Annotated in this window: 52 protein-coding genes and 2 pseudogenes (1 of these 54 running past the window's edge); 31 read left to right on the top strand and 23 right to left on the bottom strand. The window is 66.7% G+C overall.

Annotated features, from left to right (window positions below; all coding sequences use genetic code 11):
• The 7 genes from AU198_RS14985 to AU198_RS14955 form a co-directional block, all read left to right on the top strand.
• A protein-coding gene (locus AU198_RS14985; RefSeq protein ID WP_064348939.1) for an amidohydrolase family protein crosses the window boundary here: on the top strand, positions 1–381 show its 3' end. 837 nt of this gene lie to the left of the window's left edge; the window shows 381 of its 1218 coding nt (coding positions 838–1218); its start codon lies beyond the left edge, outside the window; its stop codon occupies positions 379–381.
• A gap of 97 nt (positions 382–478) precedes the next feature.
• A complete protein-coding gene (locus AU198_RS14980) occupies positions 479–2092 on the top strand; it encodes an acyl-CoA synthetase (protein WP_064348938.1) in 1614 nt (537 codons plus the stop codon).
• The gene (locus tag AU198_RS14975; protein WP_064348937.1) at positions 2089–2925 is read left to right on the top strand and encodes an amidohydrolase family protein; all 837 of its coding nucleotides are present in this window, start codon (positions 2089–2091) and stop codon (positions 2923–2925) included. The genes AU198_RS14980 and AU198_RS14975 overlap by 4 nt, the downstream gene beginning before the upstream one ends.
• Positions 2925–3971: an acyl-CoA dehydrogenase family protein gene (locus AU198_RS14970; protein WP_064348936.1), complete on the top strand. Its 1047-nt coding sequence runs from the start codon at positions 2925–2927 to the stop codon at positions 3969–3971. The genes AU198_RS14975 and AU198_RS14970 overlap by 1 nt, the downstream gene beginning before the upstream one ends.
• Positions 3971–5170 (top strand): acyl-CoA dehydrogenase family protein, encoded by a 1200-nt coding sequence (locus AU198_RS14965; RefSeq protein ID WP_064348935.1) that lies wholly within the window; start codon positions 3971–3973, stop codon positions 5168–5170. The genes AU198_RS14970 and AU198_RS14965 overlap by 1 nt, the downstream gene beginning before the upstream one ends.
• Before the next feature lie 81 nt (positions 5171–5251).
• Positions 5252–6286, top strand: a complete 1035-nt coding sequence (locus tag AU198_RS14960; protein ID WP_064348934.1) for an NAD-dependent epimerase/dehydratase family protein — start codon at positions 5252–5254, stop codon at positions 6284–6286.
• Positions 6283–6771, top strand: coding sequence for a nuclear transport factor 2 family protein (locus AU198_RS14955; RefSeq protein ID WP_064348933.1), 489 nt, complete (start codon positions 6283–6285; stop codon positions 6769–6771). The genes AU198_RS14960 and AU198_RS14955 overlap by 4 nt, the downstream gene beginning before the upstream one ends.
• Before the next feature lie 6 nt (positions 6772–6777).
• On the opposite strand, the gene AU198_RS14950 is transcribed toward AU198_RS14955, so the two are convergent.
• The 3 genes from AU198_RS14950 to AU198_RS14940 all read right to left on the bottom strand — a co-directional run bounded on the left by AU198_RS14950 (position 6778) and on the right by AU198_RS14940 (position 10061).
• On the bottom strand, positions 6778–7602 hold the full coding sequence (locus AU198_RS14950; protein WP_064348932.1) for an alpha/beta fold hydrolase: 825 nt from the start codon (positions 7600–7602) through the stop codon (positions 6778–6780).
• Between the two features lie 81 nt (positions 7603–7683).
• A complete protein-coding gene (locus AU198_RS14945) occupies positions 7684–8913 on the bottom strand; it encodes an amidohydrolase family protein (protein ID WP_064348931.1) in 1230 nt (409 codons plus the stop codon).
• A 2-nt stretch (positions 8914–8915) separates the two neighbouring features.
• Entirely contained in the window at positions 8916–10061 is a 1146-nt protein-coding gene (locus AU198_RS14940) for a thiolase family protein (RefSeq protein ID WP_064348930.1), read from the bottom strand.
• A gap of 66 nt (positions 10062–10127) precedes the next feature.
• Here AU198_RS14940 and AU198_RS14935 point away from each other — a divergent pair, with 66 nt between their 5' ends.
• Positions 10128–12314, top strand: coding sequence for a molybdopterin-containing oxidoreductase family protein (locus AU198_RS14935; RefSeq protein WP_082691036.1), 2187 nt, complete (start codon positions 10128–10130; stop codon positions 12312–12314).
• A gap of 157 nt (positions 12315–12471) precedes the next feature.
• On the opposite strand, the gene AU198_RS14930 is transcribed toward AU198_RS14935, so the two are convergent.
• A complete protein-coding gene (locus AU198_RS14930; RefSeq protein WP_064348929.1) occupies positions 12472–13686 on the bottom strand; it encodes a CaiB/BaiF CoA transferase family protein in 1215 nt (404 codons plus the stop codon).
• Positions 13687–13792: 106 nt separating this feature from the next.
• Between AU198_RS14930 and AU198_RS14925 the strand changes: the two genes are divergently transcribed.
• Positions 13793–15346, top strand: a complete 1554-nt coding sequence (locus AU198_RS14925; protein WP_064348951.1) for an aldehyde dehydrogenase family protein — start codon at positions 13793–13795, stop codon at positions 15344–15346.
• On the opposite strand, the gene AU198_RS14920 is transcribed toward AU198_RS14925, so the two are convergent.
• Genes AU198_RS14920 through AU198_RS14910 form a run of 3 tightly spaced genes read right to left on the bottom strand, consistent with a single transcriptional unit; the run spans position 15330 to position 18058 of the window.
• Positions 15330–15971: a TetR/AcrR family transcriptional regulator gene (locus tag AU198_RS14920; RefSeq protein WP_064348928.1), complete on the bottom strand. Its 642-nt coding sequence runs from the start codon at positions 15969–15971 to the stop codon at positions 15330–15332. The two genes, AU198_RS14925 and AU198_RS14920, sit on opposite strands and share 17 nt — an antisense overlap.
• A gap of 3 nt (positions 15972–15974) precedes the next feature.
• Positions 15975–17213 (bottom strand): cytochrome P450, encoded by a 1239-nt coding sequence (locus tag AU198_RS14915; protein WP_082691035.1) that lies wholly within the window; start codon positions 17211–17213, stop codon positions 15975–15977.
• A 38-nt stretch (positions 17214–17251) separates the two neighbouring features.
• The gene (locus tag AU198_RS14910; RefSeq protein ID WP_064348949.1) at positions 17252–18058 is read right to left on the bottom strand and encodes an SDR family oxidoreductase; all 807 of its coding nucleotides are present in this window, start codon (positions 18056–18058) and stop codon (positions 17252–17254) included.
• 171 nt (positions 18059–18229) lie between these two features.
• On the opposite strand from AU198_RS14910, the gene AU198_RS14905 reads away from it, so the two are divergent.
• Complete coding sequence (locus AU198_RS14905) at positions 18230–19669, top strand: coniferyl aldehyde dehydrogenase (RefSeq protein WP_231744676.1); 1440 nt, start codon at positions 18230–18232, stop codon at positions 19667–19669.
• Here the strand turns inward: AU198_RS14905 and AU198_RS14900 are convergent.
• The 4 genes and pseudogenes from AU198_RS14900 to AU198_RS14885 all read right to left on the bottom strand — a co-directional run bounded on the left by AU198_RS14900 (position 19653) and on the right by AU198_RS14885 (position 23306).
• Positions 19653–21308, bottom strand: a complete 1656-nt coding sequence (locus tag AU198_RS14900; protein ID WP_064348948.1) for an acyl-CoA synthetase — start codon at positions 21306–21308, stop codon at positions 19653–19655. The genes AU198_RS14905 and AU198_RS14900 overlap by 17 nt on opposite strands.
• Before the next feature lie 8 nt (positions 21309–21316).
• Positions 21317–21931 (bottom strand): PaaI family thioesterase, encoded by a 615-nt coding sequence (locus tag AU198_RS14895; RefSeq protein ID WP_064348926.1) that lies wholly within the window; start codon positions 21929–21931, stop codon positions 21317–21319.
• 7 nt (positions 21932–21938) lie between these two features.
• A pseudogene (locus tag AU198_RS14890) lies at positions 21939–22268 on the bottom strand (isochorismatase family protein); the annotation flags it as partial.
• A 39-nt stretch (positions 22269–22307) separates the two neighbouring features.
• Positions 22308–23306, bottom strand: coding sequence for an aromatic ring-hydroxylating oxygenase subunit alpha (locus AU198_RS14885; RefSeq protein WP_064348925.1), 999 nt, complete (start codon positions 23304–23306; stop codon positions 22308–22310).
• 159 nt (positions 23307–23465) lie between these two features.
• Here AU198_RS14885 and AU198_RS14880 point away from each other — a divergent pair, with 159 nt between their 5' ends.
• The 5 genes from AU198_RS14880 to AU198_RS14860 are packed head-to-tail and all read left to right on the top strand — an operon-like array spanning position 23466 to position 28678.
• Positions 23466–25091, top strand: a complete 1626-nt coding sequence (locus AU198_RS14880; RefSeq protein WP_064348924.1) for a flavin-containing monooxygenase — start codon at positions 23466–23468, stop codon at positions 25089–25091.
• Positions 25088–26200, top strand: a complete 1113-nt coding sequence (locus tag AU198_RS14875; protein ID WP_064348923.1) for an alpha/beta hydrolase — start codon at positions 25088–25090, stop codon at positions 26198–26200. The genes AU198_RS14880 and AU198_RS14875 overlap by 4 nt, the downstream gene beginning before the upstream one ends.
• Positions 26200–27264 (top strand): phosphotransferase, encoded by a 1065-nt coding sequence (locus AU198_RS14870; protein WP_064348922.1) that lies wholly within the window; start codon positions 26200–26202, stop codon positions 27262–27264. The genes AU198_RS14875 and AU198_RS14870 overlap by 1 nt, the downstream gene beginning before the upstream one ends.
• Entirely contained in the window at positions 27261–27638 is a 378-nt protein-coding gene (locus AU198_RS14865) for a nuclear transport factor 2 family protein (protein WP_064348921.1), read from the top strand. Before AU198_RS14870 ends, AU198_RS14865 begins: the two co-directional genes overlap by 4 nt.
• Positions 27602–28678, top strand: coding sequence for a TIGR03857 family LLM class F420-dependent oxidoreductase (locus AU198_RS14860; RefSeq protein ID WP_502689292.1), 1077 nt, complete (start codon positions 27602–27604; stop codon positions 28676–28678). Before AU198_RS14865 ends, AU198_RS14860 begins: the two co-directional genes overlap by 37 nt.
• A 182-nt stretch (positions 28679–28860) precedes the next feature.
• On the opposite strand, the gene AU198_RS14855 is transcribed toward AU198_RS14860, so the two are convergent.
• A complete protein-coding gene (locus AU198_RS14855; protein WP_064348919.1) occupies positions 28861–30357 on the bottom strand; it encodes an acyl-CoA carboxylase subunit beta in 1497 nt (498 codons plus the stop codon).
• 86 nt (positions 30358–30443) lie between these two features.
• Between AU198_RS14855 and AU198_RS14850 the strand changes: the two genes are divergently transcribed.
• From AU198_RS14850 to AU198_RS14840, 3 genes are all read left to right on the top strand, one after another.
• The gene (locus AU198_RS14850) at positions 30444–31472 is read left to right on the top strand and encodes an LLM class F420-dependent oxidoreductase (RefSeq protein ID WP_064348918.1); all 1029 of its coding nucleotides are present in this window, start codon (positions 30444–30446) and stop codon (positions 31470–31472) included.
• A 36-nt stretch (positions 31473–31508) separates the two neighbouring features.
• A complete protein-coding gene (locus AU198_RS14845; protein WP_064348917.1) occupies positions 31509–32732 on the top strand; it encodes a cytochrome P450 in 1224 nt (407 codons plus the stop codon).
• Positions 32733–32845: 113 nt separating this feature from the next.
• Positions 32846–33427 (top strand): carboxymuconolactone decarboxylase family protein, encoded by a 582-nt coding sequence (locus tag AU198_RS14840; protein ID WP_064348916.1) that lies wholly within the window; start codon positions 32846–32848, stop codon positions 33425–33427.
• A gap of 21 nt (positions 33428–33448) precedes the next feature.
• Here AU198_RS14840 and AU198_RS25815 read toward each other — a convergent pair whose 3' ends face one another.
• From AU198_RS25815 to AU198_RS14825, 4 genes are all read right to left on the bottom strand, one after another.
• Positions 33449–33652, bottom strand: coding sequence for a YbdD/YjiX family protein (locus AU198_RS25815; protein ID WP_082691034.1), 204 nt, complete (start codon positions 33650–33652; stop codon positions 33449–33451).
• Positions 33595–35889 (bottom strand): carbon starvation CstA family protein, encoded by a 2295-nt coding sequence (locus AU198_RS14835; protein ID WP_064348915.1) that lies wholly within the window; start codon positions 35887–35889, stop codon positions 33595–33597. The genes AU198_RS25815 and AU198_RS14835 overlap by 58 nt, the downstream gene beginning before the upstream one ends.
• Positions 35890–35939: 50 nt before the next feature.
• Positions 35940–37487 (bottom strand): ATP-dependent DNA ligase, encoded by a 1548-nt coding sequence (locus AU198_RS14830; RefSeq protein WP_064348914.1) that lies wholly within the window; start codon positions 37485–37487, stop codon positions 35940–35942.
• A 143-nt stretch (positions 37488–37630) separates the two neighbouring features.
• A complete protein-coding gene (locus tag AU198_RS14825) occupies positions 37631–39175 on the bottom strand; it encodes a molybdopterin-dependent oxidoreductase (RefSeq protein ID WP_064348913.1) in 1545 nt (514 codons plus the stop codon).
• Between the two features lie 103 nt (positions 39176–39278).
• On the opposite strand from AU198_RS14825, the gene AU198_RS14820 reads away from it, so the two are divergent.
• The 3 genes from AU198_RS14820 (at position 39279) to AU198_RS14810 (ending at position 42992) form a co-directional block, all read left to right on the top strand.
• Complete coding sequence (locus AU198_RS14820; RefSeq protein WP_064348912.1) at positions 39279–40046, top strand: SDR family NAD(P)-dependent oxidoreductase; 768 nt, start codon at positions 39279–39281, stop codon at positions 40044–40046.
• A gap of 71 nt (positions 40047–40117) precedes the next feature.
• Entirely contained in the window at positions 40118–41854 is a 1737-nt protein-coding gene (gene poxB / locus AU198_RS14815) for a ubiquinone-dependent pyruvate dehydrogenase (protein ID WP_064348911.1), read from the top strand.
• Positions 41855–41927: 73 nt separating this feature from the next.
• Entirely contained in the window at positions 41928–42992 is a 1065-nt protein-coding gene (locus AU198_RS14810) for a phosphotransferase family protein (protein WP_064348910.1), read from the top strand.
• On the opposite strand, the gene AU198_RS14805 is transcribed toward AU198_RS14810, so the two are convergent.
• Both AU198_RS14805 and AU198_RS14800 read right to left on the bottom strand, forming a co-directional pair.
• Entirely contained in the window at positions 42989–43738 is a 750-nt protein-coding gene (locus AU198_RS14805; RefSeq protein ID WP_064348909.1) for a sulfite exporter TauE/SafE family protein, read from the bottom strand. The genes AU198_RS14810 and AU198_RS14805 overlap by 4 nt on opposite strands.
• Before the next feature lie 76 nt (positions 43739–43814).
• The gene (locus AU198_RS14800; protein WP_353612090.1) at positions 43815–44507 is read right to left on the bottom strand and encodes a PAS and ANTAR domain-containing protein; all 693 of its coding nucleotides are present in this window, start codon (positions 44505–44507) and stop codon (positions 43815–43817) included.
• 262 nt (positions 44508–44769) lie between these two features.
• Here AU198_RS14800 and AU198_RS14795 point away from each other — a divergent pair, with 262 nt between their 5' ends.
• Entirely contained in the window at positions 44770–45264 is a 495-nt protein-coding gene (locus tag AU198_RS14795; RefSeq protein WP_197416117.1) for a 2-isopropylmalate synthase, read from the top strand.
• A gap of 95 nt (positions 45265–45359) precedes the next feature.
• Here the strand turns inward: AU198_RS14795 and AU198_RS14790 are convergent, their stop codons facing one another.
• The gene (locus tag AU198_RS14790) at positions 45360–46844 is read right to left on the bottom strand and encodes a cytochrome P450 (RefSeq protein WP_064348908.1); all 1485 of its coding nucleotides are present in this window, start codon (positions 46842–46844) and stop codon (positions 45360–45362) included.
• Positions 46845–46962: 118 nt separating this feature from the next.
• On the opposite strand from AU198_RS14790, the gene AU198_RS14785 reads away from it, so the two are divergent.
• Both AU198_RS14785 and AU198_RS14780 read left to right on the top strand, forming a co-directional pair.
• Positions 46963–47598 carry a TetR/AcrR family transcriptional regulator gene (locus tag AU198_RS14785; protein WP_064348907.1) on the top strand — a complete coding sequence of 212 codons (636 nt, stop codon included), beginning with the start codon at positions 46963–46965 and terminating at the stop codon, positions 47596–47598.
• Positions 47599–47623: 25 nt separating this feature from the next.
• Positions 47624–48484, top strand: coding sequence for an SDR family oxidoreductase (locus AU198_RS14780; RefSeq protein WP_064348906.1), 861 nt, complete (start codon positions 47624–47626; stop codon positions 48482–48484).
• Here the strand turns inward: AU198_RS14780 and AU198_RS14775 are convergent.
• The 3 genes from AU198_RS14775 to AU198_RS14765 are packed head-to-tail and all read right to left on the bottom strand — an operon-like array spanning position 48481 to position 51391.
• Positions 48481–49671 carry an AAA family ATPase gene (locus AU198_RS14775; RefSeq protein ID WP_064348945.1) on the bottom strand — a complete coding sequence of 397 codons (1191 nt, stop codon included), beginning with the start codon at positions 49669–49671 and terminating at the stop codon, positions 48481–48483. The genes AU198_RS14780 and AU198_RS14775 overlap by 4 nt on opposite strands.
• A 1-nt stretch (position 49672) precedes the next feature.
• Positions 49673–50743, bottom strand: a complete 1071-nt coding sequence (locus AU198_RS14770; RefSeq protein ID WP_064348905.1) for a DNA polymerase IV — start codon at positions 50741–50743, stop codon at positions 49673–49675.
• Between the two features lie 39 nt (positions 50744–50782).
• Positions 50783–51391: a TetR/AcrR family transcriptional regulator gene (locus tag AU198_RS14765; RefSeq protein ID WP_064348904.1), complete on the bottom strand. Its 609-nt coding sequence runs from the start codon at positions 51389–51391 to the stop codon at positions 50783–50785.
• A 90-nt stretch (positions 51392–51481) separates the two neighbouring features.
• Between AU198_RS14765 and AU198_RS14760 the strand changes: the two genes are divergently transcribed.
• From AU198_RS14760 to nrdE, 4 genes are all read left to right on the top strand, one after another.
• The gene (locus AU198_RS14760; RefSeq protein WP_064348944.1) at positions 51482–52033 is read left to right on the top strand and encodes an NAD(P)H-dependent oxidoreductase; all 552 of its coding nucleotides are present in this window, start codon (positions 51482–51484) and stop codon (positions 52031–52033) included.
• A 494-nt stretch (positions 52034–52527) separates the two neighbouring features.
• Positions 52528–52776: a redoxin NrdH gene (locus AU198_RS14755; RefSeq protein ID WP_064348903.1), complete on the top strand. Its 249-nt coding sequence runs from the start codon at positions 52528–52530 to the stop codon at positions 52774–52776.
• 38 nt (positions 52777–52814) lie between these two features.
• Positions 52815–53258: a class Ib ribonucleoside-diphosphate reductase assembly flavoprotein NrdI gene (gene nrdI / locus AU198_RS14750; protein WP_064348902.1), complete on the top strand. Its 444-nt coding sequence runs from the start codon at positions 52815–52817 to the stop codon at positions 53256–53258.
• Entirely contained in the window at positions 53225–55393 is a 2169-nt protein-coding gene (gene nrdE / locus AU198_RS14745) for a class 1b ribonucleoside-diphosphate reductase subunit alpha (RefSeq protein WP_156431613.1), read from the top strand. Before nrdI ends, nrdE begins: the two co-directional genes overlap by 34 nt.
• Positions 55394–55468: 75 nt before the next feature.
• Here the strand turns inward: nrdE and AU198_RS14740 are convergent, their stop codons facing one another.
• Positions 55469–55774 (bottom strand): hypothetical protein, encoded by a 306-nt coding sequence (locus AU198_RS14740; RefSeq protein WP_064348900.1) that lies wholly within the window; start codon positions 55772–55774, stop codon positions 55469–55471.
• A gap of 183 nt (positions 55775–55957) precedes the next feature.
• Here AU198_RS14740 and AU198_RS14735 point away from each other — a divergent pair, with 183 nt between their 5' ends.
• The 3 genes and pseudogenes from AU198_RS14735 to AU198_RS14725 all read left to right on the top strand — a co-directional run.
• On the top strand, positions 55958–56443 hold the full coding sequence (locus AU198_RS14735) for an MTB12 C-terminal domain-containing protein (RefSeq protein WP_064348899.1): 486 nt from the start codon (positions 55958–55960) through the stop codon (positions 56441–56443).
• 7 nt (positions 56444–56450) lie between these two features.
• Positions 56451–57143 carry an ABC transporter ATP-binding protein gene (locus tag AU198_RS14730; RefSeq protein ID WP_064348898.1) on the top strand — a complete coding sequence of 231 codons (693 nt, stop codon included), beginning with the start codon at positions 56451–56453 and terminating at the stop codon, positions 57141–57143.
• Positions 57140–57671: pseudogene (locus AU198_RS14725) on the top strand (hypothetical protein); the annotation flags it as partial. The gene AU198_RS14730 and the pseudogene AU198_RS14725, both read left to right, overlap by 4 nt.

Genomic DNA, 57671 nt, shown 5'->3' with positions numbered 1-57671 from the left:
CACCAGGTGTTCACCCGGCATCCCAAGCTCAGAGTGGTCAGCATCGAGAACGGTTCCTACTTCGTCTACCGACTGATCAAGCGGCTCAAGAAGTCCGCCAACAACGCGCCGTACCACTACAAGGAGGATCCGGTCGAGCAGCTGCGCAACAACGTCTGGATCGCGCCGTACTACGAGGACGACGTGAAGCTGCTGGCCGACACCATCGGTGTGGACAAGATTCTGTTCGGGTCCGACTGGCCGCATGGTGAGGGGTTGGCAGATCCCACCTCGTTCACCGCCGACATCCCGCAGTTCCCCGAGTTCAGCCACGAAGACACCCGAAAGGTCATGCGCGACAACGCCCTCGAACTTCTCGGCGCGAACGTCGCGGCCGTGTGATGCCGAACGGAATCACGCGCCATTGTGCGGTTTCATCCGCACATCGCGGCGTGTCGCGGATGAAACCGCACAACGGGAACAGCGGGGGTGCTGGCCGATGAGAGAGTGGACGATCGGGGCGGTTCTCGACGCGATCGCCGAGGCGGTGCCCGATCGGGTGATGACAGTTTGCGGCCGCCGCCGCAGCACCTTCGGTGAATCGGCCGATCGCACCCGCCGCCTGGCCAACTATCTCGCCGCTCAGGGACTCGGCGCGCACCGCGAGCGCGCTGACCTGCAGAACTGGGAGTGCGGACAGGACCGTGTCGCGCTGCTCATGCACAACGACCTGTACCCGGACATGGTGATCGGATGTCTGAAGGCCCGCACGGTCCCTGTCAACGTCAACTACAACTACACGCCGCGCGAAGTCGCCGAACTCCTCGACTACCTGCGCCCGCGCGCGGTCATCTACCACCGGTCGTTCGGCCCGAAGTTCGCAGACGTGCTGCCGCCCGCCTCGGCGGACCTGCTGATCGAGATCGATGACGGGACGTCCGAACGTCAGCTCGCCGGCGCCCTCACTCTCGATGATGTTCTGGCGCAGGGCAATACCGACATCGACATCACCGCTTCACCCGACGACGTCATGATGGTGTGCACCGGTGGGACAACCGGCAGGCCCAAGGGCGTGATGTGGCGCCAGAGCGACACCTACGTCATCTCGATGAACGGCGCCGACCACGAGTCGGTCGACGAGATCCACGCCAAAGTTGCGCATGGGGGACAACCCTGGTTCGCGGTCTCTCCGCTGATGCACGCGGCCGGGATGTGGACGGCGTTCGCCGCCTTGCTCAACGGCCTGCCCGTGATCCTCTACGACCGAACCCGATTCGATGCGCGAGCGGTGCTGGAAACCGCCCAGCGGGAGAAGGTCGGCCTGATGACGATGGTCGGTGACGCCTACGCGGCACCGTTGGTGGAGGAGCTGCGACGCGGCTCCTACGACCTGTCGTCGTTGTTCGCGATCGGGACCGGCGGGGCGGCCACCAACCCGAAACACCAACGCGCGCTTCTGGAGTTACTGCCCCAGATCACCCTCATCAACGGGTACGGATCCTCGGAAACCGGAAACGTGGGGTTCGGCCGCAGCCAGCGCGGTGAGCAGAAGGAGACCTTCGAGCTGCGGGAGGGCGCGCTGGTGCTCTCCGAGGACTACCAACGCTTCCTCGAACCCGGCGAGGACGAGATCGGTTTTGTTGCGCGCGGCGGCCGAATTCCGCTCGGCTACTTCGACGACGAGGCGGCGACACGCCGGACCTTTCCGGTGGTCGACGGCCAGCGTGTGGTGATCTCGGGCGACCGGGGATCGTTGGCCTCCGACGGCACGCTGCGGTTGTTCGGACGTGATTCGTTGGTCGTCAACACGGGAGGCGAGAAGGTGTTCGTCGAGGAGGTCGAGGAGGTGCTGCGCGCTCATCCGGCCATATCCGACGCCCTGGTGGTGGGGCGGCCGAGCGAGCGCTGGGGTGAGGAGATCGTCGCGCTCGTTTCGCTGCGCGACGGTGCCGAGGCCGCCCACGACCCGTTGCACGCGCACTGCACATCGAGCCTGGCGCGGTTCAAGGCGCCCAAACAGTTCATCTTCGTCGACCAGGTGCGTCGCCTCGGAAATGGCAAACCGGACTATCGCTGGGCCAAAGCCGCTGCGACACAACAGGTGAACGCATGAGCGCCCGCGCCATTGACTGCCTGGTCAACGTCCACTTCGGCGAGACCGAACAGCAGCCGACCTGGATGCTCAAGGTCCGCGACGACTACTTCAAGGGCCCGCAGTCGATGTTCGCCCCCGTCGATCTCGGCGAGCTGCTCGAGGAGATGGACGAGCAGGGGGTTCAGAAGGCGATCCTGATGGACAGCATCGCCAAACCCTCCACCACGGCACGCAAGTTCGTCGACGCCAGGCCCGACAGGTTCGCGCTGGCGATCGGCGGGGTCAACCTGCTGCGGCCGATCCCGTCGCTGCGGGAGCTGGCTTCCGTCGTCAACGACCTGCCGGTGGCGTATGCGGCGGTGGGACCGAGCTTTTGGGGCGACGGGCAGTACCCGCCCAGCGACGCGGTCTACTACCCGCTCTACACCAAATGTGCCGAACTCGGGCTGCCGCTGTGCGTCAACACCGGGATCCCCGGACCGCCGATCCCCGGCGAGGTGCAGAACCCGATCCACCTCGATCGGGTCTGCGTGCGGTTCCCCGAACTCAAGCTCTGCATGATCCACGGTGCCGACCCGTGGTGGGACGTCGCGATCCGCCTGCTGATCAAATATCAGAACCTGCGCCTGATGACGTCGGCATGGTCGCCCAAGCGGCTGCCCGACAGCCTGCTCCACTACATGCGGACCCGAGGGCCCGACAAGGTGATCTACGCATCGGATTGGCCGGTGCTCAAGATGCGCCGCGTCGTGCCCGAGGCGCTCGCCCTTGACCTGCCGGCCGAGGTGCTGGACAACTACTTGTACAACAACGCGCAGAAGTTCTTCTTCGGCGCCGACGAGGAGCAGTGATGGACCGCTACGAACTGCGCAGGCTCGACTACAGCCTGTCCGACGACCACCAGGCGCTGCAGGCGGCGTACAAGGATTTCTTCAAGACGCACTGTTCGATCGAAACCGTCCGCGCCGCGGAGGCATCCGGTTTCGACAAGAGCCTCTGGGAGCGGTTGTGCACGATGGGCGCGGCCACGATGGCGCTGCCCGAAGACGCGGGCGGCGACGGCGCCACCCTGGTCGACCTCACTCTGGTGGCCGAGGAGATCGGTCGCTCGCTGGCGCCGGTGCCGTGGATCGACCACGTCAGCGCGGCGCGGCTGCTCGGCCGGCTCGGTGCGGCTGACCCCGACATCGTGAGCGGCACGCAGATCGTCGGGCTGGACCCCCAGCAGGACAGCGTATCCGGGGTGCGCCTGCTGCCGAGCGGATCGATCGCCGACCACATCGTCCTGCGCGACGGTGACGACATCGTCAAGCTGACGTTCGCGACCCGCCCCACCAAGGTCGACAACATCGGCCGGCTGCCGATGGCGTGGATTGACCCGGCCGCCGCCGACAACCGGACCGTCCTGGCAAGCGGAGCCGACGTGCTGGCGGAATACCAACGGGCACTGGACGAATGGCGGGTGCTGACCGGTGCGGCGCTCGTCGGTCTGGTCGAGGAGACGATGACGATCGCCGCGGAGTTCGCCAAGACCCGCTACACCCTCGGGGTGCCCATCTCGACGTTGCAGGCGATCTCGCATCCCCTGGCCAACATCGCGATCACGGTGCAGGGCGGGCGTAACCTGGCGCGCCGCGCCGCGTGGTTCCTCGACAACGAACCCGACGAGCGGCCCGAACTGGCGCCGTCGGCATTTGTGTTCATGGCCGAGGAGGCGTCCAAGGCCGCCACGATGGCGGTGCAGGTGCAAGGCGGGCTCGGGGTTTCGGCGGAGGCCGCCGCCAGTGCGTACCTGTTGCGCGCCCGCGGGTGGGCGCTGGCCGGGGGAGACCCGGCCGCCGCAGCCAAGTACATCGCCGGCATCGTCGCGGCTCGCGAGAGCGGAGAGGGCAAGTAATGGATTTCTCACGGGTCGAACTGTCCGAAGAGGATCAGGCGTTCCTCGAGGAGTCGCGGGCCTTCCTGGCCGAGATCGTCACCGAGGAGGTGATCCGGCGGGACCGCGAGACCGGCGACAACTTCGACGAGGGTGTGCATCTGGCGCTCGGTAAGGCAGGATACCTTGCGCGCGAATGGAAGCCAGAATCCGAAGGCGGGTTCAACCGGGTCCGGCGGCGCATCTGGGAGCTGGAGAAGCGCCGTGCGCATGTGCCGTGGGTGACGTTCGGTACGACGGCGATGATCGCGCGGTCGGTCGACAAGTTCGGCTCACCCGAACTCAAGGCCGAGGTGATGCCGCGGGTGTACACCGGTGAGGTCCGGCTCTGCCTGGGCTACACCGAACCCGAGGGCGGGTCCGACGTCGCGACCTGCAAGACCAGGGCCGTGCGGGAAGCGGATGGATCGAGCTGGATTATCAATGGCTCGAAGATGTTCACCACCGGCGCGCACAACTGCCAGTACGTCTTCCTCATCACCAACACCGATCCCGACGCGCCGAAACACAAGAGCCTCACCATGTTTCTGGTCCCGCTCGACTCACCCGGGATCGAGATCCAGGGCATCCGCACGGTCGACGGCGACCGGACGAACATCGTCTACTACAGCGATGTCCGCGTCGACGACAAGTACCGTCTCGGCGAGGTGAACGACGGCTGGACGGTGGTGCGCGAACCGCTCAACGTCGAGCACGGCGCGGTCGAGGCGGCCGCCGACGGCCTGCAGGACGTCTCGATCATGATGCACCAGGCCAACACGATGGCCGCCGCGGTCGACAAGGCCGCCGCCAAGGTCACGGAACCGGATCCCAACGGGCGCAGGCTGATCGACGACGGGTCGGTGGCTTACCGGTTGGGCCGCAGCGTCGCCCGCATGGAGGCGTCGTTCTCGGCCACCAGCATCTTCGGCCGGGTGGCGCTGGCACAGACCATGCGCGACATCTCACCGGATCTGATGGATCTGCTCGGCACGGCGTCCTCGCTGCCGCTGGGCACCGACGGGGCGATCGACGACGGCGCGGCCGAGTACGTGTACCGCTTCGCGCCGCTGGTCGGCATCTACGGCGGCACGCTGGAAGTGTTCCGCAACATGATCGCCCAGTACGTGCTCGGCCTCGGCAAGCCGGCATACGCCCCGCCGGCCAAGAAAGCCTCCTAACCTTTTTTCGCGAGCGTCCGTGTTTGCGCACGAAACGCCGTGAAAATCTGACAGTTTCCGGTCGCTCGCGAGGTACAGAACATGACAGACGCACCCCCGACAGCGAAACAGCCCGCGCGCCGCGCGCTGGTGATGGGCCCGAGCGGGTTCGTCGGTTCGCACGTCACGCGCAAACTCGTCGAGCGCGGCGACGATGTGCGGGTGTATCTGCGTGAGACGAGTTCGACGGTGGCCATCGACGACCTCGACGTCGAGCGCTGCTACGGCGACCTGTACGACGAAGAAGCGCTCCGCGCGGCGATGGCCGACCGCGACGTCGTCCACTACTGCATCGTCGACACCCGATTTCATCTGAGCGACCCCGCACCGCTGTTCGAAACCAACGTCAACTGTTTGCGCCGGGTGCTCGATGTCGCGGCGAAGGCGGGCCTGCACCGGTTCGTGTTCTGCAGCACCATCGGAACGATCGCCCTCGGCGACGGAAGCCGTCCCGTGACCGAGGACATGCCGTTCGACTGGGGCGACCGGGGCGGGGCATACATCGAATCGCGCCGTCAGGCCGAGGAACTGGTCCTGTCCTACGCCCGCGACCGCGGCCTGCCCGCCGTGGTGATGAACGTGTCCAACCCGTACGGGCCCCGCGACTGGCAACCGCACCAGGGGCTGATGGTTCAGTACGCCGCGTTCGGCAAGATCCCGGCCTACATCAAGGGCGTGTCCACCGAGGTCGTCGGCATCGAAGATGTCGCCGAGGCCTTCCTGCTCGCTGCCGAACGCGGCGGCGTGGGCGAGCGATACATCATCTCCGAGAGCTACATGCCGATGCGTGACATGCTCACCACAGCCGCACGGGCGGTCGGGGCGAAGCCGCCGCGTTTCGGCGTCCCGCTTCCGGTGGTGTACGCGACCGTACGGGTCGCCGGCGTGGTGGCCCGGCTGCTGCGGCGGGAGATCCCGATGAACACCACCGGGATCCGGCTGCTGCACATCATGGCGCCTGCCGACCACAGTAAGGCGTCACGGGAACTCGGGTGGCACCCGCGGCCCACCGCCGAGTCGCTCGAACGGGCCGCGCGGTTCTACGTCGAGCAGGCACAGAAGATGTCCACGAGATGACCGAGGTCGACCTCGTCGAGATCGAGGAGATCAAGCAACTGAAGGCGCGCTACTGCCGCCTTCTGGACACCAAGGACTGGGCGGCGTGGCGCACCCTGTTCGCCGATGACTTTCTCAGTGACACGTCCCCCGCCGGTGGAAAGGTGATCCGAGGCGCCGACGAGTTCGTCGCGTTCACCCGGAAGAGCTTGCGCGGCCAGGCCACGGTGCATCAGGTGCACGCCCCGGAGATCGAGCTGACATCGCCGACCACCGCGCGCGGGGTGTGGGCGCTCGAGGATGTCGTGCGTTTCGGCCCCGGTGTCAACCTGCGCGGCTACGGTCACTACCACGAGACCTACGAGAAGTTCGACGGCCATTGGCGCTTCACGAGTTCGACGTTGACGCGGTTGCGCGAGGACGTCTTCAACGGACTCTTTGCCGTCCACATCTCCGAGCGGGTGCGCAAACTCATCGTGAAAGCCTCGCGTCGCGCGATGAAGTGAGGGCGGTCAGGACCGGATGAACTCCAGGAGATCCGGGTTGATGACGTCGTGGTGGGTGACGAACGCGCCGTGCGGATAGCCGGGGTAGGTCTTCAAGGTGCCGTTGGGCAGTAGCTTCGCCGACAGCGGACCGGAGTTCTCGTACGGCACGATCTGGTCGGCGTCGCCGTGCATGACCAGTACCGGAATGGTGATCTTCTTCAGGTCCTCGGTGAAGTCGGTCTGCGAGAAGGCGACGATGCCGTCGTAGTGCGCTTTGGCGCCGCCCATCATGCCTTGGCGCCACCAGTTTTCGATGATCGCCTCCGACGGCTCCACTCCCGGCCGGTTGAACCCGTAGAAGGGGCCGGCCGCGAGCGAGCGGTAGAACTCAGAGCGGTTGGCGGCCAATTGCGCTTGCAGATCGTCGAACACGTCTTTGGGCAGCCCGCCGGGGTTGGCGTCGGTCTTGACCATCAGCGGCGGCACGGAACTGATCAGCACCGCCTTGGCCGCTCGCGCCTGCCCGTGCCGGGCCAGATAATGCGCCACCTCGCCGCCGCCGGTGGAGTGGCCGATGTGGACTGCGTCGTGAAGGTCGAGGTGCTCGACGACAGCGGCGAGATCGTCGGCGTAGTGGTCCATGTCATGTCCGTCGGCGACCTGCGCCGAGCGGCCATGCCCACGGCGGTCGTGGGCGATCACGCGGTACCCGTGCTGGGCGAAGAACATCATCTGCGTGTCCCAGTCGTCGGCCGACAGCGGCCAACCGTGGCTGAACACGATCGGCTGACCCGACCCCCAGTCCTTGAAGAAGATCTCGACGCCGTCGCTGGTGGTGATCGTGGGCATGCTGGCTCCTCCCGGGGAACGTCCGGCTATGCGCACTCTGCCACGCTTGCACTGCTTACGCGCGACTTCTCGTCGCGCTCGTCAGGCGTTTGACAGCGCGGGCGGTCTGACGGCATCCGGGTCCGGGTTGGCGATCGGCAGGCCCATGAACCGGCGCGCGTTGTCGCCCATGAAGTCGTAGGTGCGACGCACGTCCATGCCTTCGGCGTACTTCCAGAAGCCCTTCGGCTCGGCGAGACCCTCCGGATGCGGGTAGTCCGAGCCGAACAGCACCCGGTCCCAGCCGACCGTCTCGACGACGTCGGATACACAACCCTCCCAGAACGGGCTCACCCAGATGTTGCGCCGGAACACCTCGTGCGGGTGCTCACCGAAGTTCTGTGGCATCTTCCGGTAGAGGTCGTCGAAGTCCTTGAACAGCGGTCCGATCCACGAACTGCCGTTCTCGACGCTGGCGATGCGCAGCTTTGGGAAGCGCGTCAGCGTGCCGTGGCAGATCAGGCTGGTGATCATGTCGGCGATCTCGCGGTGGCCGAGCACCATCCACCGGAATGCGCTCTGCGCCATGAAGTTCTGGGTGTGCGGTGGCTCCCACTGCCCGACGTAGTCGTCGAGCGGGGGATAGCTCGCGTGCAGCACGATGGGCAACCCGGCAGCTTCGACGTCGCGCCAGAACGGGTCGAACTCGGGCAGCGCCGGTGAGCGCCAACCGTGCAGTCCTCGAACCGGTCCCGGCTTCACGAGCGCGACCTTGGCGCCGTTGTCGAGGATGTACTCGAGTTCGCGTTGCGCACCGTCGCCCTCGGAGAGGTTGATGATCGGCGTGGAGAAGATCCGGTTCTGGTAGTTGAAGGTCCAGTGTTCGCACATCCACTGGTTGAGGGCGTGGATGATCGCGAGGCTGAGTTGGGGATCATCGGCGGTTGCGTGCTCGATGAGGCTGGCCAAGGTCGGGTAGTTCAGCGCTTCGACGACACCTTGGCGGTCGAGTTCGACGATGCGGTCGTCGGGGTTGCGGGTCGCGGCGGGCGCTTCGATCGCCGGGCCCTGCATCTCGCGCAGCGTCAGGCCTTCGGTGTTCTCGCCGGCGAAGAACTTCTCGTGGGCGCCGGGTGCGGCGACGCGCTCGAACGTCGGATTCGGGATGAAGTCGTTGACGCGGTTGTTGATGACGATGCGGGTGTGCCGGCCGAACTTCGCGAATTGCACGGCGCGCGAGAATTTCTCGGGCAGGTACTTAGTCAGCGCGTCGGCCGTCTCGTACATGTGCTGGTCGGCGTCGAAGATCGGCGCCCCGGTGAATTGGGTCATGGTCACCTCGTGAGGATCGTCGCGGCGGCGGTTCCGGGTGCGCCGTAGAGCTGCGCGAAGCCGACCTTCGGCTCGCCGGGCACCTGGCGATCACCGGCTTCGCCGCGCAGTTGGCGGACCAACTCGTGGATCTGGCGCAACCCCGACGCGCCGATCGGCTCGCCGTTGGCGATGAGCCCGCCGTCGGTGTTGATCGGCAGCGATCCGGTGATCTCGGTGGCCCCGTCGGCCAGCAGCTTCTCCTGGTCTCCGTCGGCGCAGAAACCGCACTCGGCCATGTGGATGATCTCGGCGCCGGCATCGGTGTCCTGCAACTGGATGACGTCGACGTCCTGCGGTGCCACACCGGCCTTTTCGAACGCGGCTTTCGCGGCGTAGACGGTGGGTGCGACGTCCTCCTCGACGGGTGCGAACGTGGTGTTCACCTCGTAGGCGCCGTATTTTCGGGTACGGACCTCGACCGCGCGCAGGTACACGGGTTTGGTGGTGTACCGCTCGGCGATGTCGGCGCGACACATCACGACGGCGGCCGCCCCCTCGTCGGGTGCGCAGAACATGTACTGCGTGAGGGGATAGTTCAGCATCGTGGAGTTGAGGATCTGGTCCTCGGGGATGGGCTTGCGGCGAAACGCGTTGGGGTTCAGTGCGCCGTTGCGGAAGTTCTTGGCCGCCACCTTGGCCAGCGTCTGCTGGGAGATGCCGTGCTCGTGCAGATAGCGGTTGGCCTTCATCCCGAAGAACTGGGTGGTGAGGTACTGACCGTTCTCGGCGTACCAGCGCGGCATGCCGACCAGGGCGGGGTCTTCGGTGAACGCGCCCCGCGGATGTTTGTCCAGACCGATCGCGATGCCGATGTCGTAGTCGCCCAACCGGATTCCGTCGGCGCAGGCCTTCGCGGCGCTGGCCGCTGTGGCGCAGGCGTTGAACACGTTGGTGAACGGGATGCCCGACAGCCCGACCATGCCGACGATCGCATCGGGGTTGGCGACGGTCCAGCTGCCTCCGGTGGCGAACTGGACGTCGCGCCACTCGACACCGGCGTCGGCGACGGCGGCGAAGATCGCGTCGACGCCCATCTCCATCGCGGACTTGCCCTCGAAGCGTCCGAAGGGATGCAGTCCGACACCGATGATCGCCACGTCGTGCATGCCTGATCCTCTCTGGTCAACGCCGATCCGACGTGTAACTGTAACTCTTACAGTATTGTAATCGGCGTGGTGCCGGTCATCGAGAACAAGCCGACCTTCTGCCGGATCTGCGAGCCGCTGTGCGGGATGATCGCGACGGTCGAGGACGGCCGCCTGGTGGCGCTGCGACCGGACAAGGAGCATCCGCTGTCGGCCGGCTTCGCGTGCCAGAAGGGCATCGCGTTCACCGAGGTCGTCAACGATCCGGATCGGGTGACGCGGCCGTTGCGCCGCGGGCCGTCCGGCTTCCACGAGGTGACGTGGGACGAGGCGATGGACGACATCGCGGCCCGATTGTCGGCGATCCTGCGCCGCCACGGCTCCGGTGCGGTCGGCTGGTACATGGGCAATCCCGGCGCCTTCAGCTACGCGCACACCTTCGCGGCGTTGTTGTTCATGAAGGGCCTCGGCCGCCACGGCCACTACTTCACTGCATCCTCTCAGGACACCAACAGCAGGCTCATCGCCAGCCAGTTGCTCTACGGTGTGCCGACCTCGGTGCCCATTCCGGACCTCATGCGGACCGACCTCCTGGTGATGATGGGCGCGAATCCGGTTGTGTCCCACGGCAGCTTCCTCACCGCGCCGCGGATCAAGGACCGCATGCACGACATCGTCAAGCGCGGTGGGCGCGTGGTGATCGTCGACCCGAGGCGCAGCGAGACCGCCGTGGCGTTCGAATGGCTCGGCATCGTGCCGGACACCGACTCGTTGTTCCTGCTGTCCCTGCTCCAGGTGATGTTCGCCGAGGATCTGGTCGACGTGGCCGCGGTGGAACGGAAGGCCGACGGCGTGGACTGGCTGCGGGACTTGTGCCGTCCGTTCACTCCGGAGTCGACGGCGGCCCGCACTGGCATCGACGCCGAGAGCGTCCGCGCATTGGCCCGCGATCTGGTGACCGCGCCGCGGGCGGCGGTCTACGGGAGGCTCGGCACCTGTGTCGGCACGCACGGCACGCTGACCACGTACCTGATCGACGCGGTGAACCTGGTGGCCGGCAACCTCGACGTGCCGGGCGGCTCGGTGTTCAGCTCCATGCACACCGTCGGCCAGAAGTGGCAGAACGTCGCGATGGGCGCCGTGATGCGGCGGTCCTACCGGCGGAAGCGCTCGCGGATCAGCGGGATCCCGAGCGCGATCGGCTCGGAGCCTGCCGCGCTGATGGCCAAGGAGATCACGACCCCTGGCGAGCGCCAGATCCGGGCGTTGTTCGTCTCGGCAGGCAATCCCGTGCTGTCGGTGCCCAACGGTGAGGAACTCGAGGCGGCGTTCGGTGAGCTGGAGCTGTCGGTCGCGCTCGACTTCTACGTCACCGAGACGGGCGCGCAGTGCGACTACATCCTCCCGGTCACGACGATGTACGAGCGCGACGACTTCCCGTACACGTTCCAGGGGTTTCAGGCCACGCCGTTCCGGCAGGCGACCGAAGCCGTGTTGGCGCCGGTGGGTCAGGCCCGCGGGGAGTGGGACATCGTCGAGGACCTGGCCCGGCGGCTGGCCCGTCGCGTGCCGGCCTTCACGGTGTTCTCCGGTGTGCGGAGGGTGGCGCGGCTGTTGGGCATTGAGGCTTCGCCGCGGATGATGATGGACGCCCTGGTGCGGATGTCGGAGGGCGGCGACAGGTTCGGGCTGCGGCGCGGCGGGCTGTCGCTGCGTCGGCTGACCGAGCAGCATCCGCATGGCGTGGTGGTCGCACCGCACATCCGCACGGGTGTGCTGCGCGGGGCCGTCGGCTACCTGTCGCGCCGGGTTCGGCTGGCCCATCCGGGGATCGCCGACGAAGTCGACAAGCTGTCTCGGCGGGTGCTGCCCGACGGCTATCCGCTGCGGATGATCGGGCTGCGTGAGCCGCGCTCGGAGAACTCGTGGATGCACAACTCGCCGCTGTTGATGCGCGGCGACCGTCACCAGCATGCGCTGATACATGTCGACGACGCGGCCGAGTTGCATATCGTCGACGGCGACGAGGTGCGGATCGCGTCACCGTACGGCGCCATCACCGTGCCGGTGCTGACGACGAAGGACCTCGTACCCGGTGTCGTCGCGGTGCCACACGGCTGGGGGCACAAGGGAACCGGGAGTTGGCGGTTGGCCAACCGGGCCGGCGGCGCGAACGTCAACCAGCTGACATCCAGCGACCCCGCCGATGTGGAGGCGCTGTCGGGCATGGCCTGGCTGACGGGCGTGCCGATCCGGGTCGAGCGCGTCGCCTAGTTCCGCGAGCGTGCGTGTCTGACGCCGACACGCGAGACTTTTTCGCCACTTTGCGCACGTCGACGGCCGTTGAGCGTGCGCAAAGTGCTGTTCTCACACGGCGTTTCGTGTGCAGACACGCACGCTCGCGCAACAGCGGAACCGGGGCGAACAGGGCTCAGGCGATGGCGCCCTTGTCCTTCAGCGCCTCGATGCGGTCCCAGTCCATGCCGATGTCCATGAGCACCAGCTCGGTGTGCTCGCTGGCCTGCGGTGCGCGCGTCGTCTCCAGCGGCTCGTGATTGAACTGCACCGGTCCGCGGACGACCTTGAACGGCTCACCGCCGTCGGCCGCCTCGACCTCGACGACCATGTCGTTGGCCAGCGCCTGCTCGTCGGTGGCCAGATCGAGGAAGCTCTGGAACGGCGCCCACTGCCCTTTCATCGTCTTCAGCCGTTGGCGCCAGTACTCGAACGGCTTGCTGCCAATCTTCTCTCGAATCAATTCGACTGCGGCTGCGGCGTTCTCGATCAACGGCATCACATCGCAGAAACGAGGATCGTCGGCGAGCTCCGGCAGTTCCAGATGTTCGAACGCGTCGCGGATGTATCCCGTCGGGCTGACGATGCACAAGTTGATCGTGCCGCCGTCGGAGGTCAGGTAGTTGGCCATGAACGGGTTCACGCTCGGGCCCGCGGCATCCGGCATCAGCGAGCGCATGGTCTCGCCGGTCTCCATGCCCTGTGTCATGCTGGCACCGCCGGCCCACCACGCCGTGCTCAGCAGCGAAACGTCGAGCTCGACCGCCTCGCCGGTGCGCATCCGGTGAAACAGTGCAGCCGAGATCCCGCCTGCGATGTTCATCCCGCCGATCGAGTCGCCGAACGCCGGAATGCCCTGCGACAGTGCACCGCCGATTTCCTCGGGGGTCAAGGCGTGCCCGACCCCGCTGCGCGTCCAGAACGCGGTGCCGTCGAAACCTCCGGTATCGCGCTCGGATCCCTTGTCGCCGTATGCGCTTCCGCGCGCGTAGATGATGTCGGGGTTCGCGGCGCGGATGTGCTCGACGTCGAACTTGTTCTTCTGCCGCTGTGCGGGAAGGTAATTGGTGAGGAAGACATCAGACGTCCTGGCGATCTCGTAGAGCACCTCCTGACCCTCGGGCGTCGACACGTCGATGCCCACGCTGCGCTTACCGCGGTTGGGGTGTTCGATCAGCGGATGGCGGTTGGGGTCGAGTTGGAATCCGCCCATGTTGATGAAGCCGCGTTGGGTGTCACCGCGCACCGGGTGCTCCACCTTGATGACGTCGGCGCCCCAATCGGCGAGGATCGCCCCCGCTGCGGGGACGAACGTGAACTGTGCGACTTCGAGGACGCGCACGCCCTCCATGACCTTGACCAAATCGGCTCCCTCGTATCCGGCGCTCCGGCTGTTGAATAAACTTACCGTAAGCATTACAGTTAGTCGTCCCGCAAAGAGAGTCTACGAGGTGCCGGTGAGTGACGTCGATGAACGGACCGAGACCAGCATCGACGTCGGCGAGCGCGCCGCGAGACGCGCCGAATCGCGAATGCTCATCGACGGGCAACTCGTGTCATCGGCCTCCGGTGCTCAGTTCGACAACCTGAGCCCGGCCACCGGCCGTCTGCTGGGAACCACGGCCGCCGCCGAGACCGAGGACATGGATCGCGCGATCGCGGCCGGCCGCCGCGCCTTCGACGACACCGACTGGGCCACCAATCGACACCTGCGCGCGCGGTGCCTCGATCAGATGCAAGCCGCGATCGAAGCCGAGCAGGAAGATCTGCGCGAGGAGCTGATCGCCGAGGTCGGCTGTCCGGTGATGACGACGCAGTCCGCACAACTTGATTGGCCGTTGGCGGACGGCCTGCGTTATCCAGCGCGGCTGATGCTCGACTTCGAATGGGAGCGCGCGCTCGACGGCGGTGGGCTGTTCGGTGAGCGCAATGTGCGCACCGTGGTCAAGGAACCGGTCGGCGTCGTCGCCGCGATCACCCCGTCCAACTTCCCGATCGAGGTGATCCTCAACAAGCTCGGACCCGCGCTCGCGACGGGAAACACCGTCGTGCTCAAGCCCGACCCGAACACGCCGTGGAACGCCACCAGGCTCGGCCGGCTCATCGCCGAACACACCGACATCCCGCCCGGCGTCGTCAACGTGGTGCCCACCCCGTCCAACGACGTGGCCGGACTGCTCGGCACAGACCCGCGCGTCGACATGATCTCGTTCACCGGCTCGACCGGCGTCGGCAAGCTGCTCATGCGTCAGGGCGCCGACACGATGAAGCGGATGTTCCTGGAACTCGGCGGTAAATCGGTTTCGATCGTGCTCGACGACGCCCCGCCCGCGGCGATCGTCGGCTCTGCGGTGGGGGTGTGCGTACACGCGGGACAGGCGTGCGCGGCCACCACGCGCATGCTGGTGCACCGGTCGCGCTACGACGAGGCCGTCGCCACCATCACCGCCGCCTATCAGGCTGTGCCGGTGGGCGATCCGGTCAGCCCGGACACCCTGGTGGGGCCGGTGATCAGCGCGGTGCAGAAGGCGCGGGTCCTCGACGCGATCGAACAGGCCCGCGCCGACGGCGCCGAAATCGCCGTGGGCGGTGGGCCCGTCGCGAATCTCCCCGGCCATCTGGCCGGCGGCCACTACGTCGCGCCGACGGTGATCGTCGGCGTCGGCAACGAAGCGGCGATCGCCCAGCAGGAGGTGTTCGGCCCGGTGCTGGTGGTGCTGCCGTTCGATGACGACGACGAGGCGGTGCGGATCGCCAACGACAGCGCATACGGATTGGCGGGCGCCGTTTCGTCTCGCTCACTGGAGCGGGGGATGGCGATCGCCCGTCGCATCCGCACCGGTTCGTTCGGCGTCAACGGCGGCATGTTCTACGGGGCGGACGCCCCGTTCGGCGGCTTCAAGAGCAGCGGTGTCGGAAGGCAGTGCGGCGTGGAAGGTTTCGAGCAATACCTCGAGACGAAGACCGTGGCCTACCGCGCGCCGAAGAACGGCGCTACGCCGCCGCGATGATCGATTCGGCGTGATCGAGAATGCTGTCGAGGATGTAGCCGAAGTCGATGTCGTCGGCGAACCCGATGTAGCGGCCGCCGTCGTGACGCTGGGCGGGGAAGCCCTCGGTGCGCTCCTGGAGTCGCTCGAGAACCACCGAGCCCCGGATGTGCACGGAGATCGCGCCGTACGTCTCGGCGGCCTGGTCGACCGTGAGCCCCGCTTCGACCAGCGCGCCGATCGGCTGCCCCAGTTTCTGCAGCGCACCGTGCATCGCGCGGTGTCCGAACTGCCCGCGGATCAGCACCAGGTCGCAGAGGATCGGGTCCGCGCGGAAGCGCTTGCGCATGGTCAAGGCGTGATCGCGCAACGATTCTCGCCAATTCGAGGCGGAGATGGTGGGCACCGTGAACTCGAACCGCTCCAAGGCCCGGTCGGTCATCGCGTCGAGAAGATCGTCCTTGCGGCGGAAGTACCAGTAGATGCTGGTGACGCCGACGCCGAGGTGTTTGGCGAGCTGCGGCATGCTCAGGTTCTCGATCGAGACCTCCTGCGCGACCTGCAGTGCGCCCTCGAGGATCTCCTCGGCACTGATCGAGCCGCGGTCACGGCGCTGGCGGGCACGCCCGCTCGCGGCTTTGGCCACGGATCAGCCGACCGGATCGAACGTCACGGGGAGCGCGGTGGGTGAGCGGAAGGGCTGGCCGGCGATGTGGGGGTTGTCGTCGGTGACGAGTTCGATGTTGGTCAGCCGGTCCAGCAGGCATTCCACCGCCACCCGGGTCTCCATGCGTGCCAGGTGCAGACCCATGCAGGTGTGCTCACCCGCGGCGAAGGAGATGTGCGGAGTCCGCTTGCGGAAGATGTCGAACTCCTCGGAGCGTTCCCAACGCTTTTCGTCGCGGTTGGCCGATCCGATGCATACGTCGATCACCGAGCCCTGGGGGAGTGTGACACCTTCGAGATCGGTCTCCTCGGTCGCGTAGCGCTGCACGGTGGTCAACGGCGTCTCGAACCGGAGGCCTTCTTCGATGGCCGGGGAGATGAGTTCGCGGTCGGCCTGCACCGCGGCGAACTGCTCGGGGTGGGTGAGCAAGAGATACAGCAGGTTTCCCGACGATCGGTAGGTGGTTTCCAGGCCGGCGGGCAGCAGCAGTCGCAGGAACGAGTAGATGGACTCGTCGCTGAGCTTCTCACCGTCGATGTCGGCGGTGACGAGATCGCCGATGATGTCCTCGGTCGGCTTGGACCTGCGCTTGTCGATCTGCGCCAGGAAGTAGTCCTTCAGCGCGGCGGACGCCTCGAATGCGCGCTTGTACCGGACGTGATAGCTGATCAATTCGACGGCACGTTTGCGGAACCACGGCAGGTCTTCCTCGGGCAGGCCCAGCAGCTTGGAGATGACGCGGGTCGGGAACTCGAACGTGAAATCCCGGACGAGGTCGGCACGCCCATCGTCGATGAACTCGTCGATCAGCGCGGTGACCACCGGGCGGACGACCTCGGGTTCCCAGCGCGCCAACGACTTCGACTTGAACGCCGAGGACACCAGGTTGCGGTGGTCCCAGTGCTTCTTGCCCTCCATCGCCAGGATGGTCGGTCCGATGAACAGGCCGATGGTGTTGTCGTAGATGTGTGAGTTGAAGACCTTGCCGTCGCGGAAGACCCGGTTGACGGCGTCGAAAGACACGGCCGCATAGAGGTTTTCCGGCATCGCCTCCGGCGCCTGGGACCAGTCCATGACGCTGCCGCGAAACACGCCGCTGGTTTTCCGCCGCTTCTGCGCGAACAGGGGGTAGGGGTCTCGCAGCAGGTCGAAGGTCTCGTCGACCGTGACATCCTGTACGGGGCTATCCACGGGCTGATCTCCCTCGTCTGGTCCGGACATGTAACCCGCATGGGTACTGTAAAGCTTACAGTATCGGTCTACGTGACGATAGGTGCAGGCTGTGGCAACTGCACGGGTGCGCCTGCGAGCATCGAATTGACGAAGCCGGCGTCGACCTGGAGGTCCTGGCCGGTGATCCACCGCGCCTCCGGGGACCCGAGGAACGAAATGACCGGCACGATGTCGGCGACCGAGGCATGACGCCCGACAGTCGCCTTGCACATGTCCAAGACCTCTTTGCCCATGGTCTGCTCGAAGTCGGTGAGGATAGGTGTCTCGACCGGTCCGGGGCTCACGGTGTTGACTCGCACGCCGTACGTCGTCCACGCCGGCCCCGCAAGCCGTTTGGCGTACAGGATCGCCGCCTGCTTGGACGTGCTGTACACCGGGTAGTCCGGATCCTGCTCGGCCTGCCAGCGCTCGACGGCGTCGGCGTCGGTGAGTTCGAGCAGTCCGTTCAGGGTGTCGATGCGCTGGTCCCACCCGAGCGCGGCGGTGGAGGCGACCGCGACGATCGACCCGCCACGGCGCATGCGGGGCAGCATGCCTTCGACGACCAGTCGCATGCCGAGGTAATTCACCTTCAGCACGTCGGCCGCCGGAGCCGTGCCGGGGACGCCCGCGACGTGCGCCAGGATGTCCCAGCCGGACCCGATCGAGTCGAGCAGGCGGCCAATGTCTGCCGGATCGCGCAGATCGCAGCGGGCGGATTCGGAGGCGGGGGTCCGGTGGTCGCGGACGTCGACCGCGAGGACGTGATCACCGCGGTCGTGGAAATGCGTCGCGAGAGCTGCCCCGATGCCCGAGCCCGCACCGACCACGACGACTTTGCGCTTTTCGGTCATCTCATGCATTCCCTTCGCGGACGGGTGGCGTCGGCGTAACATTCGAATGGCCGACTGTAAGCACGACAGTAAACAATTCGGTTCCGGCAGACAATCATTTTCGGAGATGGTGGTGCGATGAGCGAGAGCACAATTCAGGTCAGTGCCGCCCGGAGCACCCCTCGGGAGGCGATGTCAGCCGTCCTCGAGCGTCAGCGCAGCGCGTTCCTGGCCGACGGCCCGCCCAGCGCGGCCGAGCGGCGCCATCGCATCGACCGGTTGCTGTCGCTCGTGCTGGACAACGCCGACGAGTTCGTCGACGCCATGGCCGCCGATTACGGAACCAGGCCCAGGGCCGGCTCACTGTTCACCGAGATACTCGGCATGATCTCGGTCATCGAGCACACCAGATCGCATGTGGCGCAGTGGATGCGCGCGACACGGTTGATGCGGGCCGGCCGGCTGTTCGGTCTTCGGGCCGACGTCGAACCGTCACCGCTCGGGGTGGTGGGCATCATCGGGCCGTGGAATTTCCCGGTGAACCTGGTGGTGCTGCCCGCTGCGGCGGCCTTCGCCGCAGGCAACCGGGTGATGATCAAGATGTCGGAGATCACGCCGCGCACCGCGGAGCTGATGAAGTCGTTGGCGCCGAGGTACTTCGATGTCACCGAGCTCGACGTGGTGACCGGCGGGCCCGATGTCGCGGCCGAGTTCTCGTCGCTGCCTTTCGACCACCTGTTCTTCACCGGCTCGCCGTCGGTCGGAGCGCTGGTGCAGCGGGCGGCCGCCGAGAACCTGGTGCCCGTGACCCTGGAACTCGGGGGTAAGAACCCGGTGGTCGTTGCCCGCGATGCGGACCTGCATCGGTCGGCGGTCCGCATCGCGCGATCGCGGATGATCAACGGAGGTCAGGTCTGTGTCTGTCCCGACTACGTCTTCGTGTCCGGCGACCGTGAGGCCGCCTTCGTCGACATCGTGAAAGAGACGTGGCGGCAGATGTTTCCGGCGATCCTCGACAACGACGACTACTGCTCGTCGGTGAACGAGGCGAACTTCGATCGGGTGGTCAGCCTGGTCGACGATGCGCGGGCGAAGGGCGCGCGCATCGAGTCTGTCGCACCGGCCGGCGAGGTCCTGCCCGACCGCGCGACCCGCAAGATCGCCCCGACCCTCGTGCGTGACGTCGACGACCGGATGGCCATCGCCGCGGAAGAGGTCTTCGGCCCCGTACTTTCGGTGCGGCCCTACCGCGACCTCGACGAGGCGATCGGCTACATCAACCAGCGGCCCTCACCGCTGGTCGCATACTGGTACGGACCGGACGACACGGAGTTTCGGCGCTTCGTGCGGAGCACCCGCAGCGGCGGCGTCGCGCGAAATGACTTCGCCGCGCAGATGATTCCGTCGGCAGCGCCGTTCGGGGGAGTCGGGCGCAGCGGGATGGGCGCCTACCACGGCAAGGCGGGGTTCGACGCGTTCAGCCACCACCGCACGATCGTCGGCTCCGACCTCCCGGTCACCATCACCGGACGTGCGGCCCCACCGTTCACGCCATCGCTGCGCGCGACGACGGCGCTCGGGTTGCGGATGGCGCGCAACCGGACCAGGCGTCGGATCAGGCGTTCGCGCTGATCGCCTGCTCGCGGGCCCAGCGGTAGTCCGCCTTGCCCGCGGGGCTGCGCTCGATCACCGGGCGGAACACAACAGCCTTCGGAAGTTTGTAGCGCGCAATCGAATTCGCGGCGTGGTCGATGAGTTCCTGAGCGTCGGCGCTGGCCCCCTCCGTGAGGGCGACGACCGCGACCACCTCCTGGCCCCACCGGTCACTGGGCCGGCCCGCCACCACTACGTCTGCCACCGCCGGGTGCGACAACAGCGCGGTCTCGACCTCCTCGGCGAAGATCTTCTCGCCGCCGGAGTTGATGGTGACCGAATCGCGTCCCAACAGTTCGATCGACCCGTCGGCCTGATGGCGGGCGCGGTCACCCGGAATCGAGTAGCGCACACCGTCGATCACCGGGAAGGTCTTGGCGGTCTTGTCCGCATCGCCCTTGTAGCCAAGCGGCACATAGCCCCGCTGCGCCAGCCAGCCGATACCGTCGTGGCCGGGTTCCAGGATCGCGCTGAAATCCTCGGCGGCGACGAAGGTGTCGGGACCCGCGTTGAACTGGCCCGTCGATACCGCACCGGGAGCCGACATGTGGTTCATCTGGATGCCGGTCTCCGAGGACCCGACGCCGTCCATGACGATCAGGCCGGGCTTGACGTCGATGAGCCGCTGTTTGGCGGTGGGGGTGAGCAGCGCCCCGCCGTTGGCGATCACGGCGAGCGACGACAGATCGGCCGAACTGCGCTCGATCGCATCGGCGAGCGGACGTGCGACCGCATCGCCGACCACCTGCACCACAAGGACCTTCTCCCGCTCGATGGTCTCCACGACCTCGTCGACGTCGAGGCTGGCGGGATTCGCCGTGAACACGATGGTCTGCCCCGTGGTCAGAGCCGTCATCGCCGCCCACTGCGCGGCGCCGTGCATGAGCGGCGGCAGGGTGAGGATCTTGCTGCCGGGCCCCTCCGTCACCCGCTTGGCGATGTCGTCGAGCGAGGTGATCAGCTCGCCCGTGGCCATGTTGCGGCCCCCGAACGAGGTCATGAAGATGTCGTGCTGACGCCACAGCACGCCCTTCGGCATGCCCGTCGTACCGCCGGTGTAGAGCACGTAGAGGTCGTCGGGCGAGGGCTCGATGGGCGGCAGCACCGGGGTGCCCGAGCCGACGATCGACTCGTAGTCGACGGCGCCGTCCAGCAGATCATTGCCGGAGTCGTCGGCGATCTGGATGAGCACCCGCAGATTGGGCAGGTCCGCCAGCACCTCGGCGACGCGCGGCGCGAACGCCGCGTGGTACAGCAGTGCGCTGGCGCCCGAATCGTTGAGCAGATAATGCAATTCGTTCTTGACGTACCGGTAGTTGACGTTGAACGGTGCGACCCTGGCGCGCCACGAGCCGAGCATGCCTTCGACGTATTCGGGGCCGTTGTAGGCGTAGATCCCCAGCAGGTCCTGGCCCACCTCATGGCCGGCGAGTTCGGAACGCTCGACGTGACAACCGAGCCCGCGGCTGTGCAGGAACGCGGCCAGGCGGTTGGCGCGTTCGACGACCTGGGCATAGGTGTATCGACGATCGCCTTGGACGATGAACTCGCGGTCGCCGATCACGGCGGCGACGGTGTCGGCGGCGGCCGGGACGGTGAACTGTGTGGTCACAGACATCGTGCCTTTCAAGGCTGGTGGGCAAGCAGTTTGATCATCAGACCGTTGGCCTCGGATAGTACGTTGCCGTCCGCGTCCGTCATCGCCGCCCTCACGAACAGCTTGCGTCCGTCCACGGAGTCGATCCACGCCCGCGCCTCGAGCGGCGCCTCGATCGGCGTCACCCGCCGGTAGTCCACATGCAGGTAGGCGGTGCGGCTGTCGGGTCGGCCCGCGGCCGACACCACCATGCCGAAATGCCAGTCGTAGAACAGCGGGATCACGCCACCGTGCACCGCGTCATTGCCCCCGACGTGGAAGCGGCTGAAGCGCCCGCGCATCGTGACCTCGTCCGGTCCCGACGCCACGACCTGCCACGGTGGCATCAGCGGGTGGCCGTTGCCGGGCAGGTTGGGCGCCCGGCCGGCAGGGGCCACACCGGCGGGAGCCTTGTGTTCCTCCAGGCGTTCGCACATCTCCTCGAGCAGTGCGGCCGAATCGTTCCACAGCGCGGCATCGGGATCGCTGGCCACCGTGATGTTCTGCAGCCGGCGCAGCGCCGCGATGAAACGACCCATCTCCGGCGATCCCAGAGCCGGTTTGACCCTGGCGAATTCGCGGATGTCGTTCTCGGTGTCGGTCACTGCGCGGCTACTTCCATGTGTCGATCAACTCGTCGGTGGTGGTGATCGTCGCCAGCAGCGACAACGTGCTGTCGATGATTGCATTCGAGTAGTCGGTGGGGATTCCGGCCACCGCATCCCGCGGGACCACGACCCGGTACGCGGCGTTGACGGCGTCCATCACCAGGTTGGTGATGGCGACGTTGACCGACACTCCGACGGCGACGATCGTCGAGACCCCGAGATTGCGCAGCACGGCGTCGAGGTCGGTGCCGCCCATCGGGCCGATGCCGTGCCAGCTCCGCAGCACGACGTCGGAGGGCTAAGGCCCCAGCTCGGGCAGCAGTTCGGCGCCCGGCGGTGTGGCCCGTGGCGGCGATCTCGGCGAGGTCGGGTCTCACACCGACGCCGGAACATCGTAGAACTGCGTCGCCCACTTCCGCAGCGCCATATGCGGTTTCGCGTCTATGCGAGACAACGCCGGGTTCTCGATGTACTCCTGGTAGCGCCAGATGTTCAGGTCGTCCCAGACGGTTCCCATGAACTGGCGCTCGACCTTCTGGCGGACCTCCTCGGGCGGGACGTCGGAGGTGTCACCGGGTAGCCGCGGCCACCAGATCGAATAGAACATGTCCGAGTAGCCGTCCTCGACCGGCGTGCACGCGAAGATCAGCCGGTGGTTCGACGAGCCCTCGAAGGCGCTGATCGCGAACCCGAGGCCGGACAGGTGGCTGTGGATGTAGAGCGCCATCTTGTCCGGGTCGTCGCTGGAGGCGTCGGGCCAGCCCGTCAGGAACCGCCACTCCTCGTCGACGACCTCCCAGTTGAGGCACTTCGGGGTGACCGTCGCGTGATGCACATAGTGGAAGTGCGCGCTGTCCGGCCCGTTCTCGGCGACGATCTGCGGATGTACCGGCTCGCGTTCCGCGCGACTCGAAAACTCCGGGTACGGGCGGTAGTACGCGTCCTCGTCGGTCGGGAATTGCGGGAATTTGTGGAACAGATCGGGCAGCTCCCACCGCGGTGGCTCGCCCTCGGGGTGATGCCAGGCGAACACGCAGCCGTATTGTTCGCGCACCGGAAACACGCGCAGCCGCAACGCCTTGTTGGGCCGGTCGGGCTGGTAGGGAATGTAGCGGTTGGTGCCGTCGGGCCCCCACCGCCAACCGTGGAAGGGGCATTCGACGCAGTCGCCGACGACCTTGCCGCCGTGGCCGATGTGCGCACCGAGGTGCCGGCAGTGCGCCGCCAGCACATGCAGGTCGCCTGCCTCGTCGCGGTAGGCCACCAGATCCTCGCCGAAATACCGCAGCGGCCGGGTCTCGCCCGGGGGGAATTCCGCGGACCAGCCGATCATGAACCAGCCGGTGACCCTCCAGGTGAACGGTACTTTCATGCCGGGCAGCCTCCCGAGTCGGCGAACTAATGGAGGAGCTTACAGTAGTGGTTTCAGGAAGGGCCATACCGGAGCGGTGTTTCCGAAACCCCACCAGCCGTCCGGCGCAATACTGTAATAGTTACAGTATCTCCACTTCCCGGACGTGAGGGCCTACTTGTGACGACATCCGACTCCGCCCGCTTCGACGCGATCGTCGTCGGGGCCGGGTTCGCCGGTCTGTACGCGCTGCATCGACTGCGGGAGCAGGGGCTGCGCACCGTTGTGCTCGAGAAGGCCGAGAACGTCGGGGGCACATGGCTGTTCAACCGGTATCCCGGCGCGCGCTGTGACATCGAGAGCATCGAGTACTCCTACAGCTTCTCCGAGGAGATCCAGCAGGAGTGGGTATGGACCGAGACGATGCCTCGCCAGCCCGAGATCGAGGCGTACCTGAACTTCGTCGCCGACCGACTCGATCTCCGTCGCGACATCCGGTTCCATACCGAAGTCACCGCGATGACGTTCGACGAGGCCGCCTCCGAGTGGGAGGTGCAGACGGCAGACGGGGAGGTGTTCGTGGCACCGTTCGTCGTCGCGGCGACGGGGATCCTGTCGGTCCCGAAGGAACCGGAGATACCCGGTATGGGCGCCTTCGAGGGGCTCTCGCTGTCCACCAGTCGCTGGCCGAAGCAGGATGTCGACCTGACCGGCAAGCGGGTGGGCGTGATCGGAACCGGTTCCACCGGTGTGCAACTGATCCCGGTCGTGGCCCAACAGGCCGGCCACCTCACCGTGTTCCAGCGATCGCCGGCCTACACGCTGCCGTGGGAGGTCCGCCCGTTCGACGACGGCGAACTCGACGAGCTCAAGGCCAATTACGCCGAGATCCGCGCGGCGCAACGAGAACACGCGGTGGGTGCGGCCCGGCTGAGCGCGTTCTCGGTGATGTTCGAGATGATGACCAAACCGCCGCTGAAGTCCGCATCGCGCGAGGAACAAGTGCGCGCCGTCGAGGAGGGCGGCATCATCGGTGCGCTCAGCTGGGGCGACGTGTTCTTCGACATCGAGGCCAACCAGATGGCGGCCAAACTCTACGGCGAGGCGGTGGCGCGCATCGTCAAGAATCCACAGACCGCAGCGGCGCTGACCCCGACACACCCGTTCGGGTGTAAACGCCCCATCATCGACCAGGGCTATTACGAGACGTTCAACCGCGACAACGTCACACTCGTGGACCTGCGCAACGAACCGATCGTGGAGGTCACCGCGACCGGAATCCGCACCGAACAGGGCGATCACGATCTCGACGTCATCATCTACGCCACCGGCTTCGACGCGATGACCGGGGCGATGACGCGAATCGCGGTGACCGGGCGCGACGGGATGTCACTCGGAGACTTCTGGACGAACGAGGGGCCATACGCCTACCTCGGCATCGCGGTGGCGGGCTTCCCGAACCTGTTCATCATCCAGGCGCCCGGAAGCCCCGCTCCGGCAAGCAATTACGTGACAGCCCTCGAACAGCACGTCGACTGGATCGGCGAGTGCATCGGCTACCTGAGCGCTCACGGGTATCGGAGCATCGAGGCGCTACCCGAGGCCCAACGCGAGTGGATCGACCACGCGACATCGCTCGTCGCACCGACCGTCCTCGTCCATCCCAGCTGCAACTCCTGGTACAACGGCGGTAACGTGCCCGGCAAGAAGCGGATGTACATGGGTTACACCGGGGGCATTCCGGAGTACCGGCGTCGCTGCGACGAGGTCGCCGATGCCGGCTACACCGGGTTCAAGCTGGCATGAGGACGGCCGAGCGCGCGTACCGTATCGGTCGGGACTTCGCGGGCGTGGTGCCGCGGGCGCACGCCGCCGTCGCCGGACACGACGATTGGAAGCCGTTGTCCCGCAAGGGTGCCCGGCAACTCGGCGAGGTCGTGCTCGACGAACTCGCCCTGACGGGGATGACGCTGACCGCGCCCCCGCCCAGACTTGAGCGCACGCTCGAGTCGTGTACCGGCGCGGCCGACGAGCTGGCCGAATTAGGCCTGGCCGGCGTGCACGTCGCACCGGATGAGCTGCAGCCGAAGACGATCCGCCGGCGCCGGTTCGGCCGATCCCGGTACGAGCAACTGACCTTCGAACACGATCCCCACCTGCCCGAGTCGTTGGCCGCCGAGGGATTCGGCGGGCCGGCCACCGCGGTGGTGCATCTGTGTCGCAGCGGCGAGGAGCCGCGGCCGTGGCTGGTGTGGGTGCACGGGGCCGGCCAGGGGCTGCCGATCGATTTGGTGTTCTCGAGGGCTCGGCGGCTGCAGGAGCAGCTCGGATACAACATCGCGCTGCCGGTGCAGCCGGGCTGCGGGGTTCGGCGTGAGCAGTGGCCGACCTATCCGAACATGGACCCGCTGAACAACCTGGCGGGCATGATCCGCGTGGTGTCGGAGGTGCGGGCGGTGCTCCGTCGGCTTCGACCGCAAGCGAGCGCCGTTGCGCTGTCTGGGGTTTCGATGGGCAGCCCGGTGGCGGGTCTGGTGTCACACCTCGAGGACGTCGACGCCGTCGCGGTCTACACGCCGATCTTCGGGCTCAACGCGATGATCGCCGGACACCTGGGGCGGTGGGGTCCGTCGGTGCGCGACACGGTGGAACTGATGCGGTCAGAACCCGTCGAGCGCGTGATGTCGGTCGTGGACTATCAGGCGGTCGAACCGACGGCCCCGCCCGAGCGTCGGCTCATCGTCGGTGCGTGGCACGACCAGATGGCGCGACGGGAACCGGCAGAGCGACTGCACGAGCGGTGGGGCGGCGACCTGTACTGGCATCGGGGTAGCCACGTCGGCCACCTGTTCGCGGGCGGTGTGCAGCGAGCGTCGGAACGCTTCCTCGGGGCAGTCAGGGAAGGAGTCGGTTGATGACGACGAGTATGGCAGCGGTACCGGGCGGCATCGATGAGCTCGACGCCGCCTGGTTGACCGGGGTGCTGCGCGCCGACGCAGGGCTGGACGGCGCGACGGTCGACGATGTCCGGACTGAGCAGATTGCGATGGACAGCGGCTTCTCGTCGCTGCTGTACCGGTTGCACCTGAGCGGCACCGCGGTGCCTTCGACCCTGATCGCGAAACTTCCCGCGGTGTCGGAAGCGCGCGGTGCGATGGAGTTGCTGGGCGGATACCGGCGCGAGTTGTCCTTCTACCGCGACGTCGCCGGGCGCGCGCCGATGGACACACCGCGGGTGTACACCGCCCGCATCGCCGATGACGGCGTCGATTTCGTGCTGCTGCTCGAGGACCTCTCGGAGTGGGACAACGCCGACCATCTGGCCGGGCTGTCCATGGATCGCGCCCGCACCTGCATCCGACAACTGGCAGGTCTGCATGCGTGGTCGGGCGAACCCGCCGTGCTGGAGCAGTTTCCGAGCATCGACACCCCGATCGCGCGGGAACTGCTGCTGCCGGCGTTCGGGCCGGGGTGGGAGGTCTACCGCGCGCACACCTCCGTGAACGTGTCGCCGGCGGTGGCCGCGTTCGCCGAACGTTTCGCCGAACGCGCGGTCGCGGCACTGCCCGCGCTCGCCGAACGGGACATGTTGCTGCACGGGGATATCCGGGCCGACAACCTCTTCTTCTCGGGTGACGCGATGAAGGTGGTGGACTTCCAGTTCGCCGCCCGCGGCGCCGGTGCGGCCGACGTGGCCTACCTCGTGACCCAGGGCCTGCCGACCGCGGTGCGCGAAGGTCACGACGAGGTGCTGCTACGCGAGTATCTCGAGCACGTCGCCGCGCACGGCGCCTCGTACGGATTCGACGAGGCGTGGCGGCACTATCGTTTTGCGGCCGTCTATCTGATGGTGTTGCCGGTCATCACGCTCAATGGGTGGGATGCGCTGCCGGAACGGTCCCGCCGCCTGTGCCTGACGCTGACCGACCGTGCGGTGGCCGCGATCGACGCCATCGGCGCTCTGGAGGTGTTCTCATGAGCCGGTCCGCGCGTGAGGTGGTGGAGCTGTACAACCTGGTGGCGTGGAACAAGGCGGACTTTGGACTGGCCGACGAGCTGTTGGGCGAGACGGTGATTCGTCACGAGGTCGGTGAGCCGGCGCATTTCTTGACCCATGAACAGGCGGTGGCTCGGGTGGTGGACATGTGGAACGTGTCGGAGAGCATCCGATTCGACCTCAACCTGGTGGTGGCGGGTGATGACGGGGAGCACGTCGCGATCGTCTACCAATCCCCGATCAAGATGAAGGACGGGACGCAGACCACGATCGGCAGTATGGAAGTCTTCCGGGTGGTCGACGGCAGGATCGTCGAGGTGTGGAACTGCGGCTACAAGCAAGGAGTCTGGACGTGACCGTATCTGTGCTCGACGAACTGGGCTACTACTTGTTGGCCGGCGCCGGTGGTGGAGGCCCGGCAACGCTGATGGACGAGGCCCGTCGCGGTGAGGAGCTCGGGTTCGGCACCGCGTTCATCTCCGAACGATGGAACGTCAAGGAGGCGTCATCGCTCGTCGGCGCGGCGTGCGCGGTCACGTCGCGCATGCAGATCGCCACGGCGGCAACGAATCACAACACCAGGCACCCGCTGATCACCGGATCGTGGGCGACGACGATGCACCGGCTCTCGGGCGGGCGCTTCACGCTGGGCATCGGGCGCGGGGTCGCGGCGATGTACGCGGCGTTCGGGATCCCGTCGGTCACGACCGCGCAGATGGAGGATTTCGCCAACGTCATGCGTCGGCTGTGGCAGGGCGAAGTGATCTTCAACCACGACGGACCGATCGGCAAGTACCAGGTTCTATTCCTGGATCCGGACTTCCGCGAAGACATCCGGCTGGCGGTCGTGGCGTTCGGCCCGCAGACGCTGGCGCTCGGGGGTCGGGCGTTCGACGACGTCATCCTGCACACCTACTTCACTCCGGAGACGCTGCAGCGCGCGGTCAAGACCGTCAAGGACGCCGCGGAAAAGGCGGGCCGCGATCCGTCGGCGGTCCGGGTGTGGTCGTGTTTCGCCACGGTCGGCGATCATCTGCCCGAGGAGCTGCGACTGAAGAAGACAGTCGCCCGGCTGGCCACCTATCTGCAAGGCTACGGCGATCTTCTGGTCAAGACGAACGGCTGGGATCCCGCTGTGCTGCAGCGCTTCCGCGACGACAAGGTCGTACAGTCGATTCCCGGCGGTATCGACCACAAGGCCTCAGCCGAACAGATCGAGCACATCGCGACGTTGATTCCCGACGAGTGGTTGGAGCCGTCGGCCACCGGGTCGGCCCAGCAGTGCGTCGAGCGCATCCGCAAGGAGTTCGACTACGGCGCCGACGCGCTCATCATGCACGGCGCGACGCCCGACGAACTCGAGCCGATCGTCGCCGCCTACCGCGCATCGGCGTGAGCTGGCCCCATCTACGCGAGCGGCGTGAGCTGGCCCCATCTCGGCGAGCGTGCGTGTTTGCACACGACGCGCCGCGGAAAGTGCGCAGTACGCGCACGGTCGTCGCACCCGAAAGTGCGTGTAGTGCTGAATATTTGCCGCGTGTCGTGTGCAAACACGCACGCTCGCGCAACCCCCCGAGGTCAGGGCGTGATGACCGTGCGGGCCACCGGTTCCGCTGCGGCCTGGCGGCTGTAGACCGCCCGCTGCAGCCCCCACAGCAGCGCGTTGCGGGTCTCCTCGGGATGGATCAGGTCGTCGAAGCCGAGGTGGCCGGCCGACCGGAACGACGCTTCGACTTCCATCTGCCGAAGCCGCGCCTCGACATCCTCGGCGGCGTGTGACGCCTTGCTGAGGGCGGCCGCGCTCATCGCGCCCATCGTCGCGCCCGGGTATGCGAACGTCGCGCTCTGGTTGTCAAATCCCAACAGCGACATCACCATCGAGCCGAAACCGTAGGCCTTGCGCAGCGTGACGTGCAGCTTGATCGTCGTGGCGGCGGTCTGCGCGGCGAACATCCGCGCACCGCTGCGCAGCACGCCCGACTTCTCCGACCGGCTGCCCGGCAGCATGCCCGGGTTGTCGGCGAGGAACACGATCGGCAGGTGAAACGAGTCGGCGACCGTGATGAAGTGCGCCGCCTTGTCCGCGGCGTCTGCGTCGATGGAACCGGCGATCACCTGCGGTTGGTTGGCAACCACCGCAACCGGGTGGCCGCCGAGATGGGCCAGCGCGCAGATGATCGCGGGCCCGAACTTCGGCTGGACCTCGAACCAGTCGGGGCGGTCGAAGACGACGTCCAGGACGCGCCGCATGTCGTAGACGCGCCGGTTGCCGCGGGGGACCAGTTCGAGCAACTCCGGGGTGGTCCGCGGGGCGGTCGCTTCGTCGGCGGGAAGCGACTCCGGGTAGGACCACGCGCTGGCCGGGAAGTACGACAGGTAGCGGCGGATGTCGTCGAGCACCGCTTCGTCGTCCTCGCCCAGGTTGTGAATCACACCGCTGGCGAGGGCCACCGTGGGACCGCCGAGATCCTCTTTCGAGATGTCCTCGCCCGTCGACTCTTTCACCACGGGCGGGCCCGCGGTGAAGATGGCGCCCTGGCGGCTCATTATCGTCCAGTCGCAGACCGGAGCGACCAGCGCGCCATGTCCGGCGGACGGCCCGAGCAGGCCGGCGACCATCGGCACCTTGCCCGAACACTGAGCCTGGGCGAGAAGATCGGTCGGGGTGCGGCCGTAGTGCTCACCGCTGGGACGGAAACCCGCACCCTCCAGCAGCATCACCAGCGGCACCTTGTCGCGCACGGCCAACTCCGCCAATCGGTACCGTTTGGCGTTCCCGCCCGGGCCGATGCTGCCCGCCAGCGTCGTGAAGTCCTCGGCGCCGATCATCACCGGCCTGCCGTCGAGATAGCCGGAGCCGGCGACGATGCCGTCGGCGGCGATGTCACCGCCGACCAGCGTGCCGAACTCGCGGAACGTGCCCTTGTCGAGCAGATACTCGATGCGCGCGCGGGCGTCGAGCTTGCCCTTGTCGCGGTGCTGGGCGACCCGCTCGGCGCCCCCCATGTCGTACGCGGTCTGGCGCCGCCGCGACAGCTCGTCGAGCGTGGCATGCCAATCCTCGGCCTTGGTCATCACAACTCCTGTCCATGGATAGGCGATCGTCGCACCGGCATGACCTCGTTGACCATACTGAATTGCTTACTGTAGCGTCTACGACCATGCTTAGCGGCGCCGGCCTGAAGGTCGACGGGGCGATTTCCAGCCAGCTCGCCAACGTGGCCGAAACGGCGGGCACGCTGCAGCGGCGCGGTTACGACGGGTGCTGGACCGCCGAGGTCGCCCACGACCCGTTCCTCCCGTTGACGCTGGCCGCCGAGCACACCGAAACCCTCGATCTCGGAACCAGCATCGCGGTGGCGTTCGCCCGAAACCCCATGACCGTGGCCAACATCGGCTGGGACCTGCAGGACTACTCGCGTGGCCGGCTCATCGTTGGGCTGGGGTCGCAGATCCGTCCGCACATCGAGAAGCGGTTCAGCATGCCGTGGAGCCAACCCGTGCGTCGCATGGGCGAATTCGTCCACGCGATGCGCGAGATCTGGACCTGTTGGCGCGACGGTACGCGGCTGCAGTTCGAAGGCGACTTCTACACGCACAAGCTGATGACGCCGATGTTCACTCCTGAACCGCACGACTACGGGTTCCCGAAGGTCTTCATCGCCGCGGTGGGCGAGGCGATGACCGAGATGGCCGGTGAGGTTGCCGACGGCGTTCTCGCCCACGCCTTCACGACCAAACGCTACTTCGAAGAGGTCACCACCCCGGCGCTCGAGCGCGGCATGGCCCGATCGGGCAGAGCGCGCAGCGACTTTCAGGTGTCGTGTCCCATCTTCGTGGTGACCGGTGCCGACGAGCGCGAGGTCACTGGCGCCGCCGTCGCCACCCGCAAGCAGATCGCCTTCTACGGGTCCACCCCGGCCTACCGCAAAGTGCTGGCGCTGCACGGGTGGGGCGACCTGCACGACGAGCTTCACCGGCTCAGCCTCGCCGGCGAGTGGGACGCGATGGGCACGCTGATCGACGACGAGATTCTCGAGACGTTCGCCGTCGTCGCCCCGATCGACAAGCTGGGGGCCAGGATCAGAGACCGGTGCGACGGCGTGATCGACCGGGTGATGATCGGATTCCCGCGCTCGATCGACGAAGCGACGATAGTTGCCGTGCTGGAGGAAGTGCGCGGCACATGACGGTTCGGCAGAGGAGTTCTTGTGAGCACACGGATCATGGACGAGGCGGCCAAGGTCTTCGCCACCCCGCAGGCCTATACCGATGAAGCCAAACTGCATGCGTCGCTGACGCATCTGCGTGCCAACGCACCCGTCTCGTGGGTAGAGGTGCCCAATTACCAACCGTTCTGGGCGATCACCAAGCACTCCGACATCATGGACATCGAGCGGGCGAACAACCTGTTCACCAATCATCCGCGGCCGGTGCTGGTCACCAAGGAGGGCGACGAGCAGCAGGCGGCCATCGGGGTGCGCACCCTCATCCACATGGACGATCCGCAGCATCGTGTGGTGCGCGCCATCGGAGCCGACTGGTTTCGGCCGAAGGCGATGCGCGCGTTGAAGATCCGCGTCGACGAACTCGCGAAGGTGTACGTCGACAAGATGATGGACATCGGCAACGAGTGCGACTTCGTCCAGCAGGTCGCGGTCAACTTCCCGCTCTACGTCATCATGTCGCTGCTGGGCATCCCGGAGTCGGACTTCCCGCTGATGCTCAAGCTCACCCAGGAGTTGTTCGGCAGTGACGACGACGAGTTCAAGCGCGGCACGGATCAGGCCGACCAGATGTCGGCGCTGGTCGAGATGTTCCAGTACTTCACGGCGTTGACGGCTTCGCGCCGCGAGAATCCGACGGACGACCTGGCCTCGGCGATCGCCAACGCGACCATCGACGGTGAACCGCTGTCGGACATCGACACGATCTCCTACTACGCGATCATCGCCGCGGCGGGGCACGACACCACCAGCGCGACCATCTCCGGCGGGATGCTGGCGCTGATCGAGAACCCCGACCAACGCCACAAGCTGTGCAGCGATCTGGGCCTGATGCCGCTGGCGGTCGAGGAGATGATCCGCTGGGTCACGCCGGTGAAGGCCTTCATGCGTACGGCGGCCGAGGACACCACCGTGCGGGGCGTTCCGATCGCGGCGGGCGAATCGGTTCTGCTGTCCTATGTTTCGGGCAATCGTGACGAGGATGTGTTCGACGATCCCTTCCGCTTCCACATCGCCCGTGACCCCAATAAGCACGTCGCGTTCGGGTACGGCGTGCACTTCTGCCTGGGGGCGGCGTTGGCCCGCATGGAGGTCAACAGCTTCTTCAGCGAGCTGCTGCCCCGCCTGAAGGGTGTGGAGCCGGCCGGCCGTCCCGAGTATGTGGCGACGACATTCGTCGGCGGGCTCAAACACCTGCCGATCCGCTACTCACTGACGGTCTAGCCGGGCTCGGCTTGGCCTCACCGGCCGGTTGCCGCCCGAGCGTTTCGCCCAACGGTTCCGACCGCGCGAGTTATCGTGTCCCCACGCCAGAACCGCTGCGATGTGAGGTGGCCATGTCCCGAGTAGCACCGTCGTCGGCGTTTGCTTCGATCCCGACCGACGATCTGGGCCAAGGCGACCGGATCAACCTGGGCGTGGCCTCGATACTCGGCCATCGTCCCGACGTCGCAGGAGCGCTCGGCTCACTTCGGGCGGCACTGCAATCCAGCGGCACCCTGTCGCCGAGGCTCGTGGAGCTCGTGCGGCTGCGCATCGCGTTCCACAACCAGTGCCGCAGTTGCATGTCGGTGCGCTACCAGAGCGCGGTCGATGCCGGGCTCACCGAGGACGCGGTCTGTTCACTGGAGCGCCCAGAGGAAGCCGATGACCTCTCGGATGCCGAGCGCAGTGCGTTGCGGTTCGCCGTCCTGTTCGCCACCGATCACCTCGCGATCGACGATGCCGTCTACGACGACCTTCGGCGCCATTTCGCCGAGGACGAACTCGTCGAACTCGGTGTGCACTGCGCGTACGCGGTGGGCATGGGCCGGCTGGCCGCGACATGGGCCGTCACCGACGACGTCCCTAGCGCCTTCCGGAGCGCCGAAGCGACTGCGACGCCCTGGGTTTCCGAAGGGGTCATCGCGTCGGGCTAGCGGGTTCGGCCAAAGGCCGGCCTAGCAGCAGCGCGCACCGGGGTTGGTCTCGGCCGCGGCGTGCCGCATCCGCCAGTAGTCCCGTTCGGAGAGCACGGGTTCACCCGGATGGGTCCGCAACCGGTGCTCGACGTACCGCCGGTAATGGGTGTCGCCCATCAGGTCGCCTACGAATGTGCGCCAGTACGAACCGATTCTGCGTGCGCCTGCGGTAACGCGTCCCATTGTTTCTGCACCTCCTTCTCCGGTTTGGTCATCAACAGGCCCGACGGCGCGAAGATCCGTGAGGGGACCGGCTCGTCCTCGGTCGTCGGTGTGGCGGTGCCGCGAAGTGTGCGGATCACCATGATCACCCCGGTGGTGAACACGATCAGCACCAGCAGTGCGAACACGATCGACAGTGTGCCCTGGATGAACGTGTTGCGGATGACCGCGTCGAGTTCGCCGGCGTCCTTGGCCGCGCCGAACGCCGTCTCACCGGCGTCCTTGGCGTTGCGGTACTGGAAGTGCTGAGTCCAGTACCCGACCTTCGGGTCGCCGGAGAAGATCTTCTGCCACGACGCCGTCATCGTCACAGTCAGATCCCACAGCAACGGGACCGCTGGTATCCACGCCCATTTCAGCAGGCCCTTCTTCACGATCACCACGGTCACGACCGTCAACGCGATCGCGGCCAGCAACTGGTTGGCGATGCCGAACAACGGGAACAGCGTGTTGATGCCGCCGAGCGGGTCGGTGACGCCCATCAGCAGGATGCTGCCCCACCCCGCTACCACGACCAGGCTGCAGATCCACGCTCCCACACGCCAACTCGGGTCCTTCAGCTTGCGCAGGGGGCCGCCGAGGTTGCTCAGACCGTCGGAGAGCATGAACCGTGCGACCCGAGTGCCCGCGTCCACGGTGGTGAGGATGAACAGCGCCTCGAACATGATCGCGAAGTGGTACCAGAACGCCTTGAGCGCGTCACCGCCGAACACCTTGCTCAGCACTTCGGACATGCCGAACGCCAAGGTGGGCGCACCGCCGGTCCTCGACACGATCGACTCTTCGCCGACGCTCTCGGCGGCCTGAGTGATCTGCTCGGCGGTGACCGGCGGACCGTCGATCGGCAGACTGTTGACGTAGGCCGCTGCCGTCTCCGCGGTGGCACCCGTCGAGGCCGCTGGCGCGTTGATCGCGAAGTACAGGTGCTGATTGAGGATGGCCGCGGTGATCAACGCCATGATCGCGACGAACGACTCGGTGATCATGCCGCCGTAGCCGATCAGGCGCATCTGGCCTTCCTTCTCCAGCAGCTTGGGCGTGGTGCCCGACGAGATCAGCGCATGAAAACCCGACAGCGCACCGCACGCGATCGTGATGAACAGGAAGGGGAACAGCGATCCCGCGAACACCGGACCGGTGCCCTCGGTGGCGAACGCCGAGATCGCCGGCGCCTCCATGATGGGGCGCGCGAGCACGATGCCGACCGCCAGCAGCGCGATGGTGCCCACCTTCATGAACGTCGACAGATAGTCGCGCGGCGCGAGCAGGAACCACACCGGCAGCACCGACGCGGCGAATCCGTAGATGATCAGGGCCCACGACAGGCTCACCTTCGACAGCGTGAACCATTCGGTGCCCCAGTCGGTTTCGGCGACCCATCCGCCGGCGGCGACCGCGAACAGCAGCAGCGCGACGCCGATCAGCGACACCTCCGACACCCGACCCGGCCGCAGGAACCTCAGGTACAGGCCCATGAAGATCGCGATCGGGATCGTCATCGCGATCGAGAAGACGCCCCACGGGCTCTCGGCAAGAGCGCCGACGACCACCAGGGCCAGCACCGCCAGCAGTATCACCATGATGACGAGCACGCCGAGGATGGCGGCCACACCGCCGATCGTCCCGAGTTCGTCACGGGCCATCTGTCCGAGCGAGCGGCCCCGCCGACGCGTCGAGATCACCAACACGAGATAGTCCTGCACGCAGCCCGCGACGACCGCGCCGATGATGATCCAGATGGTTCCGGGCAGGTAGCCCATCTGCATGGCGAGGACGGGCCCGACGAGCGGGCCCGCGCCGGCGATCGCGGCGAAGTGGTGCCCGAACAACACCCGCCGGTCGGTGGGCATGTAGTCCGTGCCGTTCTCGAATAGCTCGGCGGGAGTGGCGTTGTCGTCGCGCGGGCGCACGATCTTCATCTCGATCAGCCGGGCGTAGAACCGGAAGCCGATCACGTAGGTGCAGATCGCGGCGATGACGAACCACACCGCGTTGACGGTCTCTCCGCGGAAGAACGCGATGACCGCCCAGGCGACCGCGCCGAGCAGCGCGATGATGCCGAAGATGATCCGGTGCCGCACGGTGATCGGCGACCGGTCGATGATCGCGACCGGGGGCAGATCCTTGTCGGTGCGGATATAGGTGATGTCGCCTCTGGTTTCCTCTGTGCGCTCTGCGGGAGCGGTTGGAGATGCCATGTGGCGATCCTTTCATCGGCGGCGCCGGCGACGTGTCAAAACCGCGGGCTTCAGCTTCCGCGCTGGTGGAACGCCCGCACCGTGTCGATGGTGTCGGCTTCTGCGGGGGACTTGTCGTCGCGGTACCGCAACACCCTGGCGAACCGCAGGGCCATCCCCCCGGGGTACCGCGACGACGTCTGCACGCCGTCGAACGCGATCTCGACGACCTGCTCGGGCCTCAGCTGGACCACATAACCGTCGGTCGGCCCGTCGGCCAACTCGAGGAACCGGGTGGTCTGCCACTCGAGCATGGCGTCGGTCATGCCTTTGAAAGTCTTTCCGAGCATGACGAATTCACCCGTCTGCGGATCCCGTGCGCCGAGGTGAATGTTCGACAACTTGCCGGTGCGACGGCCCGAACCCCACTCGACCGCGAGCACCACCAGGTCGAGGGTGTGCACGGGTTTGACCTTGAGCCAGCCGGCCCCGCGCCGCCCCGCCTCGTACGGCGCGGTCAACGACTTGGCCATCACGCCCTCGTGGCCCGCGGCCAGTGTCACCTCCAGGAACTTCCGCGCCTGCTCGACGTCGCCGGTGACGAGGCGGTCGACGCGGTGCAGCTTCGGAACGAGCGCGTCGAGCACCTCGATGCGCTCGTTCGCCGGTTTGTCGAGTAGGTCGACGCCGTCGACGTGCAGCAGATCGAACACGAATACCGACAGCGGTTGTGCCGCCGCGGCGGCGGCGATGTCGACGGAGCGACCGAACCGCGACGCCGTTACCTGGAAGCGGTGCGGCCGGCCGTCGGGTCTGAGAGCGATCGCCTCGGCGTCGGCGATCAGGGTCGTGACCGGCAGCGCCAGTGCGGCGTCAACGACCTCCGGGAGCCGTGCGGTGACGTCGTCGAGGCTTCGGGTGTAGATCGACACCTCATCGTCTCGCCGGTGCACCTGCACGCGGGCGCCGTCCAGCTTCGCCTCGAAAACGGCTGTACCACCGAGACGTTCAAGCGCCTCGGCCACGCCGGCGGCGGTCTGCGCCAGCATCGGGCCGACGGGACGGCCCACCGTCAGCGTGAACCGCTCCAGCGCGGCCTCGCCGACGGTCAGGGCGGCGGCGGCGACCGCGGGCAGGTCGCCGCCGAGCATCGCGGCGCGGCGCACCGCGGCGGCCGGAAGGTCGGCGGCCTTGGCCACCGCATCGGCCATCACACCGACCAGTGCGCCCTGGCGCAGCTCACCGCCGAGCAGCCGGCGCAGGAACGTCTGCTCTTCGGCGGTGGCGGCGCCGAACAGCCCGGCGAGCAGCTCGGCGCGCCGCGCCTGCGAACCCTTGCCCGCGACCTGCCCGATCTCCGTGAACCGCGCGTGGACGTCCGGCACCGTCAGCGACGCGGACTGCGCCGGGGGCGGCAGCGAGCGCAGAGCGGCCCACCCGACACCGATCTGGCGTTGGGGCAGCTCACCGGAGAGCCATGACACCACGACCGCGACCTGGTCGCCGTCGCCGTCGGCGCCGGCGCGGGCCAGCAGGTCGGCGATTCGGGCCGTCTTGGCCAGCCGTGACGAGGATGCACCAACCTCGGCCGACGCCGTGGCCACGTCGAGTAACTGCACGGATTCAGCCTGTCACGGCGGTCGGACATCTCGGGTCAGGTGATTGGCGCGTGGGCCCACACGCCAGTAGGGGACGCCCGCGTTTGCACACATTTCAGCGGCGTGTCAGGGCGCAAACACGGTCGCTCGCGGCGGGGGAAGGGTTACGTGACCGCGAAGTCGACGCTGTGCCAGCCGGTGGCCCCGTCGGGGATCGGCTGGGCGATGTCGGCGGTCTGCGTCGCGCCGGTGTTGTCGGTGGCCCGCACCGTGAGGGTGTACGGACCCGGCCGGGCGGCCTGCCACGGGAAACTCCACAGCCGCCAGGTCTCGTTCGAGTAGGCGGCGCCGAGATCGGCCCGTTGCCAGTCGCCCTGGCCGTCGGGCCCGTCGATGCGCACCTCGACGTTGCGCACCCCGCGGTTCTGCGCCCACGCCACCCCACCGAATGTCACCGCCCCGCGGGGCACGTCTTGACCACTGCGCGGCACATCGATCCGCGACTCGGTCTTGATCGGCCCGCGCGGCGACCACCCCAGCCGCGTCCAGTAGGCCTGGGCGCGATCGAATCGCGTCACCTCGAGGTCGACCACCCACTTCGTCGCCGAGACATACCCGTACAAGCCGGGAACGACCAACCGGGCGGGATAGCCGTGATCGGTCGGCAGCGGTTCACCGTTCATGCCGATCGCCAGCAGCGAGCCGCGGTCGTCGGTGAGCGCCTCGACCGGAGTGCCCGCGGTGAACCCGTCGATCGACATCGACAGCACCATGTCCGCGTCACGGTGAACCCCGACTTCGGCCAACAGGTCTGACACTCGATATCCCGTCCACGTGGCGTTGCCGATCAGATCACCGCCGACGGGATTGGACACACACGTGAGCGTCACCAGCTTCTCGACGACGTCGAACCGGTCGAGATCATCGAAGCGCAAGGTGATTTCGCGATCCACCATGCCGTGGATCCGCAGCTGCCAGTTCTCGCGGCTCAACTGCGGCACGCTCAACGCGGTGTCGATCCGGTAGAAGTCTGCGTTGCTGGTGACGAACGACGGCAGGCCAACGCCTTTGGGCTGCACCGCCGCTGGGACCGGGGGAGCGGCGACGTCGACCGGTGGCAGCGCGAAAGCCGTGCGCTCACCGGAGACCGAGGTCGTCAGGCGGGACAGCACTACGCCGGCCACTCCGGTCAGCGCGCCTGCCCCCAGGAAGCCCAGCGTGATCAACGACAGCCGTCGGCCGGGATCGGGTCCGTCGTCGGTGGCGGCGGCCTGCGCGGGGTCGGTGAACCGCCCCGATGTCAGCAGTCGCAGCACGGCGACGCCGCACGCGGCGCCGACCACCGTCGGCAGGGTGTCCAACAGGGTCGCCCCCGCGCGCGAGAGCACCGCTGCGCACCCGGCGACGCCGGCCGCGACGATCGTGATACTGCCGATCGGGAAGCGCCGCGTCTCCAGCGCCGCGGTGGCGGCGGCCACGACGGCGATCACCGCGAGCACGAGCATCGACAGGACGAGTTTGTCGGCCATGCCGAAGGTCTGGATCGCCCACTCCTTGACCGGCCCGGGCGTCAGGTCGATGACCGCCGACCCGACCGCGGTACGAGAGTCGGCCCGCGGCCCCACGAAGACAGCGAGCAGTTGGGTCACGCCCAGCGCGACGGCGGCCGCCGCGATGCCGCCCATCGCCTTGGTGCTGCGCGACGTCATGCCGCTCAAAGTACCCACGTTGGCGACCCGACGGGCTTACCGAACGATGACGTCAGCTAGGTTGCTTTACGAATCGAGCTCTTTTTGGAAAGGGGAGACCCAGGTGGAGATTTCTGGCAAGAAGGCCATCGTCGTCGGCGGAGCGTCGGGCTTCGGCAAGGCGACGGCCGAGTTGCTGGCTCAGCGAGGCGCGGACGTGGCGGTTCTGGACCGTCCGCAGTCGAAGGGCAAGGAGGTGGCCGACGCGATCGGCGGCTCCTTCTTCGAGGTGGACGTCACCGACTTCGAGGGCACCGAGAAGGTGCTGCAGCAGGCGATCGACAACCTCGGCGGGCTGCACATCATCGTGACGACGGCCGGCGGCGGCGCCGCCGAGCGCACGGTCAAGAAGGACGGACCGCACAGCCTCGACACCTTCCGCAAGTGCGTCGACCTCAACCTCATCGGCACGTTCAACATCAGCCGGTTGGCCGGTTGGCAGATGAGCCAGCAGGACCTCGTCGATGACGAGCAGGAAGAGCGCGGCGTCATCATCAACACCGCCTCGATCGCGGCGTTCGAGGGCCAGATCGGTCAGGTCGCCTACACCGCGTCGAAGGCCGCGATCGCCGGGATGTGCCTGACGATGGCCCGCGACATGGGCAGCCTGGGCATCCGGGCGCTGGCGATCGCGCCGAGCCTGTTCGCCACCGGCCTGACCGAGGGCATCCCCGACGAGTTCGCCAAGGCGCTGACCAAGGACGCGGCGTTCCCGAAGCGGCTCGGCAAGCCCGAGGAGTACGCCAAGCTGGTGGCCGCGATCGTCGAGAACCCGATGCTCAACGGCCAGTGCCTGCGTCTGGACGCCGGCCAGCGCTTCGCCCCCAAGTAATACGACGCGACTTGTGCACGTTTAGGAGCGCTCACCGCTCCTAGACGTGCACAAATCGCTAGCCTGTCGGGGTGGCGACCTTCGCCGATCACCTCATCGACACCTTGAGGCTCAGCGGTGTGCGGCGCGTCTACGGCCTGCCGGGCGACAGCCTCAACGGCTTCACCGATGCGATCCGCCGCTCGGGTGAAATGAGTTGGGAGCACGTCCGCCACGAGGAGACCGCCGCATTCGCCGCGGCCGCCGACGCGGCCATCACCGGCATGCTCTCGGTCTGCGCGGGTAGCTGCGGGCCGGGCAACCTGCACCTGATCAACGGCCTGTTCGATGCCCACCGCAGCCGCGTGCCCGTCCTCGCGATCGCCGCGCACATCCCGCGTACCGAGATCGGATCGGACTACTTCCAGGAGACGCACCCGCAAGACCTGTTCCGCGAGTGCAGTGTCTACTGCGAGCTCGTCAGTACACCGGAGATGGCCCCGCGCATCGTCGAGATGGCGATGCGCGCCGCGGTCGAAGAGAACGGCGTCGCGGTGGTCGTGATCCCGGGCGAGATCTTCGGCGACCGTTCCGACGCGTCGAGCTGGAACACTCGTGCCGTGCGGCCGACCCGGTCCGTTGTGCGCCCCGACGACGAGTCGCTGCGTCAGGCGGCGACGATCCTCAACGACGGGCGCGCCGTCACCATCCTGGGAGGGGCCGGCGTCGCGGGGGCCCACGATGCGCTCATCCGCGCGGCGGGCACACTCAACGCGCCGGTGGTACATGCGCTGCGCGGCAAGGAGTTCATCGAATACGACAACCCGTTCGACGTCGGTATGACCGGACTGCTCGGATTCGCGTCCGGCTACAAGGCCATCAAGGAGTCCGACGTTCTGCTGATGCTGGGTACCGACTTTCCGTACCAGCAGTTCTATCCCGACCATGCGAAGGTCATCCAGGTCGACATCCGCGGGCGCCACCTCGGTCGCCGGGTGCCGATCGACCTTGGTCTCGTCGGTACCGTCGTCGATACCCTCGACGCGCTGCAACCGTTGCTGCAGGACAAGACCGACCGCGAACACCTCGACCGGTCGCTGAAGCATTACCGCAAAACCCGCCGGAGGCTGGACGACCTGGCCGTCAATGACCGCGACCGCCAGCCCATCCGGCCGGAATTCGTTGCGGGACTTGTCAATCGGCTCGCTGCCGACGATGCGGTGTTCACCGTCGACGTCGGTTCACCGGTGGTGTGGGCGGCGCGCTATTTGAGCATGAACGGTCGCCGCCGGTTGATCGGGTCGTTCAACCACGGCACGATGGCGTGCGCGTTGCCGCTGGGCATCGGGGCGCAGTCCGTCGATCGCGACCGCCAGATCGTGGCCCTGGCCGGCGACGGCGGGTTGACGATGCTCTTCGGTGAACTCGTCACGCTGATCCAGAACGGGCTCCCCGTCAAAGTGGTCGTCTTCAACAACTCGTCGCTGAACTTCGTCGAGTTGGAGATGAAGGCGGCCGGCATCGTCAACTTCGGCACCGACCTCGTCAATCCCGACTTCGCTGCTGTCGCAACGGCGATGGGCATCTTCGGCCGACGGGTGGAGCAGCCTGCGGATCTCGAATCGGCCTTGGCCGACGCGTTCGCCCACGACGGCCCGGCGGTCGTGGATGTCGTGACCGCGCGTCAGGAACTGTCGATACCACCGACGATCACCGCCGAGCAGGCCAAAGGCTTTTCGCTGTATGCGATCAGGACCATCCTCGCGGGTCGGGCGGACGAGTTGCTGGATCTTGTGACGACGAACGTGGCACGCCGAATCCTGGACTGATCGCGCAAGCCTGCCTGGCCTACGAAGGCTGACTCCCGTGCCGCTCGCGCGGTCGACCTGACACGATGTCTACATGCCCGACGACGCGCATCAACTCCCGACACTGAGCCACGATGACCAGGCCGCGCTGCAGCAGTGGGTGCGCGCGCAGGGTCTGGGGACGACCGTCAGCGACGTCGAACCGCTGACCGGTGGGACGCAGAACATCGTGGTGCGGTTGCGGATCGACGACCGGCCCATGGTGCTCCGTCGGCCGCCGGCGCACCCGCGGCCGACGAGCGACAAGACGATGCTGCGCGAGATCGCGGCGTTGCGAACGTTGGCGGGCACGCCCGTGCCGCACCCCGGATTCATCGCCGCTTGTGAGGATCTCAGCGTCCTCGGCGTGGTCTTCTATTTGATGGAAGTGGTCGACGGCTTCAACCCCGGCGACGACATGTCCGAGGCGTATGTGCGCGATCCGGCGATGCGCCATCAGGTGGGGTTGTCGTACGCGGCGAGCCTGGCCGCGCTCGGGCAGGTCGAATGGGAGGGTAGCCCGCTCGCCGAACTCAAACGGCCCGGATCCTTTCTGGAACGCCAGGTTCCGCAGTTCCTGCGGCTGCTCGAGAGCTATCGACACGACCGATACGACCCCGAGTCGCTGGCTGTCACCGAACTCGCCGAGTGGTTGGCGTCGAACCTGCCGCCGGAGGGCCGACCGGGCGTGCTGCACGGCGACCCGCATCTGAGCAATGTGTTGCTGCGTCGCGACAAGCCCGAGGTGGCGGCGTTCGTCGACTGGGAGATGTGCACGATCGGTGACCCGCTGCTCGACCTGGGCTGGATGTTGATCTGCTGGCCGCTGGAGACCAACACGATCACCGCGGGCGCAGAACTGGCCGCGCTCGGCGGGCTCGCCACCCGTCGCGAGCTCCTCGAGGCCTATCTCGAAGCGGGGGGACGCGAAACACCAAGTCTCGATTGGTATATCGCGATGGCCTGCTTCAAACTCGGGATCGTCATCGAGGGCACATGGTCGCGGTTCCTGGTCGGTCAGGCCAGCCGGGACGCGGGGGAGCGGTTGCACGCCAACGCCCAGAACCTCATCGACCTCGGCAAACGGGTGATCAAGGGCGACAGCCCCTTCCAGCTCTAGGCGTAGGTATCGAGGGCCAGCTGGACAGCCAGCGCCACGCCGGCCGCGCCGATCATCACGCGCAGCGGCCCCGCGGGTGCGTGCCGCACGACCACCGGCCCGAGCCGGGACCCGATCAGACAGCCCAGGCCCAGCACCAACATCGCCCCCCACTGCACCGGCGCCAGCACCGCGAAGACCACGGCCGCCACGAGGTTGGCCACACCGAGGATCACGTTCTTGCCCGCGTTGGCCTCCGCGAGCGAGGCGTGGCCGGTGCGCAGGAGGAGCGCCAACAGCAGCACACCCGCGGCCGCGCCAAAATAGCCGCCGTAGATACAGATCAAGAACACGGCGGTGGCCTCGATGAACACCACCGCACGGCGACGCCCCGCGCTCGGTTCGTCACGGGGAGCCCGGCGGGGCAACAGGATCGCGACCGAGGCGATACCGAGCAGAATCGGCACGGATCTCTCGAAGCCCTCGGCGGGTGTGGTGAGCAACAGCGCGGCGCCGGCCACGCCGCCGAACACCGCGATCGGCGCGGTGCGCAGAATCCACCGGCCTTGCCCCTCGAGTTCGGGGCGCGAACCCAACACCGAGCCGATGCCGTTGAACACCAGCGCCACGGTGTTCGTCACGTTGGCGGTCACCGGGGGCAACCCGAAGAGCAGCAGCGCGGGATAGGTGGCCACCGAGGCGAGCCCGGCGATGCTGCCGGTGAGCCCGCCGAGAACGCCGGCGGCGAACAGCAGGGCCCACGTCATCGGAGGTCACGCTACGGCCAGGGCGCGCCAATCGAAGATTCGTGGCGCTGTGATGTGCCTCGCTCAGCTCGGCCGGTCAGCAGGCGTTGCTGCGCTCGTCGCCGTGGCGCCCGATCCGCCGATGCGACGTGAGCAGCAAATGGTCGGCCCGCTGGCGCACCTCATGGGGCACTTTCAGCTCGGCGGTGAAGTCGTCGACGAGCTGCGCGGCCAGCACGCGCAGTTTGGTGTTGGTCTCCTGGGAGCGCCACACGAGAATGTCGAAGGCCCGCTCGGCGGTGATGGCGTACGTCATCATCAGCACGCCTTTGGCCTGTTCGATGATCGCCCGGTGCTCGGTGAAGTCGGCGATGGCGGCGTCGACCGTCGCCGTGTCGTCGACGTTGCTCAGATCGACGTACAGGCCCTGGGTGCCGATGACCTCGCCGTCGTCATCACGCAAGCGTTCCCCGATGACGAGAACGGGGTGGACGTTGCCGTGGGTGTCGATGATGCGGTGGCGGCTGCTGAACGGCCGGCCCTGGCCGGTCACCGTCTCGATCAGCAACGCGACACTGGCCGCATCGTCGGGGTGCTTGTGCGACAGCACCAGCGAGGTGCTGGGCGCCGCCTCCCCGGACGGATAGCCGTGCATCCGGGCGACCGCGTCGGACCACTCCCAGCGGTCCTCGGCGCGGAAGTAACGGAACGAGCCCACGCGTTCGCCGGCGGACACCTCTGTGTCGGCCCGCATCGACGCCACGCGGCTGCCTGCACCCTCGTTTCGCATGCGTCCCCCCAGGTCATCCGGACTCCAGAAGTAGGAAGACACCTTTTCAGAACACCCGGCAGAAGAACAGTCGGAATGCGAAGGTTGCGGAGTCAGTTTGCGAAAGGTTTCTCCTTTGCGGCCCAGTCGGTGGTTGTCTACGATCGAACGCGTGCCGAGGCGACTCGTAGTAGCAACCCGCAGCGGGGTCTGATCCTGACCGACCCCTCGCTGTGGGTCGTCGCTACGTAGTCGGTCATCTCTTCGAAGAAAAGACCGGCACATGATCTCTGCAACAGAATCCGCTACCAGCGCACCGTCGACGTTTGCGGCATATCTGGACGCCCCGCCGCCCCGTGGTCTGCGCAAGGAGGCCGACGCGATGTCCTTCGAGACGTTTCTCGCCGAGTACGCACCTGCTTCGGGGCCCCTGAGGCTGGGCAACTGGAGCTGCGCCGACGGCGATCGTCCCGCCACCCGGCTGGGGCCCCAGGCCCGCAACTATCAGGCGACGCTCGCCATCGGAGACCGGATCTGTACGACGTCAGCGGCGGCGCCGGGTCCCGTCGCCGCGCTGACCTCGATGCTCTACGACCGCGGCATCTCGGTGGAGATGACCGCGTTTCACCAGGTGAACGCCGGTGAGCGCACCGCCACCTTCATCCGCGGCTCCGACGGACTGAAGTCGGAGTGGGCGATGGGGCTGTCCGAGGACGCGACGCAATCGGCGTTGAGCGCCGTCATCGCGTGTGCGAACCGTCTCCTGGCGGCGTCCTGATCGCTGACTGATCGCGCCCTGGTCCGCGAAATTGCGTTCCCGCAGGCCGTCACTCGACCTTTCGCTGCCGGAACGCAATTTCGCGGCAACGAGGCTCAGTGCAGCGGGCGCAGCACGATGTGCATGCCGTCCTTGGGCACCGGCATGCCGCCGTAATCCCATTCCGTCGTGTAGTCCGGGCGGGGCAGTTCGAGCCGGTACTTACGCAGCAGCCGGTGCAGGATCGTCTTGACCTCCAGCTGCCCGAACGTCATGCCGATGCACTTGTGCGCCCCGCCGCCGAAGGGGCTGAACGCGTAGCGGTGCTGCTTGTGCTCGTTGCGCGGCTCGGTGAACCGCAACGGGTCGAACTTCATCGGGTCGGGGTAGAACTCCTCGAGACGGTGGTTCATCCCCGGGTACGCGATGACGTTGGTGCCCTTGGGCAGGTAGTAGCCGAGCAATTCGGTGTCGCGCACGGTTTGCCGCATGGCCCACTGCACCGGGGTGACCAGACGGATCGACTCGTTCATCACCAGATCCAGCGACTCGAGCTTTTCGAGGGACTCGATATCGGCCGGCCCGTCACCGAGGCGATCGGACTCCTCGCGGCAGCGTTCCTGCCACTCGGGGTGCTTGGCCAAGTGGTAGATCATCGTCGTCGCGGTCGATGTCGACGTGTCATGCGCGGCCATCATCAGGAAGATCATGTGGTTGACGATGTCCTCGTCGGAGAACTTGTTGCCGTCCTCGTCCTCGGTATGGCACAGCACCGTCAACAGATCCGAGCCGTCCTTGCCGCGGCGTTCCTTGACCCGCTCCTCGAAGTAGTCCTCGAGCAGCTTGCGGGCCTGCATGCCGCGCCACCAGGTGAACGGGCGCACGGGTTTGCGGATGATGGCGTTGCCGGCGCGGGTCGTGGTGGTAAATGCCTGGTTGACCTTGGTCACCAGTTCCTTGTCGGAGCCGGGCTCATGGCCCATGAAGACCATCGAGGCGATGTCGAGGGTCAGCTCCTTCATCGCCGGGTACATCAGGAAACGCCCGTCGTTGACGACCCAGTCGTTGGCGATCACCTGGGAGACCACCTTGTCCACCTGCTCCTGGTAACCGACCAGGCGGGTGCGCACGAACGCCTCCTGCATGATGCGCCGGTGGAACATGTGCTCCTCGAAGTCGAGCAGCATCAAGCCGCGATGGAAGAACGGGCCGATCACCGGAACCCAGCCCTGCTGCGAGAAGTCCTTGTTGCGGTTGGAGTAGACGGCCTGCGCGGCGTCGGGCCCGAGGGCCGCGACGGCGGGCAGCGCGGGCGAGTCGGCGTAGTACAGGGGGCCGTACTTGCGGTAGACGTGCAGCAGGTAGTCGGGTCCGCCGCGGAACATCTCGATCATGTGTCCGATGATCGGCAGACCGGCGTCGCCGATCACCGGCTTGAGATCGCTGCCAGCGGGTGGGGTGGCCATCGGTTTCTGCGGGAAATCCGTGTTGAGCAGCTTGCGCTCCACGAGTCCCATGCCGGGGAAGTTGTTGAACGACGGGGTGAGCCGGCGCTTGGCCTGGTCGAGCAGATAGTCCGTCGTGCTGATCGTCGCGGTCATTCACAAGCTCCTGATGAAAAAGAATGTGGCCGTTGTCACTCTCATCACCATCCTGGATGGCAGACTTGACGCATGTCAAGTTTTGTTCTGACGCGCTGCGGTGCGAAGGTCTAGGGCGATGAGCGCCCAACCAGCATCGCAAACGCGTCGGAGCCGCGGTGACCGGCAGCGCGACGCGATCCTCAACGCCGTGCGCGAGCTGGTGCAGGAACAGCCGTTCGCGAACCTGTCCGTCAGCGCCATCAGCGAACACGCCGGCGTCGCCCGCTCCGGGTTCTACTTCTACTTCGACTCCAAGTACGCGGTGCTCGCCGAGATCCTGGCAGGCGCCGGCGAGATGCTCGACAGCCTGACCCACCACTTCGCACCCCGGGAGCCGGGGGAGACGCCGGAGGCCTTCGCGAAGCGGATGGTGGGCAGCGCGGCGGCGGTGTACGCCAACGACGATCCGGTACTGACCGCGTGTGCGGTGGCCCGCAACACCGACGCCAAGATCCGCGAGATGATGGACGACTTCTACGACGGCATCATCGACAAGCTGATCGCGCTGCTCGAGAACGACGCCGACGCCCGCCCGATCTCCGAGGACCTGCCCGCGCTCGTGCGGACACTGGCCGCGACGACGACGATGACGCTGACGCACGACAGCACCTTCGTCGGCCGCGGCATCGACCCCCGCCGGGCCGTCGACACCCTCGAGCGGCTGTGGGTGGCGGCGTTCTGGGGACACATCCAGCCATCTGACGATCGCTAGGGCGGGAATCAGTATCCTCACCGCCATGGCGCACACCGGGTATGCGAACAAGCGTTGCTTTCTGACCGGGGCCGCCAGCGGCATCGGCCGTGCGACCGCGTTGAAGCTGGCCACCGAGGGCGCCGAGCTCTATCTGACCGACCGCGACGCCGAAGGTCTGGAGAAGACCGTCGCCGACGCGCGCGCCTTGGGCGCCGAGGTGGCCGAATACCGCGCTCTCGATATCTCCGACTACGACGCGGTGATCGCGTTCGCCGACGACATCCACTCGCGTCATCCCGCGATGGACATCGTGATGAACATCGCGGGGGTGTCGGCGTGGGGGACCGTCTCGACGCTGACGCACCAGCACTGGAGGTCCATGGTCGACATCAACCTGATGGGACCGATCCACGTCATCGAGGCGTTCGTGCCGCCGATGGTCGCGGCCGGCACGGGCGGTCACATCGTCAACGTGTCCTCGGCGGCGGGGCTGGTCGCGCTGCCCTGGCATGCGGCCTACAGCGCGAGCAAGTTCGGACTGCGCGGGATGTCCGAGGTGCTGCGTTTCGATCTGGCGCGACACCGGATCGGGGTTTCGGTGGTGGTTCCAGGCGCGGTGAAAACGCCTCTGGTGCAGACGGTTCAGATCGCCGGCGTCGACCGCGAAGACCCGCGGGTCAAGAAGTGGACCGACCGCTTCAGCGGGCACGCGGTCTCGCCCGAGCGCGCCGCCGAGTGCATCCTCAAGGGTGTGCGTCGTAACCGGTTCCTGATCTACACCTCAGCCGACATCCGGGCGCTCTATTTGTTCAAGCGCACCATGTGGTGGCCTTACAGCGTCGCGATGCGCCAGGCGAACGTGTTGTTCACCAAGGCGCTGCGGCCCTCGGCGCACCGCGGTTAGCGCGTACCCCAGTCCCACGGCGGCATGGTGAGCATGCCGAGGCCATCGACCCGTGTCTCGCCGAGGTCCTTGTACAACGGGATCTCCACCGCGGACGCTTCGGTCTCGGCGGCATCGCCCACAGCAACGGCGTTGAGGTGTCCGAGCAGCGCCTTGGAATGAGTGACGACGACGACCTGGGTGGTGTCCGCCGCGGCGCGGATCAACGACGCCAGCGGGCCCACCAGGTCCGGGTGCAGAGACGTCTCCGGTTCGTTGAGCACCATCAGCGACGGCGGCCGCGGGCTCAGCAGCGCCGCGGCCCACAGAAGGAATCGCAGTGTGCCGTCGGATAATTCGGTGGCCCGCAGCGGGCGCAGCATACCCGGCTGATGCAGCTGCAGGTCGAACAGCCCGTCGTGCACGGCAATCGACACCGTCGCCCCGTCGAAGGCCTCGGCGATCGCCCGGTGCAGCTCGTCGTGGCCGGCCTCGATGATGGTCTGGATCGCGGCGGCCAGGTCACTGCCGTCGTCGGAGAGCACGGGCGTGCGGGTCCCGACGGTGCGCTGCCGCGAGGGTGCTGCGGCGTCGACGCGGAAGCCGTCGTAGAACCGCCAGTTACGCAACCGGTCCCGCACCGCCGCAAGCTCCGGGTGCGCACCGGGATGGGCATACTCGGCCAGCACGCTGCGGTGGGCCGGAAGGGCTTGCGTCACCTTGTCGAATCCGCTGCCGGATTCGGCGCGCGCCTCGACGTAGTCGCGGGTGCGGCGCACCAGCGTCGAGCTGTTGCGCATGACGGGCCCGGCGAACACCGCCTCACGTTTGATCTCCGGGTCGAGCGAGAACAGCGACTGATGTCCCGCCATCTGGGGAAGGCCGAGGTCGACGAGATAGCCGAAATCGTCGGCTGCGAACCCCATCTCGAGGGACGCCGGACCTGTGCGGGTCGTGCCTTGAACCTGTCCGGTGCGGCGCGCCCCGCCCAGTTGTTCGGGGCCCGCCCACAGGACCGACTGCAGCCCGCCCTCGCGGGCCAGCGATCCGATCACCTCACCGCGGCCGCAGTCGGCGAGCAGGCGCAACGCGCGATACAGCGACGACTTACCCGTTCCGTTGGCGCCGGTGATGACGGTGAGCCCCGCGAGCGGTAGCACGATCTCGCGCAGTGAGCGATATCCGCGGATCGCGACCGTGGTGAGCACCTCAGTACCCGCCTTCCGGTGGCGCCAGTTCGAGTCGCACACCCAACAGCCGGACGGGGCGGTCGAGTTCGAACTGGCCGAGTATCTCCAGTGCCGTTCGCGTGATGAGGTTCTCGTCCACCGTGGGTTGGGGCAGTTTGCGGATCTTGGTCCTGGTGTAGAAGGTCTTGGTTCGGACCGTCACCGCCACCCGGGTGACGACCCGATGCTGCTCGACGACCTCGGTCAGTGTCTGTCGCGCCAAATCGATGACGGCGGAACCCATCTCGTCGCGCTCGGTGAGGTCGCGGGGGAAGGTGATGACGTGACTGCGAGAGCGCGGCACCCACGGTGCGGCGCTGACGTCTTTGTCGCCGCCGCCCTTGGCGAGCAGCAGAATCCACAGACCGGTGGTCGGGCCGAACGCCTCGGTGAGCACCGTCGCGTCGGTGCCGGCCAGATCGGCGACGGTGCCGATGCCCATCCCGGCAAGCCTTTTCGCTGTCTTCGGGCCGATCCCCCAGAGGGCCTCGACCTCCCGGTCGCCCATGACGGCCATCCAGTTCTCGTCGGTGAGTTGGTACACGCCCGCCGACTCGCCGGGTTCGGGTCCCGGCTTGCCGAAGCCGGTCGCGACCTTGGCGCGTTGTTTGTTGTCGCTGATGCCCACCGAGCAAGTCAGACCGGTCTCAGCGGCGATCACCTCGCGGATCCGCTCGGCGAGTTCGTACGGGCTGTGCGTGTCGTCCAGGTCGGCGCCGACATAGGCCTCGTCCCAACCCCATACCTCCACCGGATATCCGAAGTCGCGCAGCACGCCCATGACCTCCTCGGAGGCCTCGTCGTAGGCGTCGGTGTCCAACGGAAGGAACGTCGCATCCGGGCACTTTCGGGCGGCGGTGCGCAGCGGCATGCCCGCCCGCACGCCGTACGTCCGGGCCGGATAGGACGCGCACGTGACGACCTTGCGGGGCTCGTTCGGGTCTCCATTGCCGCCGACGATGATCGGCTGCCCGGCCAGTTGCGGGTTGCGCCGGATCTCGACCGCGGCTTGGAACTGGTCGAGATCGACATGCAGGACCCAGCGTCTCATCGGGCGCTCATCGGGGTCGTCTGCTCTTCGCGCAAGCGCTCATCGGCCACACAGCTTGCGCGCCACCGACTCCCACGCATCACCGAGCGACTCGATCGTCGCGCCGCGCTCATGGAGCTGATGCTGCACGTAGTCCGCGTCGAGCAATGCCACCAGCGCGGCGGCCTGCGCATCGAGATCACCGGTCGTGCCCGCGGACTCCAACAAAACCCGCACATGCCGGTGATGCAGTGTCGCGGGGGCGTTGAACCGCGTCTGGGGATCCCGGTTGGCGTCGGACAGCAGTGCGTGATGTCTGTGCACGAATGTCAGCCGATCTCGCCCGTAGGCCAGCAGTCGTTCGAGCGGCGGCGCGCCCGGACCAAGAGGCGGCGGTCCGAACAGGAACGCTTCCTGATGTGCTTTCTCGTCCTCGTCGAGCAGCACGATCATCAATCCCGCGCGGCTGCCGAACCGGCGGAACAAGGTGCCCTTGCCAACGCCTGCCGCGGTGGCGATGTCGTCGGTGGTGACCGAGTCGGCACCCCGCTCGGCGATGAGCCGGCGTGCGGCGTCCAGAAGTAGGGTGCGGTTGCGGGCGGCGTCCCCACGTTCATGGGGAGTTTGGTCGGTGACCGGCAGCTCGTTGAGCGGACGAGGAGCGGCCATGTCAGCAGTTTAGTTCAGGCGGAATCAATCGGACCGCAGTCCGGTTATCTTGTGCGAGGATTTCCACCGGCGACCGAAGGGATGGCAAAGATGTCGGACACCGAGAACGTGAATGTGCTGGTTCTGCTGGGTAGCCTGCGTGCGGCGTCGATCAACCGGCAGTTGGTCGACCTCGCGCTGGAAACCGCTCCAGACGGTGTCCGTCTGCAGTTCTTCGACAGGCTGGGTGAGCTGCCGTTCTACAACGAGGACATCGACAACGATGACGTCGCCGAACCCGTGGCGGCGCTGCGTCAAGCGGCCGCCGATGCGGATGCCGCGCTGGTCGTGACCCCTGAATACAACGGCAGCATTCCGGGCGTGCTCAAGAACGCGATCGACTGGTTGTCGCGGCCCTACGGCAGCAGCGCGCTCAAAGACAAGCCGCTCGCGGTCGTCGGCGCGGCACTCGGGCGGTATGGCGGCCAGTGGGCGCATGACGAGACGCGTAAGAGCTTCGCCATCGCCGGACCGCGGGTCGTCGAGGATCTCAAGCTGTCGGTGCCGAGCAAGGCGTTCGACGGGAGGCATCCGCGCGAGAACGCCGAGGTGGCCGCGAACCTGCGCGATGTCATCGGCAAATTGGTCGCCGAAACCGGCTGACCGTCGGGCGCGCACAGAGCCGTCGGCGGGGTTGAATCGACCGGCCGACGGCTTTGCTGGTGAGGTTCGGCGCTCGGCTTGGTTGTCGGTCCCGGCTGCTATATCTACCGCATGGCGCACCGCATCGAGCGAGGCGCGCGTGACGCGCCCGCAGTGTGACGTGCGACACGCCGGGGCGCGGTGGCCAGAAGAGCTTACGACCTGGGAATTCCAGAATTGTTATTCAGAACATTTGGTATTCCTTCGCAATGTCGGACACTAGGTGTAGTGTTTCGAGCACCGACAGGCCCCACGATTCCCAAGCCTTCCGAGCGTCGGCCGGAGCCCCCGAACCCGGTTGTATGGGTCTTCCCAGACACACCGACGGTGGCCTCGGACGGCAGGAATTTTCCGGGCCTCCGGGCTGCTGAAATTCAATGAATCTCGGCAACAAGAAGTGTCCGACCAGTTGCCAGCCAGCGTGCAGGGCCAGTTGTAGAGGAGCCGTACCGCAGATGACTCAGCACTCGATCACCGTGTACACCAAGCCCGCATGCGTGCAGTGCAACGCCACCTACAAGGCGTTGGACAAGCAGGGCATCGCCTACGAGACCGTCGACATCAGCCTCGACAGCGAAGCCCGCGACTACGTGATGGCGCTGGGTTACCTGCAGGCCCCCGTCGTCGTGGCCGGCAACGAGCACTGGTCGGGCTTCCGCCCCGACCGCATCAAGGCGCTCGGAGCGGTCGCCGCGACGGCTTAGACGACTCAGGGGTACTCGACGGGCAGAAAGGGGGACGCGTGAGCAACCTCGTGTACTTCTCCAGCGTCTCGGAGAACACCCATCGCTTCGTCCAGAAGCTGGGCCTGCCCGCCATCCGGATTCCGCTGCACGGGCGCATCGAGGTCGACCAGCCCTACGTGTTGGTCCTGCCCACCTACGGCGGTGGGCGGGCCACACCGGACATCAACGACGGTGGCTATGTACCCAAGCAGGTCATCGCATTCCTCAACAACGAACACAACCGGTCGTTGATCCGTGGCGTGATCGCGGCGGGCAACAACAACTTCGGCGCCGAGTTCGCCTACGCGGGCAATGTCGTGTCCCGCAAGTGCGGCGTCCCGTACCTGTACCGCTTCGAACTGATGGGAACCCCGGACGACGTCGACGCCGTCCGTTCGGGTTTGGAAGACTTTTGGAAGGACCAGACGTGTCACCAACCGTCACAGCTGCAGAGCCTGTAACCTCCGCGCCGGCAACGCTGCCCGGCGAGACGGATTATCACGCGCTCAACGCGATGCTGAATCTGTACGACGCTGACGGCAAGATTCAGTTCGACAAGGATGTGCTTGCCGCGCGCGAGTACTTTCTGCAGCACGTCAACCAGAACACGGTCTTCTTCCACAATCAGGACGAGAAGCTCGACTACCTGATCCAGAAGGAGTACTACGAGCGTGAGGTGCTCGACCAGTACTCGCGTAACTTCGTCAAGACGCTGCTGGATCGGGCGTACGCCAAGAAGTTTCGGTTCCCGACGTTCCTCGGCGCGTTCAAGTACTACACCTCCTACACGCTCAAGACCTTCGATGGAAAGCGCTACCTGGAACGCTTCGAGGACCGCGTGGTGATGGTGGCGCTCACCCTGGCGGTCGGCGATACCACGCTGGCCGAGAAGTTGGTCGACGAAATCATCGACGGCCGCTTCCAGCCTGCCACACCGACTTTCCTGAATTCAGGGAAGAAGCAGCGCGGTGAGCCGGTTTCGTGCTTCCTCCTTCGCATCGAAGACAACATGGAGTCGATCGGCCGCTCGATCAACTCGGCACTGCAGCTGTCCAAGCGTGGTGGCGGAGTCGCGTTGCTGCTGACCAACATTCGTGAGCACGGCGCCCCGATCAAGAACATCGAGAACCAGAGCTCGGGCGTCATCCCGATCATGAAGCTGCTCGAAGACTCGTTCTCCTACGCCAACCAGCTCGGTGCCCGTCAGGGTGCCGGCGCGGTGTACCTGCACGCCCACCATCCCGACATCTACCGGTTCCTCGACACCAAGCGCGAGAACGCCGACGAGAAAATCCGGATCAAGACGCTGAGCCTGGGGGTGGTGATCCCCGACATCACGTTCGAGCTGGCCAAGAAGAACGAGGACATGTACCTGTTCTCGCCCTACGACGTCGAACGGGTCTACGGTCTGCCGTTCGCCGACATCTCGGTCACCGAGAAGTACTACGAGATGGTCGACGACAGCCGAATCCGCAAGACGAAGATCAAAGCGCGCGAGTTCTTCCAGACGCTGGCCGAGCTGCAGTTCGAGTCGGGCTACCCGTACATCATGTTCGAGGACACGGTGAACCGGTCGAACCCGATCGACGGCAAGATCACCCATTCGAACCTGTGCTCGGAGATCCTGCAGGTGTCGACGCCGTCGGAGTTCAACGAGGACTTGTCCTACAAGAAGATCGGCAAGGACATCTCGTGCAACCTGGGTTCGTTGAACATCGCCAAGGCGATGGACTCGCCGGACTTCGCGCAGACGATCGAGGTGGCCATCCGTGCGCTGACCGCGGTGAGCGATCAGACGCACATCACTTCGGTGCCGTCGATCGAGCAGGGCAACAACGACTCTCACGCGATCGGTCTCGGGCAGATGAACCTGCACGGGTACCTGGCGCGTGAGCGGATCTTCTACGGCTCCGAAGAGGGTGTGGACTTCACCAACATCTACTTCTACACCGTGCTCTATCACGCGCTGCGGGCGTCGAATCGCATTGCGATCGAACGCGGTACGGCGTTCAAGGGCTTCGAGAAGTCCAAGTACGCGTCGGGGGAGTTCTTCGACAAGTACACCGAGCAGGTCTGGGAGCCCAAGACCGACAAGGTCCGTCAGCTGTTCGTCGATGCCGGCATCCGAATCCCCGATCAGGAGGACTGGAAGCGGCTCAAGGAGTCGGTGCAACAGCACGGCATCTACAACCAGAACCTGCAGGCGGTGCCGCCGACAGGGTCGATCAGCTACATCAACCACTCGACTTCCTCGATCCACCCGATCGCGTCCAAGGTCGAGATCCGTAAGGAAGGCAAGATCGGCCGCGTCTACTACCCGGCGCCCTACATGACCAACGAGAACCTGGAGTACTTCCAGGACGCGTACGAGATCGGGTACGAGAAGGTCATCGACACCTACGCCGCGGCCACCCAGCATGTGGACCAGGGCTTGAGCCTGACGTTGTTCTTCAAGGACACCGCCACCACGCGCGACGTCAACAAGGCGCAGATCTACGCCTGGCGCAAGGGCATCAAGACGCTGTACTACATCCGGCTGCGCCAGATGGCCTTGGAGGGCACTGAGGTGGAGGGCTGCGTCAGCTGCATGCTGTAGACCGCCCCGCCGAGTGTCGGGTTGAGACACGCTGTGTGCGGATCGACCGTGCATTGATCCGACACTCGGCGAACGTCACTGACCCATGACGTAAATGGGCAGGCGGTCCACCCGCGTCAGCACCGGGTGCTTCGGCGGAACGCCGGGGCCGGTCTGGGCCTCCTCTGGCTTCGCTTCGTGGTCTATCCAGCATTCGCCGGTGCTCTCGTCGTAGTCGCCGCCGTAGAACACGCAGCACACGCCGAGACCGTCGGTGTCCTGGTGCTCGGCCGCGCATTCCCAGAAGTCGTCGCTGACGGGAGCCGCGCCGGCCGTCGCGGCCAGTCCGACGGCCGCGGCGGCTGTCGCCGCGAGCGTGCTCAGAAGTCGTGTGAGGGTCATGCGTATGAGCCTGCTGCGTCGGGGTCCGTCGGGAAACGGGGTGCGCGCCGCAACCCGCCAGGTCCCGATCAGGGGATGGCGCCACGAGCGAGTAGGGGATCTGGGGGCGAGGTAAGGCTTGCCTCAGCTCAAACTGGCGTTTACATTAACCGCAAAGATTTCCTCTAAATAGGAGTCCGGTTGATGCTCAGGCGCCTGTGCGTTCTCGCGGCGACGTTGGCCGCCGCCGCTTTGTTCGCTCCGGGGGCCCACGCGCAGCCTGCCCCGGACCAAGAACCGCCCGCGCTAGACCACGGGTTCGCCATCACCTCGGAGGTGCCGACGCTCGAGGAACTCGACGCCCAGATCCGGCTGCTGGTCGGCACTCCGGCGCCGGACGCGGTGAAAGCCGCTCAACTCGAGGGCGGCAGCCGGGCGGTGGTGGTGCCGAAGATGGTCTACCGGATCGGCTTCTTCCGCCCGCCTCGCGGATCGAGCCAGGTGACCGGTCCCGAAACCCACGACGGTGACCGCCACACCGCGGTCATCAACGCCAGCAGGCAGGGGGCGCCGACCGTGCGCGTGGAAGCCGAATGGCGCCGAATCGACGGTCGCTGGAAGCTGGCCAGCAAGTCGCTGTGCAACGGCATCAAGACCCTCGGTCTGCCCATCCCGTGCAATTTCGAATGATGTCCGCGTGATCGAAGTCGTTGGATTGACCAAGTCGTTCGGCCCTCACCGCGCCATCGACGACGTCACCGTCACCTTTCCCGCCGGCTCGGTCACCGCGCTCCTCGGGCTCAACGGCGCGGGCAAGACCACTCTGCTGCGCGTGCTGGCCGGGCTGACCCGTCCCGACAGCGGAACGATCTCGGTCTGCGGGCGGCGCCCCGGCCGCGACCCGCGCCTGCTGGGATTTCATCTGGGTCCGACCGCCATGGACCCCCGTCACACCGTGCGACGCCATTTGTCGTGGCTCGCAGCGCTTTCCGGTATCGACGGCGCCCGCCTCGACGAGGTGCTCGGCGAGGCCGAATTGTGCGACTACCGGTCGACGCACATCGACCGGCTGTCCCTCGGCCTGCGCCAGCGCGTGGCGATCGCGGCCACACTGCTGGCCGACCCGCAGACGCTGCTGTTCGACGAACCCCTCAACGGACTCGACGTTCCCGGCATCGTCTGGTTCCGATCCCTGCTTCGTCGACTCGCCGACCAGGGCCGCACGGTCGTCGTCGCCACCCATCTGCTCGGCGAAGTGGCGCTGACCGCCGATCACGTCGCGGTGCTCAGCCACGGACGGATGCAGGCCGCCGGCGAACTGGCGCAGTTGACGCCCACCGGCGCCGACACCCGGGAGTGGCTCGAGGCGACGCTGTTGGAGTGCGCGTGAGTACCGCCGCGGTGGTGCGCAGCGCGCGCGCCGAGATCATCCGCACCGGCGGGCGCAGTCGGCTGTGGACGGTGGTGGCGCCCGCGGCGGTGATCGTTCCGGTGGTGATCACGTTCGGCATCGCGCTGGTCGCGGAGTCGTTCGCGCGTATCCCGGGCCAGATCTCGGTACTGCAGGTGACGACGTCGAACGCCGCCTACTGGGTCATCACGATCACCGTCGCGCTGGTCTCCGTTGCCGGAGCCGACGGCCAGGCCGCCGAAAGCCGTTATGACGCGGGCGAACACGTGCGCCTGGCCATACCGCAGGCTTGGCCGGTGCTGCTGGGCCGGTGGGTGTTCTACGGTGCTCTGGGCGCGCTGGTGGCCGTCGCGACTCTTGTCGTGGTGCTCGTGGGGCTGCCGGCCGTCGCGCCCCTGGTTTATGGACCGGTGTCGCGGGGACCACACACGAGGGGGGGGGCACGGTGGGGCGGGGGGGGGGGGGGGGCAGGTTGTGGGGGGGGGGGGGGGGGGGGGGGGGGGCCCC

Source organism: Mycobacterium sp. GA-1199, assembly GCF_001500045.1.
Lineage (GTDB): Bacteria > Actinomycetota > Actinomycetes > Mycobacteriales > Mycobacteriaceae > Mycobacterium.
This window is presented reverse-complemented; position numbering and strand designations above follow the sequence as displayed.

Excerpts from the sequence above, each read along its gene's own strand:
- AU198_RS14980 (WP_064348938.1), top strand. The coding sequence starts at position 479 with ATGAGAGAGTGGACGATCGGGGCGGTTCTCGACGCGATCGCCGAGGCG.
- AU198_RS14975 (WP_064348937.1), top strand. The coding sequence starts at position 2,089 with ATGAGCGCCCGCGCCATTGACTGCCTGGTCAACGTCCACTTCGGCGAG.
- AU198_RS14970 (WP_064348936.1), top strand. The coding sequence starts at position 2,925 with ATGGACCGCTACGAACTGCGCAGGCTCGACTACAGCCTGTCCGACGAC.
- AU198_RS14965 (WP_064348935.1), top strand. The coding sequence starts at position 3,971 with ATGGATTTCTCACGGGTCGAACTGTCCGAAGAGGATCAGGCGTTCCTC.
- AU198_RS14960 (WP_064348934.1), top strand. The coding sequence starts at position 5,252 with ATGACAGACGCACCCCCGACAGCGAAACAGCCCGCGCGCCGCGCGCTG.
- AU198_RS14955 (WP_064348933.1), top strand. The coding sequence starts at position 6,283 with ATGACCGAGGTCGACCTCGTCGAGATCGAGGAGATCAAGCAACTGAAG.
- AU198_RS14950 (WP_064348932.1), bottom strand. The coding sequence starts at position 7,602 with ATGCCCACGATCACCACCAGCGACGGCGTCGAGATCTTCTTCAAGGAC.
- AU198_RS14945 (WP_064348931.1), bottom strand. The coding sequence starts at position 8,913 with ATGACCCAATTCACCGGGGCGCCGATCTTCGACGCCGACCAGCACATG.
- AU198_RS14940 (WP_064348930.1), bottom strand. The coding sequence starts at position 10,061 with ATGCACGACGTGGCGATCATCGGTGTCGGACTGCATCCCTTCGGACGC.
- AU198_RS14930 (WP_064348929.1), bottom strand. The coding sequence starts at position 13,686 with ATGGAGGGCGTGCGCGTCCTCGAAGTCGCACAGTTCACGTTCGTCCCC.
- AU198_RS14915 (WP_082691035.1), bottom strand. The coding sequence starts at position 17,213 with ATGTCCGGACCAGACGAGGGAGATCAGCCCGTGGATAGCCCCGTACAG.
- AU198_RS14910 (WP_064348949.1), bottom strand. The coding sequence starts at position 18,058 with ATGACCGAAAAGCGCAAAGTCGTCGTGGTCGGTGCGGGCTCGGGCATC.
- AU198_RS14905 (WP_231744676.1), top strand. The coding sequence starts at position 18,230 with ATGTCAGCCGTCCTCGAGCGTCAGCGCAGCGCGTTCCTGGCCGACGGC.
- AU198_RS14900 (WP_064348948.1), bottom strand. The coding sequence starts at position 21,308 with ATGTCTGTGACCACACAGTTCACCGTCCCGGCCGCCGCCGACACCGTC.
- AU198_RS14885 (WP_064348925.1), bottom strand. The coding sequence starts at position 23,306 with ATGAAAGTACCGTTCACCTGGAGGGTCACCGGCTGGTTCATGATCGGC.
- AU198_RS14875 (WP_064348923.1), top strand. The coding sequence starts at position 25,088 with ATGAGGACGGCCGAGCGCGCGTACCGTATCGGTCGGGACTTCGCGGGC.
- AU198_RS14870 (WP_064348922.1), top strand. The coding sequence starts at position 26,200 with ATGACGACGAGTATGGCAGCGGTACCGGGCGGCATCGATGAGCTCGAC.
- AU198_RS14865 (WP_064348921.1), top strand. The coding sequence starts at position 27,261 with ATGAGCCGGTCCGCGCGTGAGGTGGTGGAGCTGTACAACCTGGTGGCG.
- AU198_RS14855 (WP_064348919.1), bottom strand. The coding sequence starts at position 30,357 with ATGACCAAGGCCGAGGATTGGCATGCCACGCTCGACGAGCTGTCGCGG.
- AU198_RS14850 (WP_064348918.1), top strand. The coding sequence starts at position 30,444 with ATGCTTAGCGGCGCCGGCCTGAAGGTCGACGGGGCGATTTCCAGCCAG.
- AU198_RS14845 (WP_064348917.1), top strand. The coding sequence starts at position 31,509 with ATGGACGAGGCGGCCAAGGTCTTCGCCACCCCGCAGGCCTATACCGAT.
- AU198_RS14840 (WP_064348916.1), top strand. The coding sequence starts at position 32,846 with ATGTCCCGAGTAGCACCGTCGTCGGCGTTTGCTTCGATCCCGACCGAC.
- AU198_RS25815 (WP_082691034.1), bottom strand. The coding sequence starts at position 33,652 with ATGGGACGCGTTACCGCAGGCGCACGCAGAATCGGTTCGTACTGGCGC.
- AU198_RS14835 (WP_064348915.1), bottom strand. The coding sequence starts at position 35,889 with ATGGCATCTCCAACCGCTCCCGCAGAGCGCACAGAGGAAACCAGAGGC.
- AU198_RS14825 (WP_064348913.1), bottom strand. The coding sequence starts at position 39,175 with ATGACGTCGCGCAGCACCAAGGCGATGGGCGGCATCGCGGCGGCCGCC.
- AU198_RS14810 (WP_064348910.1), top strand. The coding sequence starts at position 41,928 with ATGCCCGACGACGCGCATCAACTCCCGACACTGAGCCACGATGACCAG.
- AU198_RS14805 (WP_064348909.1), bottom strand. The coding sequence starts at position 43,738 with ATGACGTGGGCCCTGCTGTTCGCCGCCGGCGTTCTCGGCGGGCTCACC.
- AU198_RS14800 (WP_353612090.1), bottom strand. The coding sequence starts at position 44,507 with ATGCGAAACGAGGGTGCAGGCAGCCGCGTGGCGTCGATGCGGGCCGAC.
- AU198_RS14795 (WP_197416117.1), top strand. The coding sequence starts at position 44,770 with ATGATCTCTGCAACAGAATCCGCTACCAGCGCACCGTCGACGTTTGCG.
- AU198_RS14790 (WP_064348908.1), bottom strand. The coding sequence starts at position 46,844 with ATGACCGCGACGATCAGCACGACGGACTATCTGCTCGACCAGGCCAAG.
- AU198_RS14785 (WP_064348907.1), top strand. The coding sequence starts at position 46,963 with ATGAGCGCCCAACCAGCATCGCAAACGCGTCGGAGCCGCGGTGACCGG.
- AU198_RS14780 (WP_064348906.1), top strand. The coding sequence starts at position 47,624 with ATGGCGCACACCGGGTATGCGAACAAGCGTTGCTTTCTGACCGGGGCC.
- AU198_RS14770 (WP_064348905.1), bottom strand. The coding sequence starts at position 50,743 with ATGAGACGCTGGGTCCTGCATGTCGATCTCGACCAGTTCCAAGCCGCG.
- AU198_RS14765 (WP_064348904.1), bottom strand. The coding sequence starts at position 51,391 with ATGGCCGCTCCTCGTCCGCTCAACGAGCTGCCGGTCACCGACCAAACT.
- AU198_RS14760 (WP_064348944.1), top strand. The coding sequence starts at position 51,482 with ATGTCGGACACCGAGAACGTGAATGTGCTGGTTCTGCTGGGTAGCCTG.
- AU198_RS14755 (WP_064348903.1), top strand. The coding sequence starts at position 52,528 with ATGACTCAGCACTCGATCACCGTGTACACCAAGCCCGCATGCGTGCAG.
- AU198_RS14740 (WP_064348900.1), bottom strand. The coding sequence starts at position 55,774 with ATGACCCTCACACGACTTCTGAGCACGCTCGCGGCGACAGCCGCCGCG.
- AU198_RS14735 (WP_064348899.1), top strand. The coding sequence starts at position 55,958 with ATGCTCAGGCGCCTGTGCGTTCTCGCGGCGACGTTGGCCGCCGCCGCT.